The following is a 57,671-nucleotide window of genomic DNA, read 5'->3' as shown; positions in this document are numbered from 1 at the left end:
GTATTAATCTGGATCAACGACGGTTTGATGGCAATATTTTTTTTGCTGGTTGGTTTGGAAATCAAACGTGAAATCGTTGAAGGAGAATTATCGTCTCCGAAAAAAGCTTCGCTACCTATTTTGTGCGCAATTGGTGGGGCTGTCGTTCCCGCTCTTATTTATGTGAGTCTCAATGGGGGAACGGAGACAGCGAGTGGTTGGGGCATCCCTATGGCGACTGATATCGCTTTCGCCCTCGCCGTTATAGGTATGTTAGGAAAACGTATACCTACAAGCTTAAAAATCTTCTTAGCAGCTCTCGCTATTGTTGACGATTTGATAGCTATCTTGGTAATAGCCTTTTTTTATTCCTCGGGGATCGAAACCAGCTACCTCCTTTACGCAGCGATTGGATTAGCAGTGCTTGTGGTCATGAACAGGTTAAACATACAAAACCCCTACTTGTATCTCATTCCAGGAGTATTTATCTGGTATTTTGTTCACCATTCTGGTATTCATGCAACTATTGCAGGAGTATTAGTAGCCATGACAATTCCCACCAATGACACCGATATTGAATCACCGCTTGAACGCCTAGAACATGCATTGGTTAGACCTGTCAACTTTCTTATAATCCCGCTTTTTGCATTTGCCAATACCAATATCACATTGGAATCTCAAATGATTGACGGACTCGCTGCGCCATTAGGACTAGGCATCGGGTTAGGCCTTCTATTAGGTAAACCTATTGGTATTTTCCTTACGGCATACATTTGCTCAAAACTAAAGCTTGCGGCTTTACCAGAGGGAAGTAACTTCAAACATATTATTGGTGTTGGATTACTGGCTGGAATTGGGTTTACGATGTCGATCTTTATTTCAATACTTTCCTTCGATGACCCTTTGCATGTTAACGAAGCGAAGCTATCCATATTGATCACATCCGTGCTCGCGGGTATTGCTGGTTACTTTTTCTTATATCGTTCTCGTATGACGAAAAATAAAACCATATCATAATCAGAAAAAGCCAATAAAAACAATGGATCTAGAACGCTTATTGATACCCGATATAAAGCGTATCAGTCACCTGCAGCCAGAGGGTTGGGAAGATATAGCTAACAAATTCAGAGAATATTGTTCGCGATCCTTCTGTCACCCGGTAAAACTCGTGGCGGAAAACCAAATCGTCGGTATCGGCGTGCTGATACTACATAAAGATTCGGCATGGTTAGCACACATCATCGTTGACAAGTCATACCGTGGTCAAGGTATTGGCAATAGAATCGTAACGCATCTAGTCCAGTATGCCGCTAAAAATGGTTTTTTATCGATAAACCTTATTGCTACTGAGCTCGGCGCACCTGTATACAAAAAAGTGGGGTTCTATCCCGTATGTAATTACGTTTCGCTAAAAAAAACTAAATTTTGGCCCGCCAGCCGAAACACTGGTAAAACAATAACAGCGAGTAAAGAGCAATATCAACAGATCCTTCGGTTAGATAGAGAGATCACAGGTGAAAACCGTCACGAGCTGATATCTCCCTATTTAACGGATTGTATCGTATATACAGACGGAGGATCTGTTGAAGGATTTTATGTCCCAGGGCTTGGACAAGGGCCAATTTATGCTGTTACAGATCGTGCTGGGATTGCATTAATGGAGTTAAAATATAGCTCATCTGATATCGCGGTTTTACCAGAAGCGAATAACACAGGGATCGAATTTTTAATTCAACGAGGGTTCGAAATTCAAAATACTACTGCCGTTAGAATGGCTTGGGGACAAGAACTTCCATGGCAGCCACAAAACGTATTTAGCCGAATTGGCGGAAACTATGGATAAGTACGAAGATCCCTATTTTAACCGTCTTACAAATAAAATAAAATGAATATTCTGATATCCGATACGCGCAAAATTGACAAAAACGAGGTTATTGAACTATATAGCGCCAATGGATGGAGCTCGGCCAATAAACCTGATGAACTTTTTCTGGGGTTACTGAATTCACATTCGCTAATCACCGCCAGACGTGATGGTAGACTCGTGGGACTCGGGAATGCTATATCCGATGGCCACCTCTTGGTTTATTATCCACACCTGTTAGTCCATCCCGATTTTCACGGCCAGAGTATCGGAAGTTTGATAATGAAAAAGATGCAAGAAATATACGGAAACTTCCATATGCAGATGCTCACCGCCGACGGGAAAGCATTAGATTTCTACAAAAAGGTGGGCTTTTCGCGAGCGGGTCAAACAGAACCAATGTGGATATACGAAGGAAATGATCATTAAAAATAGGTTAGACGATCAGTATAAAATAATTATAAAGCAAAAACTAGACAGGCGTAAGCTAGACGACACCACAAACAATGATTGAGGAACTTAGAAAAATTGAATCTATCCTTTTAGGACCGCTCGATTTAAATATCTTAAATTTATTCGCAGAGAAAGAATGTACCGAATACAGTGGTTACAATTTTGAAGTTAATAACTTCAAAATAAAATTCAGAAAAGCAAAGATTACCCCTAAAAAAGTTGGACAATTCGTCACCCTATGGAAAAGAAATTCACAAAACCAAACTGAGCCCTTTAATGTGAAGGACGATTTTGATTTCTATGTAATAGCCACGGCAGGAATTGATAGATTTGGATTTTTCATTTTCCCGAAAGATATATTGAGTCATAAACATATCTTGACTAACAATGAAAAAGGTGGAAAAAGAGGTTTTCGAGTCTACCCGTCGTGGGATATCCCTGCAAACAAAATGGCGGAAAAAGCTAAAAGCTGGCAATCAACGTATTTCATCGATTTAACGATCAACGGCAAAAATGATTTAAAAAAATTTAAATCTATTTTGGGCATCTAAAGCCCAAATCGTTAACGGACTTTTCCTGAGACTTCAAATATATCTTCTTCATGGAAAGCATAATAGATTGCGCCAGAAATATTCTTTTTCGTATCTAACCCCGTAAAACCAGAAAACGCTGGTAAAATCAACAGATTTTCATTGACCATAAATGCAGGAAATCTATATATTCTGTTTGTCGGCAGGCGAAGTGAAACTCCTGGATGAAAGTGTCCGGAAATTTGCGGCTCCAATGACATTGTTACCGGTTCATGAACGAATTGTATACCCTGTAGACAAAGATTGGCACATATTTCATCAATACCCATTGCATGCAGTTTACTTTCAGCCAATCGGTCATGATTTCCCTTGACCAAGATAAATTCTACCTCCGGATACTTTTCAAGAAAAGCAGTTAATTCCAGCACTTCACTATTTTCTCCTGCATGCAAAAGATCGCCCACCAAAATAATACTGCTAGGTTTATAGTACCCGATGAGCGCGTCCAAACGTCCTAAATCTTGCTGATGAATCAAATTAGTCATCGGAATTCCGTTTTTTCTAAAGTAAGCGGCTTTCCCTAGGTGCAAATCAGACAGGATTAAAGCGTTCTCTTTTCTCCAAAAAAGCGCCCTTCGGTTGGTTAACGTAAAGGTTTGCCCCCACCATACAATATCTTTTTCAATGATGTTCATTGTCCCGTTTTTTTAATTTTGAGTTCCGCTCCTGCATCCGCTTAATTCTTACTGAGAGATCCTCACTTGATAACGATTGCCTCAAACTATCCACCTTAATTGGAAAACTCAGCGGTGTGAAATTAGTCGCAAATTTATAAATGATCTTCGATGAATTAATCCGCTCAAACGCATCTCGAAGTCTCGGTTCTTCCATTTGATGGTTAAACACTTCTGTATAGGCTTGGCGGAGCAAAAGGTTGTTGGGCTCATGTTCTTCTAATACCTGAAAGATTATACCAGATGAGGCTTGTAATGATCGGTTATTTTTCTGCTTGCCATACACATTTTGAATAACGTAACCCCCAATAACTGCGATATCACGGAATTTACGTTTAGCCATTTCCGTTGCATTAATGCTTGCTAGAACATCCTCCACAAGGTTCTCTTTTCGCAGGATATGGACGAGTTGTTCTTGAGTAAGTGTTATCTCCGAATCAGAAAACAGTTCAAACCCGTAGTCATTCATCGCCATGGAGAAACTAATTGGGTACAAAAGACTGATACGGTAGGCCATCAAACTGGCCATTACCTCATGCACCAACCGCCCTTCAAAGGGATACATAAAAAGATGATATCCTTCCCGTGTTTTAATGTTTTCTACCAAAAACTCTTCGACCGACGGTATGTGTGAATTTTCCGATTGTCGGTCAACAAGTGGAAATAAAAAATTCAGATCCCGATCATTCTTTCGGGGATTCTTGGATTCGCCAAGTTTCTCTCGCAACAGTCTGCCTAAGTTTGCACTAAGTGGCAGTCTTCCTCCTAGCCAACTCGGAGTAATGCCTTTACCCTCAGAAGACTTTACGTATGCAGTCATTTCCTTTAACCGTATAAATTGAAGAACACGCCCCGCTAAATGGAATTTATCACCCTCCTTAAGTTTAGAAATAAAATATTCTTCTACCATACCTACATAACCTCCAGAAAGAAACTTCACCTTGACCATGGCGTCGCTGACTATAACGCCGATATTCATTCGATGCAACATGGCTATACGTCTCTTTTCTACAACAAAAAGGCCGTCGGTCTGCTTGACAACTTTATGAAACTCCTCATAGTTTTTACCAATCTTCCCCCCCATAGTGACAAATGCTATACACCATTCCCAATCATCCTTTGACATCCACTGAAAGGAATAAGTAGATTTTACCAGTGTGTATGCTTTCTGTTCAACGAACCCGCCGCCCAACGCGAGCGTAACCAGAAACTGTACCAACACATCATAGCACAAAACCAACGGCTCTCGAGCCTCAATAATCTCACGTTTGATGGCTTCCTTAAATGCTGCTGCCTCTATAAGCTCCAGTGAGTGCGTAGGAACAAAATACACACGTGATATTTCAAATGGCGAATGCCCGCTTCGTCCTGCACGTTGCATAAAACGAGCAACTCCTTTACACGACCCTATCTGAATCACCGTGTCTACAGGTTTAAAATCAACGCCTAGATCCAGTGAAGATGTTGAAATAACGGCTTTCAGCTTTCCTGCACTCAAAGCATCCTCGATCCACTTTCTAATAGGTGTGTCAATAGAACTATGGTGAAGCGCCATCTGACCCGCGAAATCGGGATGTGCCTCTAAAAGCATTTGATACCAAAATTCGCATTGACTGCGCGTATTGGTAAAAACAATCGTTGAGTTACTTTGTAATATTATAGGCACAACCTGTTCAACAAGGCTCTTTCCCAAATGGCCAGCCCACGGAAGTACTTCAACCTGTTCGGGAAACACAGAGACAATTTCGAAAAGTTTTTTTTCTTTCGCTATAATTTTAACCTTTTTAGAGTCTTGCGGCAATAAAACGTCCATCGCTTCCCCAAGGTTGCCTATAGTCGCGGTAATTCCCCAAACACTTGGCCGTTTACAGAAATGATAGAAGTATGCGAGCGCCAGTTCTACCATCACACCCCGTTTAGTACTTAATAACTCATGCCACTCGTCTACTACTACTACCCTCAAAGAACGAAAAAATCGATCACGTCCCTTTTGTGCGATTAGCAGGTGTAGGCTTTCCGGGGTAACTAGCAAGATATCGGGCATCTGTTTGCTCTGCCGTTGTTTAATTTTCACATCTGTATCCCCGTTGCGCGCTTCAACGGACCAATCCAGTCCAATTTGTTCAATCGCATCCTGCATGGCACGTGCTAAATCCGTCGAAAGAGAACGAAGCGGTGCAACCCATATCATCTTAAGTCCCTTTCCGTAACGCTCAGGAGCATTCATAAAATTTACAAGGAGGCCAAGAAAAACGGAAAAAGTCTTGCCAAATCCCGTTGGAGCGACTACCATTCCGCTATACCCGCGATTCAGCTTTTCCCAGACCTTTTTTTGGAAGCTAAAAGGCTGTTTACCTTGGGAAAGCATCCACGATTCTATAATCCGGTATCCCGGGCTTTCTTCTAATTTACTCACATCAATATAAATAACACATTATTATCTCCAACCATACAGATCACGTAATCAACATTTTCACCGTTTCCAAATCGTCAATATCCGCAACGGTTTTGTCTCTCCGCCACCTAAGAATTCTGGGAAAACGCAGAGCAACCCCTGCTTTGTGACGAGAGCTCCACCCGATTCCCTCAAAAGCAATCTCAAAAACGAGCTCGGGTTTTACGGTGCGTACGGGACCGAATTTTTCAATAGCATTTTTATTCACGAACCTACTGACTTCCTGAATTTCTTTATTTGTGAGTCCCGAGTATGCCTTAGCAATCGTAACCAGTTGATCGCCATCTCGCACTGCGAACGTATAGTCAGTATACTGGCTACTCCTTCGACCGCTCCCTTTTTGCGCATATATTAAAACTGCATCAATCGTTAAAGGATCTGTTTTCCATTTCCACCAATCACCCTTGTGGCGACCAGTATGATAAATAGAATCTTTTCGCTTCAACATCAGCCCTTCGGCTTGTATCTCTCTAGCCTGATCCCGAAGCTGAGCAACATCCTGTAACGTCTCTCCCTCTAATACCGGCGATAGCTTAACCGCCTCGCTGTGATGTCGATCAAAGAGGTCTTCGAGTATTAGACGGCGGATTTCCAGCGGTTCTTGACGCATATCTTTTCCTTTGTATTCAAGAATATCATATAAAAAAATTGAAACAGGTACCTCTGTTAAGGTTTTTTTGGTGAGAACTTTTCTGTTAAGCCTCCTTTGCAATGAAGTAAAGCTTAATAATTTCCCATTCGAAAATCCTAAAATTTCTCCATCCAAGACGAAGTCCTCCTCCCAATAACTAAACGCCTCTACAATTTCTGGGAATTGCTCAGTTACCAGCTCTTCACCCCTTGACCAAATAAAAATTTCCCCTTCGCGCTTTATCACCTGTCCTCGTACTCCGTCCCATTTATGTTCAATCTGCCAGTTCGCTAATTGGATAATCGTTTCCTCGACATTCTGAATTGCATATGCCAGACAGAATGGATACGGTTTGGAAAGCATAGTATTCGCGTACTCTCCCCGAACCAGATGCTCGAAATTCGTATCCTTGACTTTCCACTCTCCCATTATACTATGTGCCACCGAGTTTGGGTCGAGCCCATAATAGGTTGCAATCGCATTGATTAAGCCCTTTGAAGATACTCCTACCCTAAAACTTCCACCTAAAAGTTTATTGAATATAAAGCGCTCCTGATGAGGCAAATTCCGCCACGCGTGAAGAACAAATAACGCTTTCTCTTGATCACTACGCCCTTCCAAATCTATGATGCGCTCCATCCACTCTCCCAATGTATAATCAATATAGCCCTCTGCCGGTGGCAGAATAAGAGAAATCGTCTCGCCTAAATCGCCTACCGCAGCATAGGATTCCTGAAATAACCATTCTGGAATTCCTGTTATCTCTAACGCCCAAACTTTCAACAGTGTCGTACTTACCGTTCGCTTGGGTCGTTTTCCCGTGAATAGCGCTAAGAACCATAACTTATCATTGTCATCCGCGCTGGTTAAGAAATGTCGAATGGATTCCAATTTTTGATTGGTTTTATTGGTGCTATCCAATGCCTGGATAAGGGCTGCGAACGTTTTCATTGCTCGTCAGTGTTTGCTAGGTCACCTTCTTCACTGCGCTCCCCATATTCCGTCGGAACTTCTTGCGCAAAAACTCCTATTTCGTTTAGATACTTGGTAAACACTGTAGTTTGACCATGTGTTACATATATCTTTTCCGCTTGAGTTTGCCTAACAACCTGAAGAATGTCGTTCCAGTCTGCATGATCACTTACTGCAAAGCCCGCATCAGCGCTGCGCCATCTACGTGCACCTCTCACGGTCATCCAGCCTGAACATATACCAAACGCCATGTTCGGTATTTTCTTAAGAATATTACTGTCTATCAACGACGGAGGGACAATGACGATACTGTTATTAACATGCTTTATATCGCCTCTAAAATCAATAGTCTGATATTCTGGCAATTTAATTCCTACTTTCTCATAGGCGCGATTAAGTTTATCGATCGCGTAATGAACGTAAATTGGCGCGATACCTTCAATAGCTTTCATGATCCGTTGCGCTTTACCTAGCGAATAACCGACGAATACCGAGGTTCTATTGTACGACTGATTGAGCAAAACCCATTCTGCAAGTTCTCGATTTTGCTGGTCTACGGAATTCCACTGATAAATAGGTAATCCAAAAGTACTCTCGCTCACAAATTCATGGCATCGGACAACCTCAAACGGAGTGGAAAGACCGTCCTCTTGTAGTTTGTAGTCACCGGAAACTACAACAATTTTACCTTTGTATTCCATACGGACTTGAGCAGATCCAATAATATGCCCTGCAGGATGAAACGAGACCTTAACACTATTAATCAAAACACTTTCGCCATAACCAATACCTTGTATCCTAATATCCGCACCGATTCGGCTTTGCAAGATAGGCACAGTATAATGATGGCATAAATACTTTTTCATTCCTGCTCGCGCATGGTCGGCATGACCGTGAGTGATTAATGCAAGGTCCACCGGCCGCCATGGATCAACGTAAAAACCACCAACGGGGCAATATATGCCTTCCGGCCGAAATTCAATAAGCTGCATATCCTATCTAACGATCAGCTCGTTCATTTTGTTTTTCGAAAGCCCAATTTTGGGCTGCTTAATGAATCCAAGTATAGATCGTCAGTTATTTTAGGTAGATCAGACATTTAAGAAATTATTCATTCTAATCGTTTATACCGTCTATGCAAAAAAAACGATCATTTGATGCTATCGCGTGATCGTTCTTTCCTTCTATCGAAGGTGTAGATAATTTATAGCTATCCTTGCTTCGGATACCTTAACAAGAAACTAACCGTTAGTATCCTTTGTTTTGCTCCAAGACGCCGTATGATAAGTCTATTTGAGCTTGTGGAACCGGCATTAAATATAATTTGTCATCCCATATACGCTCTTGCGCGAGCGCATTTTTGACGCTATAAATATTCGTCATTACTGTTGGTGCAATTTTCCAACGACGAATATCCAAGTAACGGACACCTTCCAAAGCGAGCTCCACTTTACGCTCCTGACGGATCGCTTCACGCAAGGCTTCTTTAGACGCATATTTAGTCCTATTTAAAACGGGCATTCCTGCGCGCGTACGTATCTGATCGACTGCGTCATATACAGAAACATCTGGTCCTGAAGCCTCATTTTGTGCCTCTGCGTATGTTAACAAAACTTCAGCATAACGGAATAAAATGATATTACTATGATTGTCCAACTGTTCACGGTTAGCGGCTGGATCTACCATCTTTCTGAAGTTATAGCCAGTCTTCGACATATTGCTTGCCCCATCAATCCATTTATAAGTATAATTTCCTTCAGGAGTTAGTGCATTCCAAGGAGCCGTCTCAAATAAAATAGACGCATAAAACCTAGGGTCTCTATTTTTAAATTCCTCCACGAAGGCTGTCTTATCTTTATTATAACGTTCTGCACGTATTGCGGCGCTAGGAACAGCTACATTCTCGCCTGTTTTAAAACTCTGGTAACTATTCACCAAGCTTTGTGTTGGCGTTATAGAGCTCCATCCGCCAATACTTCCCTCCATTAAGTAGGTGTTAATATAATTCGATTGAGTCTGCACGACGTATTGTCTATCTAAAATAACTTCGCTGTTCCCTTCATTAATTTGATGGAAAATGCCTTCATAGCTCCGTAGAGCCAGTCGAAATTTTTGTTCTTCAGCTGCATTTGCGAATGTCGCGAATTTGGAGTAGTTATCCTTTTTATCTGACGCTGTTTCGCTACTCACTTTAAAAAGCGAATATCCGAGCGCCATAACCTCTTTTGCTGTCGCAGCCGCTTCCGCATATTTTGCTTCGCTTAATAAAACACGTGCTTTCAATGTTAGAGCGGCACCTTTAGTTATCCGACCAACTTCTTCAGTCTTTGCACCCGAATAGCTTTCTGGCAATACGGAGGCTACCGCGTCCAACTCACTGATAATAAAATCAATCACCTCCGATTTCGGAGTTCTTGGAATATTAAGCTGCTCCTCAGTAAATTCAAGTACCGAGGTAACTAAAGGAATATCGCCGAACAATGTCGTCATTCTGAAGTAGGAATATGCGCGAAGAAAACGAACTTCCGCTTTATAACGTTCTTTCAATTCTTGATCCATTTCTGCCTTATCCACGTTTTCAAGAAAGTAATTTGCTTTACGTTGATCTTCATATTTCCATCCAGCATCCAACGAAGAGTTAACGACTCCTGAAGAGATTACTGTTGCTGAACTTTCCCACGGGTACTGACCATGGGCGATATCTGCTGCTGCATCGTCGTACATCAGCGCCTCACCTGGAAGGGTTGCATAAATTGCGTTTACGGCTAAATTAACGTCATTATCTGTTTTCCAAAAGTTTTCCTCAGAAACCGAGTTCAACGGAACTCTTTCTAGAAAATCATCACTGCACGCACCTAGTGATATGCTAGCGAGCAGTCCAAAATATATTATTTTTTTCATTACAATCACATTAAAACTATTAAAAACTAGCGTTCACACCAATCGAGAATGTTTTGATTCCCGGATAGCTTGCTCTTCCAGACCCTGTTTCCGGATCATAATCGGCAAGACGTTTATCCGCCATGATTGTGAAAGGGTTATTAGATGAAGCGTACACGCGGAGGTTTGAGATTTTTGCCTTTTTGATTAGATCTTTACCGAAGGTATAACCAAGCGTAATACCACGGATACGGAAATAATTCCCGCTAAACAACCAGAAATCCGAAGTGATGTAGTTTTGGGCAGCATCAGAGGTTGTCGTTATGCGCGGGAAGGGTGCATCTGCGACATTATTTTCCTCTGTCCAACCGTCTAGCCAGGTTGATTTAATATTACCGCCGTTAAAGAACGGTTGTACCGCTTCTTGTTGAAAATATGTTTTAACTCCCCCTACACCGTAAGTTAACACATTTATATCAAACCCTTTATAGGACGCACTTAAATTAAAGCCATAGTTAAGCCACGGTACGTCATTTCCCAAAATGGTTCTGTCTTCAGCGCTCAACACACCATCTCCATTAACATCTACATATTTTATGTCACCTACTTTAGAGTTTCCTGCAATCGCATTCTGAGACGGGTGATTGTCTACCTCTTCTTGAGTAGTAAATAAACCATCTGACTTGTAGCCGAAATAATCTCCCACCGATCCTCCAACTCTGTTAATATAAAGACCATCCACCATTTCGGTACGCCCCGTTCCTAGACTGTTGATCGTATTATTAATTTTAGAAATATTAGCAGAAACCGAATACTTAAATTCTTCACCAACAGTACCGTTATAAGTTGCTGTCACCTCAACACCTCTATTTGTAGTCTCTCCTTGGTTAAAATATGCCATCTTTTCCAGTTCCCACCCAGAGGTGGCTAGAAAGTTGGGACGCAATAAAATTCCTCTTGTGTTTTTCACGTAATAGTCTGCGGTCAAACCGACTTTTCCGTGAAATAAGGTTGCATCAACTCCCACATTTGACTGGTACACCTTCTCCCAGAGAGCAGCTTTGTTTACAGCTGAGGTTTGTTGGGCCCCATCTACAGGAACGCCTGCAAAACTATACAGTGAACTAATACTGATTAAGTCATAATAGTTCCCGATCACAACGGCATCTTGGTTTCCTAAGACGCCCCAAGATCCTCTTAATTTTAATGCATCTATCCAGCTGACACCATCCATAAATGATTCTTTATCGATCGCCCATCCAGCAGATAATGAAGGGAATACAGCACGACGGTGCTCCGGAGAAAACCGTGACGAATAATCTATACGGTAATTAGCTTCGAATAAATATTTCTCTAAGTAATTGTAGTTGAATCGTCCAAAGAATGAACGAATCGACCACTCATCCTGAATAGTTCTATTTGCTAAACCATCATCATCACTACTCATATCAGACTGTGCGGACGATCCATTAACGATCGTCTCAAGATCGTTGTTTACAAAATTCTTACGGCCTAGAAATGCCTCGCGATATACATTGGATTCCTGAGAGACACCTGCAGTCAACTTCCCGTAGTGTCCGCCGAAGGTTCTTTCGTAATTCGCTACCCCTTGCAAAAGAAGTTCCTGACGTTTTCCCCAGTATTCTTTCATCTCATTCACCGGAACAGCTGTTGAAGAAAGCGGATCGCCTGTTAGAAAATCCAAAATTGCATCTTGTCTCTTGACGAAATCCCAACTGTTTGTATTCGTGTATTTCAAAGAAACTAAACCATCCAAAGAGAATCCTTCAAAGGGTGTAAGGGAAGCGTTTCCTGCCAGCTGTAAGTAGTTGTCTCTATTCCATCCCTCCCCTCCTTCTGTAACAGCGCGCATCTGATTGGTATTTGCTATCGTTGCGTTGCTTATACCATTAGAGATAGTTCCCCATTGTCCGTTCGACTGACGCAAAACCGTCATCGGAAGTGCTCTACCCATTTCGACCCAGCTTATACCTAATCCTGCACGATCATAATCTTGTTTTAAAAACGAAACATTCGTCCCGACTTTCAACAATCCTTCAATCACGTCGGTGTTTGTATTAAATTTCATGCTAATACGGTCTTGTTTCCGGCCTGGTACAAACGAATTTTGATCGAAGTAGTTTAATCCCAAGTAATAATTTGTGATTTTGCCCGGCGCGTTAATACTCAAACTTGCTTCGCGCTGAGGAGCCCCCTGATCTAATATCTCTTTGTACCAGTCTGTATTTGGATATAGGTCTGGGTAGGCGTTTGTACGATACTTCTCTATAATATCATCAGTGAAGGTCGTTTGTTTCCCTGCATTCGCCATTGCCCGATTATATAGCTCGATATATTCCAGTGAATTTGCGAATTTTGGTAAAAAGGTAGAACGCTGCCAGCCATAATTAGCGGAGAAACCCACTACCGCACGATCTCCACCGCCTCGTTTGGTAGTCACTAAAATGACACCATTAGCGGCGCGCGAACCATAAAGGGATGCTGATGCAGCGTCTTTTAATACTGACATACTACTGATGTCATTCGGACTAATAGCAGTAAACTCCGCCGCTGACGCCGGTATGCCATCGATAATGTACATAGGGCCTGGGGATCCAAGGTTCGAACGACCACGAATAGTGATCGTTGCATCGTTCCCCTTGGCAACTTCTTTAGGTCTACTTAATACAGTAATACCTGGAGAAATCCCTTGTAGTGCGTTCTGAAGTGATGAAACAGGTCTTTCTGCCAATTCTTTAGGTGAGATCGAGGCTACCGATCCTGTCAAATTCACCTTTTTCTGCGTACCAAAGGCAACGACAACAACTTCTTCTAAGCTCTCCTGGTCAGCTTGAAGTGTTATATCGATTGCACTTCCGTCTATTTTAAATTCCGACTTCGCATAGCCAATAGCATTCACCACAAGTGTTTGTCCCTGCTCCGCTTGTAGAACGAATTTACCATTCGCGTCAGTCGATGTGGCAACAGAAGGGTTCTCTTTAACCGAAACAGTTGCTCCGATTACTGGTCCATCACTTGAGATTACGGTACCGGTAATAGATTCTTGGTTCATCGTAAATAAAACGTTTGTTCCATTTTTCGCGATAGCAAAACCCAAGGAAGGCATAGTAATTCCTAACAGAATTGCAGAAGCAAAAGGATACGTTCTATTTACTAAATAATTTTTAGTAAATCTTTTTTTCATGAATATAGTTACTTGTAAATAAAAAATATTACACCAGAGGAAAGATATACATTAAACAAATATTCCCGTAACAAAAGGGTAACACAAACGATTGCTTAATCAACACAATCGATTGTGTTAAGTAGTAAAATTGTTACAATAAACCGCATTCATAAAGTCCGAAAGGGAACATATGATAGCCTTTTTATCATTTTCGAGGGATGCAATGTTTTGATCCATCGTATTTAAAAATAAAACAAAAGGTTCAGCATAGTGGGAAAATTTACGTTTTTCAGTTGGAAAAAACCGCTTATATGTATAACATAACAGGCAATGAAAACATAACGGAAATGATCGACATCACGATATATAAGTCTAAAATCAAAGATTAAAATAAAAATATTGATTAACAAAACCGAACAATTTCTGTCGGTTAAGAGCAAATAATCGAGATAGCCTAAAACATCAAAAGGGCTGAATACTGAATTCAGCCCTTTTAATGTTTTACATCTTGCCTATGCGACGCGTATTTGGTTTATATGTTCAAAGCTTCTTTGTTCGCTAGCGCAGTCGTTTTTGGTTGTCTATTTAACTTTTTAGCTTTCTTTTGTCTGCCTCGCCAAATCATAAATCCAGTTACGGGAAGACTGGCACAAATTGCACTAATGATAAACGCTAATATCTTACCCCACATACCACCGATTGCTCCCACGTGAATATCGTAATTCGCGTCCAGAACCTTTTCGGCTAAACTCTTGTCGTCGTAGTTCACGATATTGATAATTTCAGCGGTATTGGGGTCAAACATTACCCGATGACTGACGTGATAAGAATAATCGAGTTGCTTAACATAAGCTTCATAGGGATGCTCCGGGTGTTCGTACTCCAGATGTTCATAGGGGAAAACGATTGAGTATTGCGCAGCCGTAGGATACCTTTCTGCTACCTGTGCACTCATTTTATCGAGCATGGAGAATTCATAATTTTCCAAATCCAATTCCCTATTATACTCGGTATAAAACGGATAGCTTTCTCCTGGTTGCGCAAACGCGCTGAACAGTAACCCCTGAATAAATAAAAAGGAATAAAATGCGCCCGTTATCGCTAGAACTAACGCGAACGGAATTGTGTAAAAACCTAGGATGTTATGTAAATCATAGTTCTTGCGCTTCCATCCTTTGACCTTCTTCCAGCGAAACCAGAACCGCTGTCTAACAGACTTACGGGTTTTAGGCCACCAAAGATAAAGCCCTGAAACCAACATAAAGATAAATATTAGAGTGGGCACGCCGGTAATCCATTTCCCCCAAGTGGACTTCAAGAGCAAGCTAAAATGTATATATTTAACGATATGGAAAAAACTATACTCTTCGTCAATAAATCGTAACACCTCTCCGGAATAAGGATTTATATACACTGATTTATAACTTACAAACTCATCAAAATAGTTCCATGCATGCTCATCCATCTCCAAATAGATGAACTTGTAAGACTTTTGTTTATCGAGAGGAATATCCACCCAAAACACTTCGTACGGTTCTTGGGTAAAGGCCTTAACACGCGCTTCAAGTTCCGCTAGCGGCAGTACCTTCTTTTTGTCAACAGCAGCCTCTTTGTGATAAATAACGTCCCGCCTTAGGAAATCTGTTATATCCTGTTGAAACGCAAATAAACAACCCGTTAGTGCAACGATAAATACGATTGCACCAACAGTCAACCCCAAAATTAAATGAAGTTTTCCTACGGTCTTCGTTAGCAGGTTTTTTTTCTTCATACTTTAAAATTTGTAGGTAACACTTGCTGAAAAGGAGCGCAATTTCTGAGGAACTGCGTTGCCCCATCCAATCCAATATTTTTGATCCGTAATGTTATCTGCCTTTACGCCAAAACGGTATTTTGCTTTATAATCGAAAAATACATTCGCATTTAAAAGAAAGTACGCAGGTAACTCGATTCTACCCATGCTTACCGAATTCACAACGTCGTAAGAACTTGCGTAATTACCACCAATTCCCACACCTAAGCCTTTCACTTTTCCATTCAACAAACTGTAACTAGCATAAAAGTTTGCCAGATATGGTGATGTTGCCGTTGCTGGACGTCGACCCTCAACATCCGCATCGGCCTTCGTATATTTCGAATTATTATAAGCAAAACCAGCTAAAACATTCAAACCATTAATAGGTGTCCCTTGCAGCTCGAACTCGAAGCCCTCGCTCAACCGCGTGCCATCTTGAACCTGCTCACCGATTACACTTGTCGGAATGGCTCGCAATACATTATCAACAACTACATGGTAGTAAGAAATTGTACCGTTCAGACGTTTACCCAATAATTCGACTTTCGATCCGACTTCCCATTGATTTGCGAATTCAGGTTCAGCAGACTTGGTCACCTCTCCCTCGGCCAGGTACATACCCTTGTTCGTAAAACTGTTTTGGTAGCTTCCAAAAACTGACCAGATTGATTTGATAGGTTGATAAACTATTCCAAATTTTGGAGAGACTGTGACTTGATCATATTTCTCCGACTCAATAGCACCGACAAGCCCGCCGATATTATCAAAGTAGTCAAATCGAATCCCGGCCATAACATTTACATTATCGGTAAGATCCAATACGTCAGCAACGTAAGCGCTATAGGTCTCTGTCGTTCCGTCTAACGGATAGGTAAAATCGACCTCACCTGCTGCGTATTTCGCTCTCATATTTCTTCCGTTGAAAGCTGTTATATCGACCGCTACGTCCGTCATATTAATCATGTCGTAAGTAGTTCCGTAGAAATATTGTTTGTCGCGGACACGCAGATAATCTAACCCGAGTACCAAACGGTTACGCATTGAACCAATTTTAAAGTCTGCATTAAAATTTTGCTGGATTTGAAAATAGTTTTTTTTGCTGTCCTGCGTAGACTGATCCGCACGTGTTATGTAATCCGTTCCCGTAGCGTCTTCATCACCTGTTGCGATCGAGTTGGGCACAAAATAATAGTAAGCACCAAATCCATCAGAGTAGTTCTGAGAAAACGAGACATTAGTGCTTGACCTTAAAAAAGGTGATATCTCATAGTCTAACACACCGAATAAATTGAGGTTCCTGTAATCCTGATCAAGTCCTTCTCCTTGTAATGATAAATTATAATCAATCGGAAAATCTTTGATCGAATTCACCCCGTATTGTTTATCAGAAAAACTAAAACCTAACATTTGTCCCATGTTGCTGCTTTTCCCCTGCGTGTATTCCGCCTCAACAGTCACATGTGTTCGTTGATTCGGACTATATGTAAATGTTGGACTTATAAAGAAATACGAGGTTTTAAGATCATTGTTTTGAAAAGAAGCTTCGGAATTATAGGCTGCATTAACGCGAAACAATGCAGTTTTCCCTTCATTTAACACTCTATTTATATCTAATTGTGCACGGTGCATATTATTCGATCCTCCGGAAAGACTAGCGGAGCCGAAATTATGATCCTCTGCCTTTTTGGTAATACGATTGATCATCCCCCCATAACCAGCAAGCACGTTACCAAATAACGTCCCAGAAGGGCCTTTCAATACTTCTAAACGTTCTAGATTCGCTGCATCAACCGTTCCCGAAATCCCTCCAGCTAGACCGTTACGTAACGTATTTGATGAGACGAATCCCCGTAGACTCACATACGCTCCTCCATCGCCCGACCGGCTCGTTGCATTCCATATGTTTTGTAGTCCCGTTATATTACGCGAACCCTCATCCACATTAAAAATTAGTTGTTGATCCAATAGGCTCCGATCGATGACAGAATAAACCTGCGCATTCTCAAGATTCTTTAAAGGGATTTTTGCGACATTGTAGGTCGGTTTTTCCAGCACCATAGGCGATTTGTATCCTGTCACATGAACTTCGTCCATTTGTACGGCGTCTGATTTAACCGTAATCAAGCCCAGGTATTGATTTTGATTCTGTACACGAACGTTTTTCTTGAAGACTTCATTTCCTAAATATTGAATACGTAGTGTATAATTTCCTTTCTGCGGCACGTTAAGCTGAAACTCCCCATCTTCACCGGCTTTTACCTGTTCAGTGGAAGGTTCAATGGTAATCGTCGCATTCGATAGTGGTTCCAAAAATTCCGTTTGAATTTTACCGCTGACCTGAAGCTGAGCATGAACCAAACAGATCGTAGTCATAAGTATTGCAGTAAGCAGATATTTTTTCATTTTTTTAGATGCTTGCGGGAAGCAAATGTATAATTAATTTAGATTAATTAAAAATAATTATAACAACTTTTTTACAGTGCTCGCAAAACCAAATTCCAATGGAACAACAATTGTGTCAACATGTTACAAAACTTATTTCAAGTTAAACGCTGGCGTTGAAAACGCACAACGACAAGGTAATCCCCATGCCACTTATTGCGATACTCAAAATCAGAACAGCCGTTACGAACAATTAACTATTCCCCTGAAAATATAAAGATCATAGTTCTAATATGAGAAAAGTTAGTTTTAAACGTACGCCGGAAGGTATAGTAATGAGATGTAATGAAGCCCATATAGGACCTCATTACAGTTAACTTTTGGCTATCGCATGAAGGGCGAAGGTTAATTAGAGAGAAACAGGATAATAGATTGTTCCTAGAGCGCCAAGCTTACTTAAATCAACTTTTTGATCAAAAATTCCGTAAACCGATGATCCGGATCCCGACATAGAGGCATACAACGCACCGTTCTCATAAAGTGCGAGCTTGATGTCACGAATTATGGGATAAAGTTCAAATAACCGATCTTCAAAATCGTTTTTAATATAAAACTTCCAATCTTGTATGGGGAGTGTGATTAACTCATCTAATTCTTGTTCTGGAACAACGGGACTGATTCCGGCATAAGCCTGCTGTGTGGAAATATGAATATCCGGTTTAATAAGCACAATAAATTTGTCACTCAAATCCAGATCTATGTGATGCAAAGTGGTCCCCGTTCCCGTCGCATACGTAGCACTATTACGAATAAAAAAAGGACAGTCCGCACCCAACATCGCAGCAAAATCTACTAGTTGGTTGCCGGCCAAATTCAACTGAAATTTATCATTCAACATCTTTAGAACGACCGCAGCATCTGACGACCCCCCTCCTAATCCCGCGCCAAAAGGTATCTGTTTATGAAGATGAATAGCAACCTCTGGTAGTGCGTAACTCGTTGCGAGCAATCTATAGGCTTTCAGGCATAAATTTGATTCATCAACTTGTAGATCGATGCCCGTAATGGTAAGAGTTGTCCGCGTTTCAATCGTATTAATCTCAATGATATCGTACAAGCCAAATGGATAGAAAACGGTCTGCAATTCGTGATATCCATCTGGCCGCTTGGCGGTGATGTTTAATCCGAGATTGATTTTAGCATTCGCAAAAGAGATCATAATGCAATATTAAAGAAACTCTCCCTATTTTATCTACCAGTCGATATTTTTATTTCGCTATTTCATGTTTTGGCGAACGTGGATGTGTTTAATAATTCGCGCTTCAACTCTATCCCATAGCGGTCTCGAATATTTATCTTCCTTCAAGCCTGCTCACTCCCATATCCTCTAAACCCATTACCGACTTGGAAACGAGCTGCATTCCCGTATACTTAGAAGAATCAATCATCAACACTAAAAATCCAGTGATTTTTGCTATTTTTACCCTACTTTCAGAAAAACTGACTTTTTCGAAATAATAGTATTTTGTAGTAAATGAGTGAAGAAACAAATTTTCCAGAAGAAAATCAGGACCTTAATGACCAAGGTCAGGACAACGAATCGAATTCAACTACTATCCCCCTATCGGGGTTGTACGAGAACTGGTTCCTCGACTACGCATCTTATGTTATTCTAGACAGGGCCGTACCACATATTAATGACGGGTTCAAACCCGTACAACGCCGTATCCTCCATTCTTTAAAAGAAATGGACGATGGACGCTTTAATAAAGCGGCCAACGTGATTGGTAATACAATGAAATACCATCCGCACGGCGACGCTTCGATTGGTGATGCTATGGTACAGCTGGGACAAAAAGACCTGTTAATCGATTGTCAGGGCAACTGGGGAGACCCGATAACTGGCGACTCTGCCGCCGCTCCACGTTACATCGAAGGTCGCCTATCAAAATTCGCTCTTGAAGTTGTATTCAATCCCGATACAACAGAATGGCAGCAAAGTTATGATGGCCGTAACAAAGAGCCTGTCACTCTACCTGTTAAATTCCCCTTACTATTAACCCAAGGGGCTGAGGGTATTGCCGTGGGGCTTGCTACCAAGATTATGCCACATAACTTCGTGGAACTCATCGATGGATCGATACAAGTATTGAACGACGAACGCCCGAACCTGCTCCCTGACTTCCCGACCGGAGGGTTGGCGGATATGTCAAACTATAATGAAGGTCGTCGAGGAGGAAAAATACGCGTACGTGCGAAAATCGAAGAACGAGATAAAAAAACGCTTGCGATTACCGAGATTCCTTTTGGCACCACCACCGGCGGGCTAATCGATAGCGTGGTAACGGCGAATGATAAAGGAAAGATCAAGATCAAAAAGATCGAAGACAACACGGCTAAGGACGTGGAAATCATCGTTCACCTAGCGCCAGGGATTTCTCCTGATGTAACAATCGATGCGCTCTATGCATTTACTGCATGCGAAACCTCGATATCTCCAAACACCTGTGTCATTATTGACAATAAGCCCCATTTCATGAGTGTAAACGATATGCTTATCGCGAACACCAAACAAACAAAGGCGCTGCTTAAAAGGGAACTTGAAATTAAACTACATGAACTACAGGAGAAAATATTCTTCAGTACACTCCTTAAGATATTTATACAAGAAGGGATGTATAAGCATCCAAGCTATGAGAATTCTGGAGACTTCGATACAGTAGTAAAGGTTTTAAACGAGTTATTCGCACCTTTCTTTTCACAATTCTATCGAGAAATAGTTCCTGAAGACTACAAGCGTCTTATTGATAAACCTATGAGCAGTATCACGCGTTTTGACGTTTCCAAAGCGGATGAGCAGATGAGAGCACTCGAAGATGAGATCAAAAAGGTTCGCAAAAATTTACGAAATCTTACCGAATATACGATCGCGTGGTTTGAGCATCTGCGCCAAAAATACAGTAAAGATCGGGGACGAAAAACAGAAATACGCGTATTTGACAAGGTGGAAGCCTCCCAAGTAGCGCTTGCGAACGCTAAACTTTATGTTAATCGTGAAGACGGGTTTATAGGAACGGGCATGCGCAAGGACGAATTCGTTTCGGAATGTTCGGATATCGATGATATCATCGTCTTCCGGGCGGATGGGAAATACTCTGTGACCAAAGTTCAGGAAAAAGGATTCGTCGGAAAAGACATCATCCACGTCGCTGTATTCAAGAAAGGGGACGAACGTACAATATACAATGCGATATATAAAGATGGGGCAACCGGAACCAGTTATATCAAACGCTTTGCAGTAACCTCGGTTACCCGAGACAAGGAATACGACATCGGCAAAGGTAGCAAGGGGTCGAAAATACTTTACTTCACGGCAAACCCTAACGGCGAGGCCGAAGTGGTGAACATCCAGCTAAAGCCACATACAAAATTGCGTAAACTAAACTTTGATCAAGATTTTGCAGAAATAGCGATTAAAGGGAGAGCGTCGCAAGGTAATATCGTTTCAAAATATCCAATAAAGAAAATCACGTTTAAAAATGCGGGTATCTCTACCCTTGCTGGGCGTAAAATCTGGTTCGATGACATATTGCGTCGATTGAATGCAGACGAACGTGGTCGTTACCTAGGAGAGTTCGATGGGGATGATAAAATATTACTTGCCTATCCGGATGGCACTTACGAGTTTTCATCATTCGATTTAAACAACCATTTTGACGCCAATATTCTCAAAATGGAGAAGTACAACACCAAACACGTTTATACTGCGGTTCATCAAGACGGTAAATCTGGAACATTCTACGTGAAGCGCTTCAAGTTTGATGATCAGCCCATCGGCAAACGGGTACCTTTCATTAACGAAGCACCCGGGTCTAAGCTTCTCATTTTAACAAATGGCCAGCAGCCGATAGCACGAATCGAACTCCTGAAGGGTAAGACACAAACTCCAGAGACGCTTGAGCAGCCTTTGGTTGAGCTTATTGACGTTAAGGGTATGAAAGCACAAGGTAACAGGCTATCCTTCCACACCGTCAAAAAGGTAAAATTACTTTCTGCCGAACTGGATCTTGCGACAGAAGAAAAAGAGGCATCCGTTGATGGTGTAATAAATGAAGACCAACTTGTTGACCATTCTACAAGCCAGACTGGATCAGAATTATTAGAAACGGATTTGACCGAAGATAATGTATCAAATAAAACAGACGACCTTATTGACACTGATGGCGAAACAGAAGTGGAGGGGGGAAACGAGGATAAATCCAACGATGTCAGTTTTGAGATAACAAATCCTGATGATATTAATCTAGACGATAACGGTCAAACCTCTCTTTTCTAAAGTCTAAAGAAAAGCTAGAAATGTCGTCAGCAAAAGTCTTTTTACTGACGACATTTTTATTCGAGCTAGGCCTACGACTGATATTCCTTCAGAAACTTCTGAACCTTTGGTGCAATGACTGCTGCGCAATACGGATTTCCTGGATTTTGATTAAAGTAATCGTGATGGTAGTTTTCCGCCTCCCAAAAAGTGACAGCGGGCTCCACAGCAGTTACAATTTGATCTTCAAAGATCGCATCGTCTTGCAAGCTTGAAATGAATCTATCGGTCTCTCCCCGCTGCTCCTCGCTATGGTAAAAGACAACGGAGCGATACTGGGTTCCCACATCGTTTCCTTGCCTATTTAGCGTGGTAGGATTATGTGTTCTAAAAAATACTTTTAATAACTCTATAAATCCGACTTTATTTTCATCAAAATCAATCTGAACGACTTCAACATGATCCGTATTACCTTCACACACCTGTTCGTATGTCGGGTTATCAACCTTCCCCCCCATATATCCAGGAAGGACGGTGCTTACTCCTTCTATGTTCTGAAATATCACTTCTGTGCACCAGAAACATCCACCACCAAATGTTGCTTTCATAATAATTATATTTTAAAAATCTAATTAAGAGATACTTTACCTATTTATAATAATGTTCTCCTTTAATAACTTGTTCCTGATTTCCAGCTTCACAGACAGCAAATGTAAAGCCTTCTTGCAAAGCAAAAGAACCGTATTCCCCATTTTTGTTTAGCGCTAAAAATCCAACCTGAATATCTTTCGCTATATCAGGCTTCTTTTTCACAATGCGCTCCACTGCTTCCCGACAAGCGTCTCTCGGAGAGTACCCCTGACGCATAAGCTCTACAACAAGAAAACTTCCGACCGTACGCATTACCTCCTCACCAACACCTGTGGAGGTAGCAGCCCCGATCTCGTTATCTACATATAAACCGGCGCCAATAATAGGACTATCTCCAACTCTTCCATGCATCTTAAATGCCATCCCGCTTGTTGTACATGCACCGGAAAGATTTCCCGATGCATCTAAAGCCAACATCCCTATGGTATCGTGATTATACTTATTCCCCGGCAAACGCTCTTTATTGAACGATTGGTTTTCAATGTTCATCACCGGCGCGTATTTCTTTCCTTTAAGCCATTCTTTCCATGCTTTTTCTGCAGGCGGAGTGAGTAAATTATCGCGCTTAAATCCGTTTTCCAAAGCAAACTGTAAAGCTCCTTCACCAACCAACATAACATGTGGGGTCTTTTCCATCACTAAACGAGCGACTTGTATCGGATGTGCAATATGTTCCATTGCCGCGACCGAGCCACAGTTCCCTTCGCTATCCATAATGCAAGCGTCTAAAGTAACATGTCCGTCTCGATCCGGATATCCTCCTTTTCCGACAGTCGTATTAGAAAGGTCTGCTTCGGCGACCATCACCCCCCGCTCTACTGCATCCAATGCTTTGCCACCACTTTTAAGAATTCCCCAAGCATCTTGGTTGGCAGCCACACCAAAATCCCATGTCGATATCACAATAGGTTTTGTCATTTTTGTGCTTTTCGCACCTGCTGATAATTCACCAATGGCTCCAATACTCGCTGCACCAATTATCGACTGCTTAATAAATCTTCTTCTTGTATTCATTTTATCCTGGTTTGACCATGCAATAATACAAAATTTGCCGTACACCCTCACTTAATTAACTACTGATAGAAATGGATATTCAATTGAATTTTACATTTATCCTAATTTTTCGCCACATGGTATTAACACAGCTAAAAAACAGCGCATTATTGCTGATTACTACAACAGTAAGTTTAAAACAAATAAAAAAACGCAGCGTCTATAGGCTTTTCTTTCAATTTGACTTATATTCGCATATAACTAATTTGAAAATGGCAGCAATTTATTGGAAATCGGCATGCGTAGCATTACTTTTAAGTGGCGCGTTACAAACAAATGCACAGGTCGATTCAACTCTCTACCATAAAGTAGTATCTCTCGTTGAATCCACCCGTGAGCAAATGGCTCCCGACAAACGTTTGGCAGTTATTGAATTCACAACATCGGACATAACTAAGAATAACTATATCCTTCAAACCAGCGACAAGTCGATTAAAGATACGCTGATAAACAGGTTCGCGAGTATCAGTGCGAATATTCAAATTGACGTCTTTCCGACAAATGAGGTATCCGATCGTCCATACGGCATTGTCAACCTATCGGTTGCCAACCTGCGTACAAAACCGGCCCACTCCGCAGAAATGGCGACGCAAGTCCTCTTAGGCGCCCAAGTTGATATTTTGGATAAAGATGGAGGCGATTTCCGGGTGCGCACACCTGAAGGATATATAGCATGGGTACCAACATCTTCGGTTGTCCCAATGACGGAATCAGAGTTAGTAAGCTGGAAAAAAGGAACGAACATTATTTATACCGCCGACTTCGGCAAATCATACAGTGAACCAAACGAGAAAAGTCAACGTGTTTCGGATTTAGTATATGGAGACGTGCTTTCGTTAATTACAGAACAAGGCAGTTATTATAAAGTTTCCTACCCAGACAAACGCGTTGCTTTTATTCGGAAAGACGAAGCGGTTCTTTTCCATGATTGGTTAAACTCTAGGGAACCGACCAGTGAAAATGTCATCTCTAGCGCAAAATCCATGCTCGGTTTACCTTATCTATGGGGCGGAACCTCAGTGAAGGGTGTAGATTGTAGCGGTCTTACAAAGACTTCATTTTTCATGAATGGTTACATCATCCCCCGTGACGCTTCCCAGCAGGTATTACACGGTGAAAAAATTGACATCCTCGATGAACAAGGAAATTTTGATCCTACAAAAGCTCTAAAAAACTTAAAACCCGCAGATCTATTATTTTTCGCTGGCGGCAAACATAAATCACAAAATGCTCGGGTCACCCATGTTGCCCTATACATAGGAAACGGCGTATTTATTCATTCGGCTGGCACAGTTCGGATCAACAGCATGCTCAAAGACGCAGAAAACTACGATGACTTCCAGACAAGAACTGTCGTAGCCGCTCGTCGCTACTTGGGCTCAGAGGACCCCGCGATTCAGAAAATTTCGGAAAATAACTATTATACACACAATTAACAAACCGATGCAAAAAGCAGACTGGCAAACAATTACAATGGGAAAATTCACCCTATGTATAAAGCCTTATACCTTAGAGATGCGTCACGTTTTCACCGTGGCTTCATTTAGCCGTACAACCACACCGGTTATCCTCACCGAGCTAACCTATGAAGGTGTAACGGGCTATGGAGAGGCAAGCATGCCTCCGTATCTCGGTGAATCGCAAGAAAGCGTCATTAGTTTTCTTAACAAAGTGGATCTTTCCATCTTCGCATCTCCTTTTCAAACCGAAGAGATATTAAGTTACGTTGACAGTATCCAGGAGAAGAATACCGCCGCGAAAGCAGCACTGGATATTGCTCTGCACGATTTACTCGGAAAATTAATGGGTCAACCATTTTATAAAATTTGGGGACTCAATCCTGCCGAAATACCTGCTACCTCTTTTACAATAGGGATTGACAGCGAAGAGATGATACGTAAAAAAGTCGCCGAGGCAGAGCAGTTTAAGATCTTAAAAGTGAAGCTTGGACTAGATACCGACAAAATGATCATCGACACCATCCGTTCAGTTACTGGGGTACCTTTATGCGCGGACATTAATCAAGGTTGGAAAAGTAAAGAACAAGCGCTCGAAATGGCCCACTGGCTAGCAGAACGTGGTGTAGTATTTTTGGAGCAGCCTATGCCTAAGGAGCAAATCGAAGATAACGCTTGGTTAACCGAACGCTCTCCTATTCCCACGATAGCCGATGAAGGGTGCCAACGCTATACGGATGTTACTGCTCTACAAGGAGTCTATTCAGGCATCAACATTAAATTAATGAAATGCACGGGCATGCGTGAAGCAAAAAAAATGGCCGAACTAGCACGCGCTTTAAAAATGAAAGTTATGCTAGGCTGCATGACAGAAACCTCCTGCGCTATTACAGCGGCCGCACAGTTAGCTCCCCTGGTAGACTGGGCAGATCTGGATGGCGCATTATTGATCGGCAACGACATATTCCAGGGAATGGAAGTGAAACACGGATTTTGCTATCTGCCCGATCGCGCTGGAATTGGTTTAATAAAAGAAACCGTATAACATGACTACAGCAACCCAACGGTTGCTTTTTTTTTACATCATTCGGTATACACACTTTTCTACCGAATAAAATTCAATTAAATTAAATATTTATTTAACAAAACTTTAACAAAAAGAAAATAACAAGTATATTTAGAATACTAAAATCTAGACGATGAATAAACCTCTACTAACCACCATGTGTCTGATCGCCTGTTCTGCATTTCAGGTAGTCAACGCACAGCAAACATCCATCGCCGGTAAAATTACCGACGCGAGCGGAATACCCCTTTCTGGCGTTACCATCAGCATCAAGGGAACCAATCTAGGCACATCCACAAACGAAAGCGGCCTTTTTACGATCAACGCGAACCCTAATGCGACACTCGTTATTACTGCCGTTGGCTTCCAAGAACAAGAATTTGCCCTCGCCGGTCGTAAAACAGTTAACCTCAGCTTAACTAATAATGAGACCTCCCTTGACGAAGTCATGGTGGTTGCTTACGGTACCGCGAAAAAAAGCACTTACACTGGATCGGCGGCGACTGTCAGTGCTGATCAAATCGACAAACAGCCGGTAACTTCGTTTGAAAAAGCGTTAGCTGGGCAGGTAGCAGGCCTACAAGTTACCACAACCTCCGGACAAGCGGGTGCTACCCCGTCCATCAGGATTCGCGGAATCGGATCCATGAGCGCTTCAAATGAACCGCTATATGTAGTTGACGGTGTGCCTATTGTATCTGGAGAAACCTCCCAAATGGGTGATCATATTTATACCAGTAATAACGTAATGAGCACCATTAATCCGAACGATATTGAAAGCATGACGGTTTTGAAAGATGCGGCCGCTTCATCGCTTTACGGATCACGAGCAGCAAACGGTGTGGTTATCATTACCACAAAAAAAGGTAAATCTGGTGCCCCAAAGATCAATTTTAAATCTAGTCTCGGTCTTAGTCCGTCCTGGGCAACTGACAACTATGAAGCCGCTGGGCCTCAGGACCAGATCAACACCCTGTACAGTTTGCTCTACGATTCAAGGATCGCAGGCGGTTTAACCGAAGAAGCGGCAAACGCATGGGTATTGAACCGATTTAATACGAACTTTGGAAAACACGGCTACGAATTTTCAACAAACGGCACGACCATGTGGGAAAACGTAAACATCGCTGGCAGAACAGACGGAATAGAAAACCGAGAAGGAAAATATTTTGATTGGGATAATGCGTTGTTTAGAACGGGAATTTTCAATTCCAACGATATTGCCGTTAGTGGCGCTAATGAGAAGACCAATTATTATACGTCGTTAAATTACACCAGCGATAAAAGTAGAGCTATCGAAAACAATTATAACCGCGTCTCTGGTCGTGTCAATTTAACGCAAAAGATTGGCAAAATGCTCGAATTTGGGACTAATATCAATATCGGTAGAACAAAATTGGTCGGTTTAAACGATACACGTAATACAAGCACCAACTACCTCTACCAAACGCGTAACTTACTATGGCCGTTTTATTGGCCGACTGACTATAAAACGGGCGAGGCTTGGACTGATCGTTACGGTAGTTTAGCACAGAACCAGTTATACTACAACAACGAGTGGGAAAACTGGTCGAATACCACACGTATTTCGGCGACAGAGTCACTTAACTTAAAACTAACAAAAGAACTGAATATCAAAACAGTATTTTCTTACGACGATACAGAAACGAAAGATCATATTTACTATAGCGCAAAACATTATACCGGCGCTACCGATAATGGTTCGGTCTCGGAGATGTCAACTAACTACCGTAAACTGGTGTCCTCCACAACAGCGAATTATAACAAGAGTTTCGGACTACACAATCTAGGCTTGCTGGCGGGTTTTGAAGCAGAAAAAAACGACATCGAGTATATCCGCGCATCGGGTAAAGACCTACCAAATTCCAAACTCCATACCGTAGCAACTGCTGGATCTCTTGATGCAACTGCCTACGGCTGGGGAAACTCCATGATGTCAGTCCTATCGCGGGCGGAATATAATTATGCAGAAAAGTATTTTGCTTCGGCGTCCTATCGTCGTGACGGTTCTTCCAAGCTCAGTCCTGACGAGCGCTGGGGAGATTTCTGGTCAGTTGCCGGAGCTTGGACACTCTCAAACGAGAATTTCATTAAAGAGATACCTGAAATCAATAATTTACGTCTGCGTGCCTCCTATGGGGTGAATGGCACGCTACCAATCGACGACTACGCCTGGAGATCGCTCGTAAAATACGATTCCAAATACATGGCAACTCCGGGCGGAGGCATTAGCAGTTCAGCAAATCCATTTCTATCATGGGAGCGCAACTTCACCACCAACATTGCGCTGGAATTCGGTCTATTTGGCAACAAAGTTTTTGGTGCCGTCGAGTATTTCAATCGCGATTCCAAAGATCTATTGCAAGATGTCCCTCAATCGATGATCACCGGTTTTCCCAGTAGCATGAAAAACGTGGGACAGATTAACAATAAAGGTGTGGAAATAGAGATTGGCTCTGATATTATTAAAAATGAAGATTGGAAATGGACCTTGTCAGTAAATGCGAGCCACATTAATTCCAAAGTCGTCTCACTAAGCAGCGGAGAAGACATCATATGGAACGATCCCACAGGGGGCGATGCCCGAGCTCGCTACATATACCGTGAGGGACAGTCGACGTTAGCATTTTACGGTCTAGAATGGGCCGGAACTGACCAAACAAATGGTAAAAACATGTGGTTTTTGAATGATCCGGAGGCTGGTGAGGGCGATTTTCAGGTTGACGGTCGGGCGGCAAGTTATGACTATACGCTGGCGAAACGAACCATCATCGGAGACGGAACACCTAAACTTTATGGAGGGATCAATTCAACCGTAGATTACAAGAACTTTAGTCTGGGTTTAAACTTCATTTATCGTTTAGGAGGAGATATATATGACTCTGCAAATAAAGATGTTGCCGACGATGGATACTATTGGGAGCGTATACATTCACAATATTTTGTGGACGAAACCTGGAGCCCGCAAAATCCTTCAGGAAGCCTGCCAATGGTATCAGGACGAGATTTAGAAGATGTTAACCAAATTAGTTCACGCCACCTATACAGCGGCACATATCTACGTTTGAAAAACATCTCTTTGACATACAACATCCCGTCACATTTAACAGAGCGTATTAAAATGAACAATGCGCGTGTATTCTTCAATGGAAGCAATTTATTGACCTTCTCAAAGTTCAAAAATTCAGATCCAGAAGTCAATCAATTCAGCACACGCGGCTGGGAAACACCTATTGCTAAGACTTATACCTTTGGTGTAGAATTCTCTTTTTAACTATTTGAAAAACAGACATGAAAAAATCATTCTTAATAACTTGTTTGGCGGCGGCATTAATTTCTACATCTTGTAGTGATTTCCTAAATGTGGAACCAACAGAATCTGCAAATGCTGAAACGGCGATCACAACTGCAAAAGAAGCACAGGTAGTCATCAACGGACTGATGCGTAAGTTAACCGACGCCGATTACTACGGCAGAACGTTTCCTTTATATGGAGACGCAAAAGGAGGCGATTTAACCATTGGATCCCAGGGACGCGGGTACGACGCATTATACGTGTTTAACCACGCGGAGTCCTCCAACTCCTACTCAGGATTATGGGCGCAGGGCTACCACTGTTTACGACAGGTCAACAACCTGCTCGCAGCAATCGAAACCTTGAAATCGGAAGGAAGTACCGAAGATTTCGACGATAAAATCGGTCAGGCGCTCACTCTGCGCGCGTTAATCTACTTCGACCTTGTCCGTCTGTACGGAGAACCATACAACGAAGATAAAACGGCTCTTGGTGTTCCCAGCATCACGGAGGTACTTCCGAATGAGGCAAAGAAATTACGAAACACCGTAGAAGAAAATTACACGCAGATTGTAACCGATCTGCTCGCTGCGGAAAGCCTTCTTAATGATGGAAAAACTAACGGTTTTGTTAACTACTACGGCAACATCGCTTTACAGTCGCGGGTCTACCTTTACATGGAGGACTACGACAAGGCTTTAGCGGCAGCGGAAAAAGTGATTGAGTCTCGCGAATATACACTTTATTCAAATACCGAGTGGGCAACATCTTGGACAAAAGAGTTTGGTACCGAGTCAATTCTGGAATTTGGCGTATACCCCAATGAAGGCGACCTAGGGAATACGTCCTTAGGGGCAATGTACCGGAAAAAAGGGCACGGAAGTTCCAGTATCTTAGGTTACTTCATCGCGAGTACCGACTTTCTATCAAAGCTATCAGAGGATACAACCGACGTTCGATGGGCGGTGATGGAAGAGGATGAATTTAGTGAAACCTCTGATTATCCAGCAGAACGCCTAGGCTCTTCCTATAAATATAGCGGTAGCACGAGTCTTGCCGGCGATAAAAATGCATCCAATAGTACTGCAGTGAATATCAAGGTCATTCGCTTATCAGAAGTCTATCTAAATGCCGCAGAAGCCGCATTACTAAAACCAGCACCAGATAAAGAGAAAGCGGCAACATACCTCAACGCTATTCGTAAACGCTCACCCGCCCTTTTGCCCGCTACATCAGCAAGCCTGACATTCGATATGATAAAAACAGAGCGAAGCAAAGAGCTGTTCACTGAAGGACATCGATTCTTTGATAAGATACGTTGGAATGACATTATTACCTTTGATGACGCATTGGGTTCCATACCAACAATTCACAGGGAGAAAACGATTGATAGAACATTCTATAAAACAATTCTTCCTATTTCAATTGATGAAATAAACGCAAATCCAGAAATTGAAGCGCAGCAAAATCCCGGCTATTGATAATCTGTGAGGACTGCTCATTAGCACAATTTGTTCAGCTTCAAAAAGCACCAAGTGAGCTTAATCTAACGGTTTATAATGCCTATCCAATCTAGCGGTTGGATAGGCTTTTTTCGTAAAAGTGCTATCGGATTTTAATTTAAATGCATTTCTACACTAAATCGCGTACAATTTTGAACAATAGCTGAAAAAAAACAGGTATTTCCCTTATGGAAATACCCGTATGCAAAAGTAGCTTTAGCGATTCTTCTTTCGTTTTTTGATTTCATCTCCAAGTTTTGAAAACGATTTCGCTCGTTTACGTTTTTCATGTTCAGAAGTAGAGAAATACCACGCTTCCCGCCGAAGTTTGAGATAGCTGTCATACACTTTCTGCTCTAATCTTCCCTTTTGTACCGCTTCGATCACGGCACAATCGGGTTCATTTTCGTGCGTACAATCATCAAAACGGCATGATTGGGAATAATCCGCGACGGTTAGCATCTCTGACAATGAATTAGGATTATCGGTTACTAATCCAAACTCTCTGACCCCCGGAGTATCAATTAAAACACCCGAACCATCCAACAATACCATTTCCCTGCGGGTCGAAGTATGCCTCCCCTTTCCTGTAGCTAGGCTAATATCTGAGGTCAGAAGTACTGCCTTTTCGCAAAGAGCATTAATCAACGAGCTTTTACCAACCCCCGATGAACCCACAAATACAACCGTTTCACCTTCCTCTATATATTCCCTTAATTGGTTAATCGTGTCTGGAAGATGTATACTTGTATAGAAAATAGGGGTCCGATAAGCAATATGTTCGATCGACGCGTCGATCGCTCGCCGATCAAAATCTAAATCAGCCTTATTAAGAACCAATACCGGAACTATCTCTTCTTCCAATATCTGATACAGAAAACGTTCAACCCTGCGAACATTAAAATTCTCGTCAAGACTTTGCACGATAAATGCTTTATTCACGTGTGAAGCAATAGTTTGTCTACCGGAAATAGTTCCAATTTTCTTGCGACGCAGTGTTCGTTCGCAGGGAAGCATGTCGACGATGATTCCTTTGTTTTGGTCAACTGGTTGAAAAATAACCCAGTCTCCCGTACAAGGTAACTCAAGGTCAGATCTTGCGAACAACATGTTCCCCGTCAGTTCACATTGAAACGTACCTTTCTCCGAAATGACTTCGTAACATGTCCGATGCACAATTGATACACGACCATGTGGAAGGCTTTTGTATTGTGTAGATTGCTTGAGATAATTCAATTTCTCGTTCCAACCGTAAATATTTAAATCATTCATTATTTTATCTTTTTTGCGATATAGAAAGTGTATCCGTAATATGCCTTGTATTTAGTATATAATGCCCTTTCCCGTCGTTGATTGAACACCAATTCCTCGGCGATTCTATTGCCTGCATACTTCCTTAAATATATTTCCTGAGCGCTAATTTGTGGCTCATAAAAATGCTTTGTCCAACAATCTTCAGGTAAATTAAAAGTTGCAATGGGTAAATATCCAGCATTCTTCACTTGTGCTATCTTGTTAGGAATCGTATCAATTTCAGGATAGGCATCCAACCAAAATTCATGAATTTCATTGGGTCGCTGTTCGGTAAACCAAGAAAGGTCGGTAACAGCTATATAGCCTCCCAGCTTTAGGAATTTTCGCCATTCACGCAACCCCCTCTCAAAACCGATATGATAAATGGCTCCTTCCGACCAAATTAAATCCAGCTCTTTATTTCTAAAAGGCAGATCGTCCATTGAGCCCACAATTCCATTTACCCTATTGTTAAGTTTGAGTTTAGTGGCATCGGCATTGAACCGATCTACAAATGGCGGAAACAGGTCAATTCCGGTGATTCGTCCTAGCGTATTTTGAGCTAGCACCATTGTTTGGCCACCTGTTCCGCATCCGATGTCGACAATTTTAGATTTATGGGAAAGGTTTTTCACAAAACTTAACGCCTTAACGGTTGCTTCAGGGCTACCGGGTCCTTGGCGATCCACACTAGAGAAATATTCGCATATTAAATTAAAATCGAAGTCGTGAATTGTTTTATTATCGTGACTCATTTTTCTGAATATAGGACGCACATGCGAATGCACAGCAATGCTGTCATCAATGTACGCAGATTAAAAAATAAAATTTATATAATAGAAATCACCCTCGAAACGAATTGTTCGAGTAAAAATGAAAGGACTATCTATACTTTCTGTATAGATTGTTTACAATACCATATCCGATTTATGCAGAGTCTTACACATTCTACAAAGATAAGTAGTATTTTGTTAACTTAAAGTAGGTCGCTAAAAAGCTTAAAAATTATTAAAACAAAAAGCACGCATAACTCATAGCAACATCTTGGCAAAGGTTCCGAGTTTTTTTAATTTTAACGCTAAATCATTGCTCCAAGGCAACCCGATGCAAAGACGCATACAATTTTGAAATTGATTTTGTAGCGTAAACATTCTCCCCGGTGCAATACTTATATGCTGTTTAAGCGCATAGTTATATAGTTCAACGGTGTCTATGCCTGCTGGAAATTCAACCCACAAAGCAAGACCACCCTGTGGTCGGCTTATTTTTGTGCCCAAAGGAAAATGTTCTGCAATAGCAAAAACATAACGCTGATAATTGTCTTGCAATGTTTTTCGAAAACGGCGAAGATGATTTTCATATCGGCCTGTCATTAAAAAATTTCCAACTGCTTCTTGAACCACAGAAGTGGAAGATAGCGCATGTACGAGTTTTAATTTTAGTATCTGGGCCCTATATTTACCGGGAGCAACCCAACCGACACGATATCCCGGAGCGAGCGTCTTAGAAACAGAGCTGCACCATAACACATTTCCTGTCGTATCAAAAGATTTACAGCATTTGGGACGTTCGGACCCAAAAAAAATATCCCCATAGGCGTCATCTTCGATAAGCGGGATGCCATGCGCTGCCAGTATCGAGACTATTTCCTTTTTATTTTCATCAGGCATACAATAACCTAATGGTGTATTGAAGTTAGGAACTAATAAACAAACGTTTATCGTCGGCAATAGTGCGCTCAGGGCATCGATATCGATTCCGGTTACGGGATGTGTAGCCACTTCCAGCACCTTTAACCCTAAGCTATTTGCAAGTTGTAGAATACCTGGATAACAAGGACTTTCTAGCGCCACAGTATCACCCGGTTTGGTAAGTGCCATAAGGCATAGAGCCAAAGCATTCATACAACCGTTCGTGGTTATCAAATCGTCTGGCTTCAAATCTCCCTCCCACGCGAGCGAGCGAGAAGCAATCATCCTCCGAAGCTTTAAGTTACCCTGTAAAGGTTCATACTCGGTACCACCTTCTTTTAATGTTCTTGTGGCTAGAACGATTTCCTTTTTCATCTTTGCCAATGGTAAAAGACCACCTGAGGGTACACCGATCGAAAAAAGCGTTAAATCGGCACGTCCCATCGTAGAATAAACACCGGTTATCAATTCGTTAGGCTCTATATTATTGGCCACGGGCAGCGGTTGACTTACTTCTGGCAAAGGAAGCTTCAAATAATTTATCGAACTTACGAAATGCCCTGATTGAGGTTTCGATCGCACGAGAGATCGAGTTTCCAATTCAATAAAAATTCTCTTGGCTGTATTTACGCTGATTCCGTGGCTTTTGCTCAACATTCTTACAGAGGGTAAACGTTCACCCTCCTTTATAACTCCTGCCTCTATCTTATTTGCGATATTCGACGCTATCGATCTATACAAAAAGTCCTTTTTCATATTACTAATTTAACTGTACCCATTATAATAACAAAAACTGTGACTGTGTTTATTCATATTGATTACTGAGTTTTGCATAAAATATAAAGTTTATGTCAAATGGTAAGTTAAAAGGAAACGTCTCACAAGGTTGGTTAAACGGTATTATTGGCGTGGTATTGTTTAGTGGTTCCTTACCCGCTACTCGAATAGCGGTTTTAGAAGTTGATCCGATATTTTTAACAGTAGCAAGAGCATGTATCGCCGGAATACTTGCACTTATAAGCCTATTACTATTTAAAGAGAAGCGACCAGCAAAAAAGCAAATTATCCCTTTGCTTGTGGTTGTCCTCGGAGTCGTTGTCGGCTTTCCGTTATTGAGTGCCCTAGCATTAAAACACATCACTTCTGCGCATTCCATTGTTTTTATCGGGATATTACCTCTAGCGACAGCTGTATTCGGCATCATACGTGGGAATGAACGTCCCAAATTCATATTTTGGGTATTTTCTTTACTAGGCACATTTTTGGTAATTGGTTATTCGGTCGCCCAAGGTCTTAAAGTCTCGCCTATTGGTGACAACCTGATGCTCGGTGCTGTGATTCTTTGTGGTTTAGGTTATGCGGAGGGTGCGAAATTAACAAAAACACTAGGTGGTTGGCAGGTGATATCATGGGCGCTAGTATTTTCATTACCTGTGATGTTACCGCTCACGTTTGTGTATCGGCCAACTACATTCGAAGGCATTAGCTTTGCGACCTGGGCTAGTCTAGCATACGTGTCATTATTCAGTATGTTCGTCGCTTTCATTTTTTGGTATAAAGCTCTTGCACAGGGAGGAACTGCGACTATTGGACAACTTCAATTGTTGCAACCATTTCTCGGGTTAGCGTTAGCCGCCTGTCTACTATACGAAAAAGTAAGTATTGGCATGTTAGCCGTCACATTGGGGGTAGTGCTGTGCGTGGCAGGCACAAAGAAATTCGCTCGATAACGCGCCAAAGGTACGTCCGGATATTTCTTGGTATCTCTAGAATATTATCATTTATCAGACATCGGCTATATAAAAGCTTGCTACTATCAGCTAACTCACGCAGGAAACAACTTTATGTTATTTTTTACCATTTGGTAATTGCAAACCAAGTATTGTTCAAGATTTTTGTATGAATAAACAACAAAAACTACCGACATGCAGGAAGTATTATTAACTGGAATCACTGGATTTTTAGGATCCCATACGGCAATTCAGCTATTGAATCTGGGTTATAAGGTAACTGGCACATTAAGAAATATGGAAAGAGCCGATTCCATAAAAAATGTTATTGCAGAGTATACCGATCATATTGCTAATCTAAATCTCGCCCAAGCCGACCTAATGGATGAAAAAGCTTGGAGTAGCTTATCTAAAGGTAAAAATTTCATAATCCATGTAGCATCGCCTTTTCCTAGAGAATTACCAACGAATGAAGCCGAATTAATCGATCCCGCCAAAGATGGAACGCTTCATGTTCTAAAAGCGGCGAAACTAAATCACGTGAAGCGAATTGTCATCGTCTCTTCGTTAGCCGCTATAGTATATGGTAAAACCAAAGAACGGATCAATGATATTTTTACAGAAAATAATTGGACCGATGAAGATAATATAGCGGATACCGCGCCCTACATTCGTAGTAAAACTATAGCTGAAAAAGCTGCTTGGGAGTACGTGTCCAAGGAAGGTTCTGGTTTAGAGCTCGTAACGGTATTACCTGGTGCAATTTTAGGTCCTGTCTTGGAAGAGGATTATGGTACATCAGCAAATATCATTATTAAAATGCTTGCTGGAAACATGCCGGCTTTACCAAAAATTGGTTTCGATATAATCGACGTACGTTCGGTAGCGGATTTGCTGACAAAAGCCTTGGTCGATCCCAGTGCGGCAGGGAATCGATATATCGCATCATCCGGATACGCGAGTATGCGAGACATCGCTATCATTCTTAAAGAAAAATACCAAGATAGAAAAATCAGCACCTCGCAATTACCCAATTTATTAGCAAGATTATTTTCTAATTTTGAACCAACATTAAAACCTATTCTCCTAGATTTAGGTATCAAAAGAAAAGTCGATATTCGTAAAGCATATGATAATCTAAATTGGAAACCTTACTCCACAAAGGAGGCTATTTTATCCTGTGCAAAAAGCGTCCTGGATTTAAAAATTGTCAAATAAATGGAAAAATTGAAATCGATGTTGAAATTTGGAGCAATCCTATCAGATTCTGATGTAGATTATATCGCATCTAAATTTAAAAATAAACCAATTAAGGCTATAGAATATTTTAGCGAGATTGGAGCAATTTCAAATCACATGGGATTCGTGGAACAGGGCATCATTCGTGTTTATAAACCGGACTCGGCGGGAAATGAAATAACAAAATATTTTTTTAGGGAAAATCAATTCTTTGCTGACCTAGAAAGTTATTATTCCGCTACCCCTTCATCAGAAGCTTTTCAAGCCGTAGTTGATTCAGAAGTGTATGCCATCCACAAGCTTGTCGTTGAAAAACTATGTGAAGAAGTACCAAACTTTTTTATCTTTTTAAAATCGGTCGCCGAAGCAGCTCTGCTTAACAAAATTAAAGACACCGACTTCCTTAATTTCGGAGATGCAAAAACAAAATATCTGGAATTTATCAGAAGGTACGCTACGCTAGCTCAACAGGTTCCGCAGCAATACATCGCATCCTATCTAAAAATCACGCCGCAATCTCTGAGTCGTATAAGAAGAGAGCTTGGAAGTAGAAGATAACATTTCCAAACAACGTGATCATTAAAAAGGATTTCCTGAATACAGTTGGACACTATTTTCTTTTAGCTGATTTTAAACTATCGTAAAAAATTGTAACGAACTCATAATCCCCCTTTTTTCTAGCGTTTAGCAGATCCCCTGCGAACTTCATTAACAAAACTAAAAATCATGCAAGTGTTAAAAAACAAAGGATCATTCCCGCGATCTTTAGGTTAGCGAGGATGATCCTTTGTAATCAGAACTAGCCTAGTTAAACTGCTAGTTGACTAAATTATATTACTCAATATCCTGGGTTTTGAGTAAGCCCAGTGCCTAAATCAATTTGTGCTGAAGGTATTGGATAAACAAGAAAATTCTCATCCGTTAGGTTCTCGTATTTTTCAAGAGCAAGCTTAGTCCTACTGAAATCGAACCAAGTCTCTCCTTCAAACATGAGCTCTCTCTCCTTTTCTTCTTGCACAGCCCTGATGAATGTCGACAAGTTATTATATTCACCTATTGGTTTTGTGATCCCTGCGCGATCCTGGACAATTTTTAAAGAATTATAAGCCGCTTGGCTAACACTATTATCTACGCGAGCTTTTGCTTCCGCATGAATTAAATAAATTTCCGCCAATCGGATAGTTGTTAGGTTCTGGCTAGCGGGTGAAAAATTCGGAAATTTTCCCATAAAGAAATTATCATTACTCCCTTTTTTTATCGTGAAATCTTTCCTTTTATCCGATTCTTCATAAAGATCAAGGATCGTTGAATCTTTAGCAAAAAAAAGAACACTAGCATTGTCATTAGAAACAGTTGCTAATGGGTTCGTCGCTTGATCGTCGAATTGTATTTCAAAAATAGCTTCGCTTGTATTTTGAGTCGTCCAAATCGTGCTAAAATCTGAGACGAGATTGAATCCTCCTGAATTGATTACCTCAGCAGCCAAATCAGCTGCTTTTTTATAATCATTGGTAATGGATGCTTGATATAAATAAACTTTTGCTAACAAAGCTTTTGCTGCCCAATGAGACGCACGGCCTCTGGCCGCGTCTCCAGTATTCGGATTCTCTACTGGAAGAGCATCAATCGCCTCCGTTAAATCCTTCACTATCTGTGTATAGATAGCCGTTTTATCTGCTTCCGGAATATCGATAACGTCTCCCTCCTTAGTATAGCTGAGTTTTAAAGGAGCTTTATTAAATGCACGGACAAGGAAAAAGTAATTCAGTGCTCTAACAAATTTTGCTTCACCAATAAACATGCTCCTTTTATCCTCGGAGATCATCGTTTCAGTCATATTTGGAACTTCTTCGATCACTTGGTTAGCTGCATTGATTGTTGTATAAATTGCCTGCCACATATTTGAGATCCATGGGTTTATTGCCTGTATCTTATGTTCAGCGAAGTTTTCATATTCAGGAAAAACTGCAGAATGTCTTACATGTCTTGCTGAAAACTCGGGTACGATAATTACAGACTGTCCAAAAGAATAAGAATTCATCATACTCCTATACACGCCCATAACAGCGGCGTTGGCGTTGGTTTCTGAATTAAAGAATTCATCTTGCGCGATCTGCCCAAGGGGATCTTTGTCTAAAAATTTGTCACATGATGTAGCTATAAAAGCCAACATCGTAACTATACATATGGATAATATCTTATTTTTCATGTCTATTGCTTGAGTAAATTAGAAAGTCATGTTAATTCCAGTAGTGAATATGCGTGGCTGTGGATAGCTACCGTAATCATACCCATAAATTAACCCTGTGTTGGCCCCACCATGGCTTGAACTAACTTCGGGGTCATATCCTCTATAATTGGTGAACACGTAAGCATTCTGTACTGTAACATACCAACGGAGTTTTTTCATTTTGATCCTCTCACTAATAGTTGACGGCAATGTATAGCCAAGTGTGATATTTCTTAATCTGAAAAAGGAACCGTCCTCTATAAACCGAGAGGATACTGCACCATTACTAAGGTCTCCTGGAGCAGGTCTTGGGACGTCAGTAATATCGCCGGGTTCTCTCCACCTATCTACAAAGTCAACAAAAGGGTTTCCACTCGGATTAAATCCTTCTAATCCCGAAGCTAAATTATAGTTGAAAATATCATTTCCATAACTGAATTGACCATCAATATTTAAATCGAAATTTTTATATTGAAATGTATTTGAGATCCCCCCGAAAAATTCCGGGTTAGGATCGCCTATCTGTCTATGATCTTGATAGTCTGTAGGAGATACCGCAGAACCATCACTCCCTAAGTAATCGATCATTCCCGTTTCAGCGTTAACACCGATGGCTTGCCATCCATAAAACACGCCTAATGGCTGTCCTTCAATAGCTCGGTTCAAATCACCCACGCCTCCGCGCATATCCTCTATTCCTTCAGGTAGAGCCAAGACTTTATTTCTGTTGAACGTCATATTTAACGAAGTGGTCCACTTAAATTCGCCGACCAGATTCCTTGTTACTAACTCAAACTCGAACCCCTTGTTTTCAATATCACCAGAGTTGGTGAATCTATTCATATAACCTGAACTCGTAAGAATCGGTAAACCGATTAATAAGTCTGTCGTTTTCTTATGATAGTAGTCAGCTAATAGCGATATTCTATCATCTAAGAATCCTGCGTCCACCCCCACATTCCATTGATTTGTGGTCTCCCACTTTAAACCGCGATCTCCTAAAACGTTAGGGATAAATCCCGCGATCCCCATGTAGTTATTTCCGCCCGAGTATAGTGAACGGCTGGCATAGTTGCCAATATTTTGGTTACCTGTAATACCCCAACTTGCCCGAAGCTTTAAATCGCTAACTGTTTTAGAATCTTTAAGAAAATCTTCCTCTGACAGCCTCCATGCTCCTGCAAATGATGGAAATACCGCCCAACGATTATCTGCTCCAAATCGCGACGATCCATCGGAACGTATATTCGCGTTTAATATATATTTATCCTTGTAAACGTAGTTCACACGAGCAAAACCAGAGGCGATCGCCCATTCTTCAGGATATGAGTTCGCTCCCGTAATTACCCCACCAGCTGTGATGTAAGGAATATCATTATTTGGGAAGTTTGTGCGTTGAGCATGAACAAATTCCAATTGAGATTCTTGAATGGAAAATCCCCCAAGGGCGTTGATACTGTGGTCACCGAATGTTTTATCGAAGGTTAAAGTCGTCTCGTTTATCCAAAGCTGATCTCTTGTATTACGACGAGCTCCGATCCCCCCTTGACCAGTATAAGAACGAAGTCCGCTTGGTGGCATAAAGAACGTTTCATCAATAAAACTAATATCTGTACCGAAGCTCGTTTTTAATAATAACTCGGGAATGATGTTATACTCTACACTTGCGTTTGCAAGTATACGAAAGGTCTCCGCTTCGTTCGTAGGAAGCTCGAGCATTGCAACTGGGTTTTCTCGCGTTAACCTCACCTGATCGTATACGAAGTTTCCGTCAGCATCATATACTGTCAGATTCGGCGGTGAAAAAATACCGCTCTTGGTGGCACCTTCCTTTGAGTTTTCTTCCTGAACACGTTGGTTGATCGCACGTGTAAGGTTGATCGATGTCGAGAATCTTAATTTTTCATTGTGCTGATGATCTAAATTTAATCGACCGCTCATTCTACTGTAGTCAGATCCTAAAAGCACGCCGCCTTGCTTCATGTATCCAACTGACGTATAATATTGTGTTTTTTCGCCCCCACCACTTGCCGAAAGTTCGTAATTTCTCGTTCCAGCAGTCCTAAAAATGGCGTCTTGCCAATCGGTATTAATATTTGGATTTGCGAATATCTGATCGGGGATAACAGCACTGGGATCTTGTTCTTGCAGGATTTTGTAATAATCCTTCATGTAATCTTGATATTGCGCCGTATTCATAAAATCGTAATACCTTTCACGAGGCACCTGGGAAAAGCCTTCATACATGTTGAAGTTAAATTGACTTTCTCCAGCCACTCCTTTCTTCGTTGTGATTAAAACAACCCCATTCGCCGCACGAGAACCATAAATCGAAGAAGACGCAGCATCTTTCAATATCTCAACAGACTGAACATCAGATGGATTGATAGATGACAATACATTAATCCCCTGCGTACCACCGCCAAAATCAAACGTAGAACCGCCAGTAAAATTCGTTGTACTATTTACTGGAATCCCATCAACAACATATAAGGGGTCTGAACTTGCGTTTATCGATGTAGTTCCCCTCACCCGAATACTGATACCGCCTCCAGGTGAACCAGACTTTTGAGTTACTTGAACTCCACCGGCTTTACCCTGTATAGCTTGCGTGATGCTTGGTAATACTTCGTCTTGTATTTGGTTAGCCCCTATACTAGATACAGCCGTAGGTAATGTTGCGCGTTCCATCGTGCCGTACCCTACAGCGACTACCTGTACAGATTCTAAGGTATTGTTCTCTGCGGCCAATACAACCTGGACATTTGCTCTATCTCCAACTTTTTGGCTTACGGTCTTGTAACCAACCGACGAAAAAGTTAGGGTACTATTCGCATCGGCCGCAAGTTGAAATTTGCCCGATTGATCTGTACTCGTCGATACGTTAGTTCCTTCTACGGTCACCGTCACCTCTGATAACGGACCTGCCGGCCCACTTACAATTCCTGTAACCATGTCTTGCCCGGCTTGCGTAGGTGCTGCGGCAGTGTCCTGAGCGGCCGAAGTTATGGCGGCAGTCGTATCTCCTCCTCCACTAATTACTGGGGCTGCTGGCGGGCTCACAGTCGCGCTGGAATCAGCAGCTGTAGTCGCGACCGAATCCGAAGGTTCTTTGCCTACTGATAGGGAGGTTTCAATCAAATTTTGATTGTTCACATGGATCTCCTTACTAGAAAAACCTGATTTCAAAAAGATTAGAATCCCATTTGGATCTGCTGAAATACTAAACGTTCCATCCGGCTCAGACAGCGCGTTATTTGTCGTACCTTTTTCTGTGATAACCACACCTTGAATTGCAGTTCCTGTAGAATCAGTTATCTTACCTTTAATTTCGATAGAATCAAGTAGATGATAAGTTGGGGGGGTTGATCGATTAAACGTTGTAAAATTGTCTTTGCCTATAATATTGTTCGCTCGCGCTGGTTGATAAAAAACAATAAGAGCGGATGCCAATGAGAGCGAGTATTGGAGGTAATGCATCATACGATAAATAAGTTAAATAAGAGTCTTAATAATAAAAACTTGCTCCTTGCATAAACGGAAATACCATAGAATGAAGAAGTAGTATAGGTTGTCGTCATAGTGTTAATGTTTATATCATTTTTGTTACATGATACCATTTAATAGAACGTCATTAACGTTAATTTTGTTGTGGACTTTTATTTTTTTTTTGAATAAATCAAAAAGTTTACAGCGTATAAAACGAAACGCAAGGTGGTTAGCATAACAATAAAACCCTGATAAAGAGAAATATTCACAGTAGTAAATGAATAATATTTTTAAGTAAAAAAAAGGGAGATGTAAAGAAAGACATGACGTTTAAAGCCGTAGTTTCGACGTATCAGTTTATCACAAAGGCGCTTGATTTTCAGAAAAAACGTTTAATTAAGATAAAACATGTCCAGTATCAAGAGCAAGTTGAATTAAAAAGAATTTAGGCCATTTCACAACATTATAGAAGAGCCTGAGTATGTAAAAAAAACAGATTCCTCGACAACTTTCAAAAAGCATCTTGGCCGACATGAACTTCAAATATCGTCGAAATTAATACAGTGATTCAGGAAAAACAATTAAAGTTCAACTATCAATTTCTGCTCCGTAGCTTTTTAACCGTAAATTACTAAATGTTCAGGAGTGTATAACACGCTAGCGTCGCTTGAGTCTAAAAAAGAACCTGTTGTCCCAGTTTTAAATTCTAGATGCGACTGTAAACATAAACAGCTTTTTAATTGACTACTGAAGACCTAGAATCTCATATTGAATGGGTTTAAAAGCAAAGTTATTAGATTGTTCTGCCGAACAGGCAGTAAGCCCGACGATCAAATCCATTTTCGCAAGGAACGTTACATAATCGGCTGCTTTACTTGTCGGTGGATCTACTGACAGTTCACCATCTAAACCAAACTGAACGTTCATAAAGATATTAAACGCAGTAGGAATATCGTCAGGCTCGACGCCAAACTCAGAAAGATTCGTGTAAAGGTTCTCAAAACAGCTGGGATGATATTCAGGGTCGTTATAGAGAATTTGAAAAGTTTCGGGACTGCAGGGAGCCAAAAGAAAGTCATTACGCCCGTTAGTATCTTCCAGAATCTCCACCATCTGACGACTTCTGTTACTCCATAAATGATGCCCTTTTGTAATCAAAATCGTGTTTTCAAAATCCAATGTTTTTCCCGACGAAATTTTTTCCCGAATATCGCCCGCATTAAAAAGGACCATATCACTCACCTGTTGACCCAAAGGGTCCGTCACTTTTAGTATTTCTCCTTTGTTTAATCGAAACGCTTTGCCAGTTTGTTTTTCTATCGTGTGGACCATTTATTTATTTTTTTACAATATTCAATAATACTACCTCCGAAATGGACACTTCCAATCTTTGCCCACCATTCGTCCACTGTACTGAGGCGCTTCTAATCCTTTTCCATGATCCCTCAACATCGGATTGATACCACCGTCATAGGAAATCTCTCGGTCACGTATCGAATTTTTCATTTTTTCGTATAGGCCCTTTTCACGAAGTTGCTCAAACTGACGATGTAAATTGAAGGCCATTGCACAATAATCAAATCGCCTGGCCTTTCTACTGGCCTGGGGATGAACACCCACCACAAAAAATGCGCTTCCATTAAAACTGAAACTAAAATCATCTGCTTCAGGATCACTACTTACTTCTGGGTCCCAAGGCTGGAAGATACGTTCTAGATTATGAAGGGCTTGTAGCTGCGTCCAAAGCTTTTTCTCAAATTCTATCTCCGAATAGGCGGCATCTGTAAAAATAGCAATCATTGTCATATACTGACTATCCTCGACAACTGTTTCTTCTATATACTTTTTCAAGTCCTTGGCTAACGCCTCCGTACTTTCACGACTTCCCATTTCTCCATAAATTCCCAGTCTGTACTGATCAGTGTGTACAGCTGATTTCGCGCCCAAACAGGGATAATCAGAAGCATTTATTTTCCTTATAAAATCTCGATGAATGTGTTGGATCTGCTTGCTTGATTCCGTCTCCAGTTCTTGCGGCGTATAATAAGTCTTCGGTCTTCGTGCTTTCATCCTTATGATTACCTTTAAATAAATAAGTCGAATAGGAGTTATCTATATGTTACTTTAGAAACAATTTCCCGTCGAATTAGTTTCATTTTTTATAAACAACTATTTTTGCCTTAGCTATATAATTAGTGCAAAACATATAATTGTATAGGAAACTAATAGCGTATGACGGTCAGCAACCGATTGGAGAAAAAAAATGTAAATCAGGGTTTAATATCTTAAAAACATGAAGAATACTGATAATATTTTACTATATAACTAAATAACTAGAAGGTTTGAATAGACCAATTTCGTTTCCAATGCGTCATACCACGCAGCTCCACAATTCCCTCTTTTTGCTCAATATGCCCCCGATGAGACACTGAATCATTTACTCCCGACCAAGGTTCTAGACAGATAAATGGCGCTCCGGGTGGTGCCCATAAACCGAAGTATTCAAAACTATTAAAATTAAGAGCGATTCGGTAATTTCCATTTTGATTTTGCAACATGACTTGAGAAGAATTCAAACCTTTTAGCACCCAAGCATCTTGGTTGAACATGTCGTCATCTAAAACTAACTTATTTTCATCCAAAGGCACTATGTTATAATGTCGGGTTAAGAGATTATTTTCTAGAAAATATCTCTTTAGGGAGTGATCGTCAGGAAAAGATAAAAAATAGTCGGAATAGCACTGATCGTTTGTTATTTCTAGCGCAAATGCCGGATGGGCACCTACGGAAAAATACATAGGCTCGGCACCTTTATTTACCACTTCATATTGACAAAGCAGGCTTCGACCTTGCAATGTATAACTAATTGTAAACTCAAAATGAAAAGGATACATCGCAAACGTCTCTTCCCCAGATTCCAGCATAAGATACACGCTTGAAGCATCATGCTTACAGACCTGAAATAATCGATCTCTTGCAAACCCATGCTTTGGAACGTAATAGGTTCTTCCGTTGTAATGAAACTTTCCCCCGTTAAGTTCTCCAACAAAAGGAAAAAGTACTGGGGAAGATTTAGCCCAATATTTGGCGTTCCGTTGCCATAGGTATTCTCTGCATTTTTTCTTACACCATATACTTCTTAATTCCGCGCCAATCTCGTTAATCTGCACTTTTAAATAGTCATTTTCTATTAGATGCATACTAAAGTCAGTCGTACTTATAAAAATTAATCAATTAACTTAGATTGATGTCTCTCTAAAGTATTGTATACTTTTTTCACTTCTTGTGATCTTTCCTTCTGCAAAAACAAAAGCGCATCGTCAGTGCACACGACCAGCGTGTTTTTTAGTCCCACAAAAGTGGTGTAAAGATCGGAACCAATCACCATGTTACCATTTTCATCTACGGGGTAATCTGTAGATATTAGGTAGTCATAAAGAGACTCAAAAGAACCCAAATCAGACCACTCGAACTGGGTGGCCACTACTCTAATTTTTTTTGAACGTTCCATTACCGCGTAATCGATACTGATTGAAGGAATTTTCTTTGACAGCGTCTCCTCGAGTTTTCCATCTGTTTGTTGCTTCCAGGTAGCGAGGGCTGTTGCGTACACTTTGGGTTCAAACTCTTCTAACTCTTGTAATAGCACTCCGGCCTTGAAACAGAACATGCCAGAGTTCCACAGAAAGTTGCCCCGTTCAATAAAATCCTCTGCTGTATCTAGATTTGGTTTTTCACGAAATGAAAGCACCTGATCGTTTTCATATTCAATATAACCGTAGCCCGTCTCTGGTCTTGTCGGATGAATACCAAATGTAACAATGTAACCTTCGGCCGCCTTTTCGACTGCGGTCCCTATCGCCTTTGCATAAGCCTGTTCCCCTACAATAACATGGTCGGACGGGGTAACAATCAATATATCATCGGGCTCCGAAGAGAAAGCTGCGAATGCGATAGCTGCTGCTGTGTTGCGGGGAGTCGCCTCAACGATGTCTATATAAGAAATGCCTTGCGCATCCATCACCTCTCTGCTTAATCTATAGTTTTCGCAGTTTCCTACGACGATCACTTTGTCGCATAATGCGCGGTTACGGCGAACAGTCATAGCAAAAAGAGACCCTTCATTAAACAAATTCAAGTATTGTTTAGGATTGCTTCTACGCGATAAAGGCCAGAGTCTACTGCCTACACCGCCCGATAAAATAACGTGCGTAATAATGTTCATATTTTTATACGGTTATTAGTTAACCTGATTGAGTATTGCATTGTTTTTCATAATTACAACAAACTATGTGCTATCGCTTTACGGCCTTTATAGATTCCTTATTTGCAACAACCATACGTAATCCGTGGCTCGAGAAACGATGGGTCCGTTTGTTATAATAAATATCTATCCCCTCCGCAATGCAATATTTTTTTCCGGTAAAGTCTTTATCTCGATATTCTTCACCTATAAACCGGATATGTATAGTCATCGCCTGGATCATATCAGCCAAATCTTGCTCCGTCTCATAGGGGATAATTTCATCAGCATAACGACACCCTTCGAGCTGAATATAACGTTCAACTACAGATTGAGTGGGTTTATTTTTTGTAGGATCAACTTCAGAAGGATCGGTATTCAGTCCAACTATCAAATAGTCGCAGTTAGCTTTTGCTTCGGCAAGCATCATAATATGACCAGCGTGTAAGAGGTCAAACACACCAAATGTAATTCCTATTTTCATGATTTTATAATCTAATATTATACCATTTACGCCTTCGCTCTTAGTTTTTCTACCGGCACTTTAATCAGCTTCTCGCGTTCCGCTTCTTTCTCGGCCACCGTACGACGTAACCCAGAACTTGAAAAGCGGTGATCGCGACTATTAAAATATAGCTCCACTCCTTTTTCTTCACAGTATTTGCGTCCTGTAAAATCTTTGTCAGCATATTCATTCCCTATTATACGCACATCAATTTTAAAAGATCTTAAAATATCCTCAAGATCTTGCTCCGTTGCATAAGGCACTATTTTATCGACATGGCTACATCCTTTAAGTTGAATATACCGCTCGACAACTGTTTGTGTGGGTTTATTCTTTTCAGGGCGGTCAAGTGTGGGGTCCGTCTGTAAACCACAAATAAGATAATCGCATTTCTTTTTAGCATCTTCAAGCATTTTAATGTGACCCGCGTGTAAGAGATCGAAGGCCGAAAAAGTGATTCCAATTTTCATAATTGTTACGTTTAAAAAGTTAATATAAAATGTGTTCTAGTTTGCTGTCTCTATTCCCCGATTGCATAATAGGAAAATCCCAGTTCCTCAAGTTGCCGCCGGTCGAGTATTTTACGGCCATCAAACACAAATGACGGACGTTTCATTTCTTCTTTTATAGATTTCCAATCGTAAGATTTAAATTCATCCCATTCGGTCAGTACCGCAATGGCATGCGCATGCTTGATCGCTTGGTAAGGATCGTTAACCACCTTCACCAACCGTCGGTTATCTTCAGGTGAGCGTGTCCCCAAGTAATCCAAATCATCATAAATCTGCTTCTCGCTCACCTTGGGGTCATAAATGACCAGAACGGCTTCTTCCTCTAGCAGTTGATCAGCGATATAAATTGCTGCAGACTCCCGCGTGTCATTCGTATCTTTTTTAAAGGCCCACCCCAAAAACGTTATGTGTTTACCATTAACGGTGTTATACATCGTCTGAATCATCTTCTGTGCGAAACGCATCTTTTGATGGTCGTTCAAAATAATAACCTGCTCCCAATAATCCGCTACCGCATACAAGTTATAGGAACGCGCGATATAGACAAGGTTGAGTATATCCTTTTGAAAACAAGATCCTCCAAAACCGACGGAGGCCTTTAGAAATTTAGACCCTATACGGCTATCCTGACCAATTGCTCTGGCGACCTCGTCCACGTTTGCACCGGAAGCTTCACAAAACTCAGAAATTGCATTAATACTGGAGACACGCTGCGCTAGAAACGCATTTGCTACAAGTTTGGAAAGTTCGGAAGACCAAATATTAGTCGTTATAATTCTTTCGCGAGGTACCCAGGCACTATATATGTCTACAAGTGCTTGCATGGCTTCTGCGTTTTCACCACCAATAAGCACGCGGTCAGGACTGTGTAGATCGGCAACAGCGGTGCCTTCTGCGAGAAACTCGGGATTGGAAAGAATATGGAAATTAACACCGCTACCTGTATTTTGTAAGATGCTCTTCAATGCCTCAGCAGTACGTACCGGTAGTGTCGATTTTTCAACCACAATTTTATCGCTCGTAGCCACCGCAGCAATCTGCCGTGCACAGAGTTCAATAAACTTTAAATCTGCGGCTTGGCCTTTACCTTTCCCGTACGTTTTTGTGGGTGTATTGACAGAAATAAAAATCATGTCTGCCTCAATAATAGCTTTATCAACATTCGTTGAAAAAAATAAATTACGTCCCCGGGCCTCGAAAACCACTGCATCCAGCCCAGGTTCGTAGACAGGAAGGTTGGTTAGGTCCTCATCATTCCATGCAGCGATTCGTGCCGCATTTAAATCGACAACGGTGACTTGAAGATTAGGATTCTTTTGCGCAATAACGGACATTGTCGGACCACCAACATAGCCCGCGCCAATACAAGTGATTTTATTAATTTTGACCATATATGTTACTTTTTTAAACTTTCTAAAAATGTTTGGAAATTTTAACGAGCCCGCCGACATTTTTCTCCAGAATACCTCCTTGATCTAATGCTAGAACACCGGAGATATGAATACCCTGAAAAACCTCTTTACTACCTTGGAGAAATAAAGAAAACTGATTCACAGGATCGAACCTACCCATATTAAAATGCTGCGGGCGTAATTTCCCATTAAACCACTGCTCGTATGGACCACTCGTTCTATAATCGCCGTGATGTCTAGCGAAAGTTGCCTTAACGAGAATCTGCCATTCCCGAACATCAACCTGCGCTCCGATATGTCCGGCAACGACTCGGTTAGATATAAAATAATTTAGCGGATGGTTGATATTTCCTGAGCTCGCATCTTTTGCAGGAATGATAAGCGGTGTGCCCAAGCCAAAACCATTGTAAGAAAACCCTTCGCTATAGACGGCATGATTATAGTAATATTCGGGGCCCGATGGGGTTTTTTTAGTGCCATAATCTCCGGCTTGATGTTTCGAATAGAAAAATTCTGCGAGAATTTTATTCCACCTGAAGGAAGGGTTCGAATCTTTAGTCGTATTGGTAAATACAAGGCCTGTCAATCCGTCTTTTACATTTGCAAGATAAGCTATGGCTCCCTTATCGTAGAAAAACTGTCTGTAAACGTTCACGCGAAATTGCTTAAATTCATATTCGGCGCCAAAATCAATTGCCCCCAGATGGTTACCAACTTTTGATATTTCAAATTTACCTTGATAGCCCGTAGGAGGAGCGTACGCCTTTCCCGAAATCACATGCCAAAGCTCCTGAGACCAGCTGAGATCATATTGATCACCGAAAATAGCTTTGTCGGAACCCCATACGACATCGTGATGCACCGCAGCATAAAGCTTCCATTTTGCTTCAGGTTTGCCAAGCCTTCCATAGAAAGAAAGATGGTGGTACTTGGTCGCCGCTTGCATATCGGGCACGTCGCCATACTGTATGGGAACATCGCCCATCCAGCCGTAACTAGCATTCCCCTTGAAAGCAAATAGACCACTTACAACAGGAATGACATAATATTCAGGAATCCCTATTTGAACTTTAGGAATTCCCGGTGCATTTCCCGAAAGCGTGAACGATCCAGTAGAAAGTACAGGATCATTAAGGCCTTCGTGGTCACGACTACGGCCAGCTTTAAGTTCAAATACGCTTAAACGCCCTTTGAGATAAGCTTCTACAGGAATAAATTCAAATTTACTTCCTACGTTCATACGAACATTAATATTTCCTCCCCAGTCTATGAGCTTCTTTGCGCTACTATACTCCTTCCCAAGTTCACCGTAAAGGGAGACTGAAGCACCTGCAAGAGGAACACTACCATACCGATTACTTCGCATCCAGAACGGAACAGATTGTTTTCCCGTACCGTTAACCGAAAAACCCACACTTTTATGGTACAGCCTGGTGGATGTCTTTTGCAGACTATCTCCGTGTAAATCCTGACCAGATGCCCGCGTTGTAGAGAGCAAAAAAGCTATCAGAAGCAGTATAAAAATGATATTCGTCAGGCATCGGTTTTCGGGGGTTCTAGTCAATCGCATAATTCTTGTTTTAAGCTTTTTTGTAGTCAATTAGTCTCTCCATGTTCTGTCCTTGAATGAGCGCTTGAAGCGCACCTTCTAGTGTTAGAAGAATTTGCTTTTTATCGAGGTATTGCTCGGCATAGCCTCGGGCGTTTTTCTCGATAGAACTACTATCTTCTTTTAACCCTCGAGCGATACCCTCGCGTAAAGCTTTTTCATCATCGGGAGACACCAGGATGCCCATATTATGCTCTTTGATCACCTCATATAGTGTGGTTCCTGGAAGCGCAGTCACAAGGGCGCACCCTCCCGCCGCCAGGATTCCCGTAAGTTTACTCGGCATAACCAGATCTGCGGCCGAACCTTTCTGGAGAACGAGATGCAGATCAGCGATAGCAAGCAGCTTGGAAAGCTTTTCGTAAGGCTGTAGGGGGAAGAAGAACACATTCTGAAGCTCGGCAGATGCCGCTTGCCGCATTAGCTTTTCTTTTGCTCCTCCAGATCCGCAGATAACGAATTTGACATCAGGTTGTGTGACGAACGTTTCCGCGATTCGAATAATGGCATCTAGCCCTTGCTTCTCCCCGAGGTTGCCACTATAAAGAACGATTTTATCAGTCAGGCTGAAACCCATCTCTTGACGGAGTGACTCTTCCTTTGGTAATGGAAAGATGGTCTTGCTGTCTACCCAATTGGGAAATAAAAGTATATCCTCTTTGGAAATACCTTTATTTAATATTTTCTTATGCATGCCCTCGCTGATGGTTGATACGCGGGTACCTTTTTTTAAAAAGAACTGCTCTAGAGCGAACATGACACCAAGGAATCTCTTATTTTTAATCATGCCAAGATCTTTTGCCGCATCGACTTGCAAATCTTGAATATGGTTAATCCATACCCCCGGTTTAAGAAAGTTGTATACCCAGGGTGCTATCGATAAGTGAAAGGGAGGCGCTATACAGAATACCGCATCAAATTTTTTCTTAAAAAGGAAGCTCAGCCAGAAGGGGGTGCTAGATAGAAGAAATGAGAATTCATGCACAATACGTTTTATAGCACTTACTTCCCTTGGCACATAGAGCGGGACTCGGTGCACCTTGACCCCTTCCTTGTATTCGGTATGCCAGATTTTTCGTTTATATTTTAAATGTACTTCCCACTCAGGATAGTACGGCATTGCCGTCAACACGTGAACATCATGCCCGCGCGCTGCTAGCCATACCGCCACTTCTCCTGTGTACTTGCCAATCCCTGTCAGTTCGGGAGCATAATTTATTCCGTATAACAATATGCGCATAGTCAATTTTTTAATTCATTATCATTTTTCCACCGCACGCCGACAAGCGTAGCGGGATTACCTCTATAAATCCCATTGCCAGCCACGGAACCCGTGATGATCGATCCCGCAGTGATGACGGTGTCAGTACCAATTTCAACACCGGGGCCTACAAAAGCCCCTGCCCCAACCCAACATCCTTCGTGCAAGATTATCGGCCCATTGCGGTAAGGCATATCAGGCTTACGAAAGTCGTGGTTGCCTCCACAGAGGAAGGCTCGCTGACTGACACACACGTTGCTGGCGATGGTGCACCTCTCAAAATTCAGTATAAACACTTCTTCTCCAATCCACACATGGTCTCCAAGGACGAGCTTCCAAGGGAAGTGTATGTTTATGCGAGGCTTGAGCACCACGCCATGACCAACCCGCGCGCCAAACAACCGCAATATCAACACTTTGAACCTACTCGGAATGGGAAAGGCAGTCAAAAAAAGAAGCATCTTTATTATGTACCACAGCATTTCTTTCACCTTACTCGCTCTGCGGTCAAGACCTAATGATGCATCAAACTTAGCGAGGGTGACTTTAGATTGATTCATGCTCATCTTCACTTAATTGAATGGGTTTATTTCTGACATTTTCAAGCAAGGGACCATAGAGCATCTTGCTATGTACCATTTCCTGCTCTTCGTTTTGAAAACGTTTTCGTATAAGTCTAGCGGGTACCCCCGCTACGATACAATAGGGTTCAATATTTTTAGTTACTATCGATCCAGCAGCTACGATACAACCGTCACCAAGTTCCACTCCTGCCATGATAATACTGTTGGTACCAACCCATACGTCACGACCAATTTTAGTCCGCCTCAGCGGAGGCCGCCCCGAGAACGTGGCTGGTTTGCCTACTTGCTGGTAGTTATGATCACTACCAATAATCTGTACATTCGGCGCAATCATGGTATACCTCCCAATGGATACTCCGGGATAAATAAGTACGTTCTTCCCAACATAGGAATACTCTCCGGCTATTAGGTCTGGACTTATTGTGCAGGGACCTCCTATGTTGAACGTTGAATGAACAGATTTCAATTTATAGATATAACGGATTTTCAACCACTTGAAAAAGCGAAATACCATCGCGAGGGTATCATTTTGCTTTAGTTTACTGACTATGCCCATACTAAACCTTTTTTAGAACAGTATTTAATATTGCCGACTGATAATATGGATTGAAGTGCGTATCCACAACCTGATAACATTGTTGAATCATTTTTTCGTCTTTGGCTGGATGGCGTGAAAACCAGTTGTTAATTACCTCAACCAAGCTGTCTATGGAATTATAGGAATAGAGCTCCCCGGTGAATCCCGGCTTTATCGCCTCTACCTCGGGCATCTGCGTGTTCAAATTATCATGAGAAATTACGGGGGTGCCGTAAGACAACGAATGTATTGCGGTTAGGCCAACTTCACCTGGCGTGACACACAGGTCTGCACTTGATAACAAATAGCCGTTTTCCACTTCGTCATAAACCGCTCCAAGAAATACCACCGCATCCTCGAGGCCATGATTGCGTGTTTGCTTTTCTAAAATAACCCGCTGCTCTCCATCGCCAATGACAAGCAGATTAAAAAAGTCTTTACCCAACCTATTCTTCAAGATTGATTGCGCTTCGATCAACATATCAATTCGCTTAACTTGGTTGAGACGACCGATGAAAATAACGACTGGAATGTCTGTATTCTTAAAGAATTTTGCCCGAAAAGAAGTAATTGCTTCCATCTCAAAAGGTCTTCTTATTTTTAAATTCTTTTCGTAGTCTAACGAGTTATAAATTACGTGTATGTCTTCTGCTGGTTTCACATTATACTTTCTCAATATAGCTGCCGCCCGATTTCCATATAAAAAGAATCCATGCGCTAACTTATAAAAGACGAAAAGCTTCACTTTATCCACAGCAGTAATATTGTCTTTATACACCCCATGCATCCAGTAATAAATCTTCTTACCGCGAAGGCGCGCAATAATCACTGCCAACCAGGTAGAAATAAAATAGGGTGAACCTAAAAATATATACGCGTCGAAATTCTCACGAGTGACAGCTTTCATCAAACCTCCTTGCCATAGAAACTTACGTTTTAGAAGCCATTTGTTTTTCAAGAAGCTCCATCTTAACCCCCCTCTTTCCAGCGGCACGGACGACAGGTTGATGTCAATTTTCTTTATATTGATTTCACTGCTAGTTCCAGCAAACAAGGTGTATTCAATATCTGGGTTCGTTCTCATCAGCTCCTGAAAAATGGGGAGTCGATATAGAGCAATGTAATGATAAATGATAGCTACTTTTTTCATGACACTTAAAAATAAAATTCGTACGGTATAACCCCGCCTCTGTTGGTTTGTAAACTATAGATAAAATACAGGAGCGCATACGTCAAAACTCCGACACAAACGATCACTCTTTTTCGCCCCTCATATTGATACACTAACCGCGTAAGCAGAATAATCTCAATGGGATAGGTATAGATTACGAACCGCGAAATCAACGAGATCGTAATAAACAAATTTCCGAGCACCATACCGGATAACAATAGATTTTTATACAACTTATTTCGTCCCTGTTTTAGATATAAGAAGATGAGGCCACAGGCAATATTCTTAGGTAGTAAAGAGAGGTAGAAATTCAATCTGCTAAACTTCACATCGGATTTATAGTCAGCATAATTTTGGTATTTTTCGTAGGGTAGCATTTCTATCAACGATCGCACCGGGCCATCGAAGCCAATAAGCCCAAGAACAAATGTCGCTAATAGCGCGATCACCGCTGTTTTGGGCTTTAAATCTATTTTATTGGCGATAAAAACAAACGGTGCCATCAAAATCGCGGAATAGTGAATCGAACAAGCTAAGACAAAGAACAGAAGTGCTCTCAAATTATCAGTCTTTTTGAAATAATAAATAGCAAGCATAAATAGGGAGATAGCCACGCCTTGTTTAACCAAACTAAAAGGGAGGATAAAATAGTAAAACAACAGGTAAAGAATAACCGCTAATAATGGGTCAGGCGTCTCTTTTTTTAACACGAAGATGAACGGAAGGACCGTCAGGCATGCAATGATAAACAGCATAAATCGCCAATCGTTCCAAGTATGTATAGCAAACTCGTTAAGCACGATCCAACCTACCTCCCACTTAAATGTAAGCGCAGAAAATGGCAAAGTTGGAATATCTTTTAAAAATCCAGTCATATAGGCTACGTGGTCGATCCCTACGTCTGGACCACGCAGTGCACTTAATCCTACGAATATGATTACGGCGAGCCAAAGAAAAGAACTATTGGTCTTGCGAAAGCAATACAATATTATAAAAAGGGAAGCTATGAAAATATATATACCCATTAGGCGGTTTATAGTATTTTATTTAATCGTGACTTAAATACCTGTTTCTGCTTGTAGTTTACATCTTTGATCCTTTGCCGAAGGTCTTGCTGGGAGACATAAAAATCCTCCAATTGACTGACTTTTAACTCGTTGAACAAAAGATCATGCAGACCTACGGTATGAAAAATATCATGAATCTTTTGTGTCTTAGCATGTCCAAGGATGAATGCTAGGGGAATTCCTAGATACATCTGTCCAAGCAAAAGCACATGCAACCTGTTACTTAATAGAAAAAGTTTATCGGCATAGAAGTCTCTCTCTTCCCACCTCAATACACCTTCCTTAAAGAATACATTCGGCCCAGACACAGAACTGTACAAGGAGAGATTAAAGTCCCTGTCACGTTCCACCTGATAAAAGAAATCCACGGCATAGCCTTTAGATCGAAAATATTGCACATAACTACCGACTGCCTTGAAGATACATTGGTTGTCGGTATCACCCATATCGCGAAAAGAAACACCCACGCGCGTTTTAGCAGCTTCGATTTGTGTGTTCAGCATGAAACAAAAATCTGGTGAATAAGCAACATTCTTCACTCCTAAATTGCTAACCTGACTAACGTTAGTCTGGCTTCTCAGGTATAAACCGTTTAACACCTTGCTATATCTCTTGATAATTTTATTATCGAAGGGGGTTTGCAAAATAAAGTCGTTACCCATTAGGTAGCTCTTCGTACCTTTGCCTTTGTAAAAGAGAAAAATCAAGTAGAATAGCCAAGCTCGGACCTTTTGGTCTACCGTGTGAGAGCCCCCAAAAGGTCCAGGACTTTTAAATAAACAATCGAATTTTTGATTTTTTGCGAATGGAATACGAAATAACCCAAAACCTTTTAAGCTAACTGAACTGATCGAGGACAGCTCGCGAACGTTTTCCTTTTCTAGTAATACAGCCTTAAATGCCGCAGGTACTTTTTTTGTATCCAGATACACCTCCCCATATAAAGCTAGTTCATCGACAAAACACTTGTTGATGAGCAGATCTCCCATATTATCGTACTGTGTCGCAACTATATAAAGTATTTTTTTCATTTAGGAAATTAGTTTTACAACGGATTCACTGAACTGTTCATAATTTCTTTCTGCATTGTAATTGTCCAAATAATACTGCTTAATTTGTGACTTCTCTACTATCTTATCTATTAGAACAGCGCCTAAGGCGCTGGCAACCGCCGTGGTAGTAGGATGCTCTTCGAGTAGCATGCCCGTTTGCGCAACTACGATTTCAGCATTGCCTCCCACATTCGTGGCAATAGCTGGGATACCAAAAGAAATAGCTTCCATAATTGATACTGGTATTCCTTCGGAGCTGCTTAGATTGATAAATACGTCAACAGGCTCGTCTGTATAGTGTGCATATACCGCCGTGTTGGCAACATTACCTTTAAATACCGTAGACATGTTACTCGGCTTGGATAATGCAGACAGTCTTATCTCGCGGAGTTCAGGACCATCACCAAAATGTGTCCAGCGAACTTCCTTCTCTGGATACAACGTCGCGAACTCTGCAACAGATCGATAGATCAAGTCGACACGCTTAACCAGATGTACGCGTGATACGGACACTATATTTAGAACATCCTGATCAGAGCTTTTAGCAGTATACCCCCTATCGGTTACACCTAATTTTGAGACTTGAATGTTCGATAGCGCACTTGGGTACTTACGCTCTAAATAATCTTTACCATCACTCGAAATGACAAATATTGCATCGATCTGTTCAATCGTCTTTAGCCTATAAGGCCAAAAAAGCTGCGTAGAATCCAGGTCTTCGTAAATATCATATCTGTGGGCTCGGGCAATAATCTTCGCATTGATCTTTCGTTGCTTTCTCACT

Annotated in this window: 43 protein-coding genes (1 of these 43 running past the window's edge); 12 read left to right on the top strand and 31 right to left on the bottom strand. The window is 41.4% G+C overall.

What is annotated here, in order from left to right:
* From nhaA to HP439_RS01040, 4 genes are all read left to right on the top strand, one after another.
* A protein-coding gene (nhaA, locus tag HP439_RS01055) for a Na+/H+ antiporter NhaA (RefSeq protein ID WP_172388490.1) crosses the window boundary here: on the top strand, positions 1 to 996 show its 3' portion. The gene continues 189 nt to the left of window position 1, outside the view; 996 of the gene's 1,185 nt are visible here — the last part of the coding sequence; its start codon lies beyond the left edge, outside the window; its stop codon occupies positions 994 to 996.
* Positions 997 to 1,018: 22 nt separating this feature from the next.
* Positions 1,019 to 1,822 carry a GNAT family N-acetyltransferase gene (locus HP439_RS01050; protein WP_172388489.1) on the top strand — a complete coding sequence of 268 codons (804 nt, stop codon included), beginning with the start codon at positions 1,019 to 1,021 and terminating at the stop codon, positions 1,820 to 1,822.
* 42 nt (positions 1,823 to 1,864) lie between these two features.
* Positions 1,865 to 2,272 carry a GNAT family N-acetyltransferase gene (locus tag HP439_RS01045; protein WP_172388488.1) on the top strand — a complete coding sequence of 136 codons (408 nt, stop codon included), beginning with the start codon at positions 1,865 to 1,867 and terminating at the stop codon, positions 2,270 to 2,272.
* 77 nt (positions 2,273 to 2,349) lie between these two features.
* A complete protein-coding gene (locus HP439_RS01040; protein ID WP_172388487.1) occupies positions 2,350 to 2,847 on the top strand; it encodes a MepB family protein in 498 nt (165 codons plus the stop codon).
* Positions 2,848 to 2,858: 11 nt separating this feature from the next.
* On the opposite strand, the gene pdeM is transcribed toward HP439_RS01040, so the two are convergent.
* From pdeM to ispE, 9 genes are all read right to left on the bottom strand, one after another.
* Positions 2,859 to 3,521: a ligase-associated DNA damage response endonuclease PdeM gene (pdeM, locus tag HP439_RS01035; protein ID WP_172388486.1), complete on the bottom strand. Its 663-nt coding sequence runs from the start codon at positions 3,519 to 3,521 to the stop codon at positions 2,859 to 2,861.
* Positions 3,508 to 5,976, bottom strand: coding sequence for a ligase-associated DNA damage response DEXH box helicase (locus tag HP439_RS01030; RefSeq protein ID WP_343043494.1), 2,469 nt, complete (start codon positions 5,974 to 5,976; stop codon positions 3,508 to 3,510). Before HP439_RS01030 ends, pdeM begins: the two co-directional genes overlap by 14 nt.
* A gap of 40 nt (positions 5,977 to 6,016) precedes the next feature.
* Positions 6,017 to 7,597, bottom strand: a complete 1,581-nt coding sequence (locus tag HP439_RS01025; protein ID WP_172388485.1) for an ATP-dependent DNA ligase — start codon at positions 7,595 to 7,597, stop codon at positions 6,017 to 6,019.
* Complete coding sequence (locus HP439_RS01020; RefSeq protein WP_172388484.1) at positions 7,594 to 8,610, bottom strand: ligase-associated DNA damage response exonuclease; 1,017 nt, start codon at positions 8,608 to 8,610, stop codon at positions 7,594 to 7,596. The genes HP439_RS01025 and HP439_RS01020 overlap by 4 nt, the downstream gene beginning before the upstream one ends.
* 256 nt (positions 8,611 to 8,866) lie before the next feature.
* Positions 8,867 to 10,519, bottom strand: coding sequence for a RagB/SusD family nutrient uptake outer membrane protein (locus HP439_RS01015; RefSeq protein ID WP_172388483.1), 1,653 nt, complete (start codon positions 10,517 to 10,519; stop codon positions 8,867 to 8,869).
* Positions 10,520 to 10,538: 19 nt separating this feature from the next.
* Positions 10,539 to 13,703: a SusC/RagA family TonB-linked outer membrane protein gene (locus tag HP439_RS01010; protein ID WP_172388482.1), complete on the bottom strand. Its 3,165-nt coding sequence runs from the start codon at positions 13,701 to 13,703 to the stop codon at positions 10,539 to 10,541.
* 514 nt (positions 13,704 to 14,217) lie between these two features.
* A complete protein-coding gene (locus tag HP439_RS01005; protein ID WP_172388481.1) occupies positions 14,218 to 15,456 on the bottom strand; it encodes a PepSY-associated TM helix domain-containing protein in 1,239 nt (412 codons plus the stop codon).
* 3 nt (positions 15,457 to 15,459) lie between these two features.
* On the bottom strand, positions 15,460 to 17,883 hold the full coding sequence (locus HP439_RS01000; protein WP_172388480.1) for a TonB-dependent receptor: 2,424 nt from the start codon (positions 17,881 to 17,883) through the stop codon (positions 15,460 to 15,462).
* A 388-nt stretch (positions 17,884 to 18,271) separates the two neighbouring features.
* Positions 18,272 to 19,081, bottom strand: a complete 810-nt coding sequence (ispE, locus tag HP439_RS00995; RefSeq protein WP_172388479.1) for a 4-(cytidine 5'-diphospho)-2-C-methyl-D-erythritol kinase — start codon at positions 19,079 to 19,081, stop codon at positions 18,272 to 18,274.
* 315 nt (positions 19,082 to 19,396) lie between these two features.
* Between ispE and HP439_RS00990 the strand changes: the two genes are divergently transcribed.
* A complete protein-coding gene (locus HP439_RS00990; RefSeq protein ID WP_172388478.1) occupies positions 19,397 to 22,198 on the top strand; it encodes a DNA gyrase/topoisomerase IV subunit A in 2,802 nt (933 codons plus the stop codon).
* A 71-nt stretch (positions 22,199 to 22,269) separates the two neighbouring features.
* Here HP439_RS00990 and msrA read toward each other — a convergent pair whose 3' ends face one another.
* Entirely contained in the window at positions 22,270 to 22,785 is a 516-nt protein-coding gene (gene msrA, locus HP439_RS00985) for a peptide-methionine (S)-S-oxide reductase MsrA (RefSeq protein ID WP_172388477.1), read from the bottom strand.
* A gap of 40 nt (positions 22,786 to 22,825) precedes the next feature.
* Entirely contained in the window at positions 22,826 to 23,842 is a 1,017-nt protein-coding gene (locus HP439_RS00980; RefSeq protein ID WP_172388476.1) for a glycosylasparaginase, read from the bottom strand.
* A 251-nt stretch (positions 23,843 to 24,093) separates the two neighbouring features.
* Between HP439_RS00980 and HP439_RS00975 the strand changes: the two genes are divergently transcribed.
* From HP439_RS00975 to HP439_RS00960, 4 genes are all read left to right on the top strand, one after another.
* The gene (locus HP439_RS00975; protein ID WP_172388475.1) at positions 24,094 to 25,317 is read left to right on the top strand and encodes a C40 family peptidase; all 1,224 of its coding nucleotides are present in this window, start codon (positions 24,094 to 24,096) and stop codon (positions 25,315 to 25,317) included.
* Positions 25,318 to 25,324: 7 nt separating this feature from the next.
* Positions 25,325 to 26,383 (top strand): dipeptide epimerase, encoded by a 1,059-nt coding sequence (locus HP439_RS00970; protein WP_172388474.1) that lies wholly within the window; start codon positions 25,325 to 25,327, stop codon positions 26,381 to 26,383.
* A 154-nt stretch (positions 26,384 to 26,537) separates the two neighbouring features.
* Complete coding sequence (locus tag HP439_RS00965; RefSeq protein ID WP_172388473.1) at positions 26,538 to 29,699, top strand: SusC/RagA family TonB-linked outer membrane protein; 3,162 nt, start codon at positions 26,538 to 26,540, stop codon at positions 29,697 to 29,699.
* A 17-nt stretch (positions 29,700 to 29,716) separates the two neighbouring features.
* The gene (locus HP439_RS00960; RefSeq protein WP_172388472.1) at positions 29,717 to 31,201 is read left to right on the top strand and encodes a RagB/SusD family nutrient uptake outer membrane protein; all 1,485 of its coding nucleotides are present in this window, start codon (positions 29,717 to 29,719) and stop codon (positions 31,199 to 31,201) included.
* A gap of 237 nt (positions 31,202 to 31,438) precedes the next feature.
* On the opposite strand, the gene rsgA is transcribed toward HP439_RS00960, so the two are convergent.
* The 3 genes from rsgA to HP439_RS00945 all read right to left on the bottom strand — a co-directional run bounded on the left by rsgA (position 31,439) and on the right by HP439_RS00945 (position 34,962).
* Positions 31,439 to 32,494, bottom strand: coding sequence for a ribosome small subunit-dependent GTPase A (rsgA, locus tag HP439_RS00955; protein WP_172388471.1), 1,056 nt, complete (start codon positions 32,492 to 32,494; stop codon positions 31,439 to 31,441).
* Positions 32,494 to 33,270, bottom strand: coding sequence for a class I SAM-dependent methyltransferase (locus HP439_RS00950; RefSeq protein WP_172388470.1), 777 nt, complete (start codon positions 33,268 to 33,270; stop codon positions 32,494 to 32,496). The genes rsgA and HP439_RS00950 overlap by 1 nt, the downstream gene beginning before the upstream one ends.
* A gap of 276 nt (positions 33,271 to 33,546) precedes the next feature.
* Positions 33,547 to 34,962: an aminotransferase-like domain-containing protein gene (locus HP439_RS00945; RefSeq protein WP_172388469.1), complete on the bottom strand. Its 1,416-nt coding sequence runs from the start codon at positions 34,960 to 34,962 to the stop codon at positions 33,547 to 33,549.
* Positions 34,963 to 35,054: 92 nt separating this feature from the next.
* On the opposite strand from HP439_RS00945, the gene HP439_RS00940 reads away from it, so the two are divergent.
* From HP439_RS00940 to HP439_RS00930, 3 genes are all read left to right on the top strand, one after another.
* Entirely contained in the window at positions 35,055 to 35,936 is an 882-nt protein-coding gene (locus HP439_RS00940) for a DMT family transporter (RefSeq protein WP_172388468.1), read from the top strand.
* Positions 35,937 to 36,131: 195 nt separating this feature from the next.
* The gene (locus HP439_RS00935) at positions 36,132 to 37,154 is read left to right on the top strand and encodes an NAD-dependent epimerase/dehydratase family protein (RefSeq protein WP_172388467.1); all 1,023 of its coding nucleotides are present in this window, start codon (positions 36,132 to 36,134) and stop codon (positions 37,152 to 37,154) included.
* The gene (locus HP439_RS00930) at positions 37,155 to 37,733 is read left to right on the top strand and encodes a Crp/Fnr family transcriptional regulator (protein WP_172388466.1); all 579 of its coding nucleotides are present in this window, start codon (positions 37,155 to 37,157) and stop codon (positions 37,731 to 37,733) included.
* Positions 37,734 to 38,013: 280 nt separating this feature from the next.
* Here HP439_RS00930 and HP439_RS00925 read toward each other — a convergent pair whose 3' ends face one another.
* The 17 genes from HP439_RS00925 to HP439_RS00845 all read right to left on the bottom strand — a co-directional run.
* Entirely contained in the window at positions 38,014 to 39,384 is a 1,371-nt protein-coding gene (locus tag HP439_RS00925) for a RagB/SusD family nutrient uptake outer membrane protein (RefSeq protein ID WP_246229135.1), read from the bottom strand.
* An 18-nt stretch (positions 39,385 to 39,402) separates the two neighbouring features.
* On the bottom strand, positions 39,403 to 42,888 hold the full coding sequence (locus tag HP439_RS00920) for a SusC/RagA family TonB-linked outer membrane protein (RefSeq protein ID WP_172388465.1): 3,486 nt from the start codon (positions 42,886 to 42,888) through the stop codon (positions 39,403 to 39,405).
* Positions 42,889 to 43,638: 750 nt separating this feature from the next.
* On the bottom strand, positions 43,639 to 44,226 hold the full coding sequence (locus tag HP439_RS00915) for a DUF1989 domain-containing protein (RefSeq protein WP_172388464.1): 588 nt from the start codon (positions 44,224 to 44,226) through the stop codon (positions 43,639 to 43,641).
* 30 nt (positions 44,227 to 44,256) lie between these two features.
* The gene (gene gntA, locus HP439_RS00910) at positions 44,257 to 44,964 is read right to left on the bottom strand and encodes a guanitoxin biosynthesis heme-dependent pre-guanitoxin N-hydroxylase GntA (RefSeq protein WP_172388463.1); all 708 of its coding nucleotides are present in this window, start codon (positions 44,962 to 44,964) and stop codon (positions 44,257 to 44,259) included.
* 263 nt (positions 44,965 to 45,227) lie between these two features.
* A complete protein-coding gene (locus HP439_RS00905) occupies positions 45,228 to 46,094 on the bottom strand; it encodes an aldose 1-epimerase family protein (RefSeq protein ID WP_172388462.1) in 867 nt (288 codons plus the stop codon).
* Between the two features lie 26 nt (positions 46,095 to 46,120).
* On the bottom strand, positions 46,121 to 47,119 hold the full coding sequence (locus tag HP439_RS00900) for a mannose-1-phosphate guanylyltransferase (RefSeq protein ID WP_172388461.1): 999 nt from the start codon (positions 47,117 to 47,119) through the stop codon (positions 46,121 to 46,123).
* Positions 47,120 to 47,189: 70 nt separating this feature from the next.
* The gene (locus HP439_RS00895; RefSeq protein WP_172388460.1) at positions 47,190 to 47,621 is read right to left on the bottom strand and encodes an adenylyltransferase/cytidyltransferase family protein; all 432 of its coding nucleotides are present in this window, start codon (positions 47,619 to 47,621) and stop codon (positions 47,190 to 47,192) included.
* Positions 47,622 to 47,647: 26 nt separating this feature from the next.
* Positions 47,648 to 48,112 (bottom strand): adenylyltransferase/cytidyltransferase family protein, encoded by a 465-nt coding sequence (locus HP439_RS00890; RefSeq protein ID WP_172388459.1) that lies wholly within the window; start codon positions 48,110 to 48,112, stop codon positions 47,648 to 47,650.
* 50 nt (positions 48,113 to 48,162) lie between these two features.
* Positions 48,163 to 49,545, bottom strand: a complete 1,383-nt coding sequence (locus tag HP439_RS00885; protein WP_172388458.1) for a nucleotide sugar dehydrogenase — start codon at positions 49,543 to 49,545, stop codon at positions 48,163 to 48,165.
* A 22-nt stretch (positions 49,546 to 49,567) separates the two neighbouring features.
* Entirely contained in the window at positions 49,568 to 51,136 is a 1,569-nt protein-coding gene (locus HP439_RS00880; RefSeq protein ID WP_172388456.1) for a capsule assembly Wzi family protein, read from the bottom strand.
* A 10-nt stretch (positions 51,137 to 51,146) separates the two neighbouring features.
* On the bottom strand, positions 51,147 to 52,415 hold the full coding sequence (locus HP439_RS00875) for a WcaI family glycosyltransferase (protein ID WP_172388454.1): 1,269 nt from the start codon (positions 52,413 to 52,415) through the stop codon (positions 51,147 to 51,149).
* A 2-nt stretch (positions 52,416 to 52,417) separates the two neighbouring features.
* Positions 52,418 to 52,996, bottom strand: a complete 579-nt coding sequence (locus tag HP439_RS00870) for a WcaF family extracellular polysaccharide biosynthesis acetyltransferase (RefSeq protein WP_172388453.1) — start codon at positions 52,994 to 52,996, stop codon at positions 52,418 to 52,420.
* A complete protein-coding gene (locus HP439_RS00865) occupies positions 52,983 to 53,576 on the bottom strand; it encodes a CatB-related O-acetyltransferase (protein WP_216657722.1) in 594 nt (197 codons plus the stop codon). The genes HP439_RS00870 and HP439_RS00865 overlap by 14 nt, the downstream gene beginning before the upstream one ends.
* Before the next feature lies 1 nt (position 53,577).
* Positions 53,578 to 54,747 (bottom strand): glycosyltransferase, encoded by a 1,170-nt coding sequence (locus HP439_RS00860; protein WP_172388452.1) that lies wholly within the window; start codon positions 54,745 to 54,747, stop codon positions 53,578 to 53,580.
* A gap of 5 nt (positions 54,748 to 54,752) precedes the next feature.
* On the bottom strand, positions 54,753 to 55,793 hold the full coding sequence (locus HP439_RS00855) for an EpsG family protein (protein WP_172388450.1): 1,041 nt from the start codon (positions 55,791 to 55,793) through the stop codon (positions 54,753 to 54,755).
* Positions 55,794 to 55,801: 8 nt separating this feature from the next.
* Complete coding sequence (locus HP439_RS00850) at positions 55,802 to 56,866, bottom strand: hypothetical protein (RefSeq protein ID WP_172388449.1); 1,065 nt, start codon at positions 56,864 to 56,866, stop codon at positions 55,802 to 55,804.
* Positions 56,867 to 57,671 (bottom strand): glycosyltransferase (locus HP439_RS00845; RefSeq protein ID WP_172388447.1); only part of this gene is annotated, 805 nt, incomplete at its 5' end.

Source organism: Sphingobacterium shayense (assembly GCF_013179575.1).
Classification (GTDB): Bacteria; Bacteroidota; Bacteroidia; order Sphingobacteriales; family Sphingobacteriaceae; genus Sphingobacterium; species Sphingobacterium shayense.
Note: the sequence above shows the minus strand (reverse complement) of the source record. Positions and strands in the feature narration are given on the sequence as shown.

Bases quoted from the DNA above. Each gene is read 5' to 3' on its own strand.
- HP439_RS00950 (WP_172388470.1), bottom strand. From the start codon at position 33,270: ATGAGTCACGATAATAAAACAATTCACGACTTCGATTTTAATTTAATA.
- pdeM (WP_172388486.1), bottom strand. From the start codon at position 3,521: ATGAACATCATTGAAAAAGATATTGTATGGTGGGGGCAAACCTTTACG.
- HP439_RS00965 (WP_172388473.1), top strand. From the start codon at position 26,538: ATGAATAAACCTCTACTAACCACCATGTGTCTGATCGCCTGTTCTGCA.
- HP439_RS00975 (WP_172388475.1), top strand. From the start codon at position 24,094: ATGGCAGCAATTTATTGGAAATCGGCATGCGTAGCATTACTTTTAAGT.
- HP439_RS01045 (WP_172388488.1), top strand. From the start codon at position 1,865: ATGAATATTCTGATATCCGATACGCGCAAAATTGACAAAAACGAGGTT.
- HP439_RS00860 (WP_172388452.1), bottom strand. From the start codon at position 54,747: ATGAAAAAAGTAGCTATCATTTATCATTACATTGCTCTATATCGACTC.
- HP439_RS00855 (WP_172388450.1), bottom strand. From the start codon at position 55,793: ATGGGTATATATATTTTCATAGCTTCCCTTTTTATAATATTGTATTGC.
- HP439_RS01000 (WP_172388480.1), bottom strand. From the start codon at position 17,883: ATGAAAAAATATCTGCTTACTGCAATACTTATGACTACGATCTGTTTG.
- HP439_RS01025 (WP_172388485.1), bottom strand. From the start codon at position 7,597: ATGAAAACGTTCGCAGCCCTTATCCAGGCATTGGATAGCACCAATAAA.
- gntA (WP_172388463.1), bottom strand. From the start codon at position 44,964: ATGAAAGCACGAAGACCGAAGACTTATTATACGCCGCAAGAACTGGAG.
- HP439_RS00870 (WP_172388453.1), bottom strand. From the start codon at position 52,996: ATGAATCAATCTAAAGTCACCCTCGCTAAGTTTGATGCATCATTAGGT.
- HP439_RS00940 (WP_172388468.1), top strand. From the start codon at position 35,055: ATGTCAAATGGTAAGTTAAAAGGAAACGTCTCACAAGGTTGGTTAAAC.
- HP439_RS00865 (WP_216657722.1), bottom strand. From the start codon at position 53,576: ATGGGCATAGTCAGTAAACTAAAGCAAAATGATACCCTCGCGATGGTA.
- HP439_RS01040 (WP_172388487.1), top strand. From the start codon at position 2,350: ATGATTGAGGAACTTAGAAAAATTGAATCTATCCTTTTAGGACCGCTC.
- HP439_RS01050 (WP_172388489.1), top strand. From the start codon at position 1,019: ATGGATCTAGAACGCTTATTGATACCCGATATAAAGCGTATCAGTCAC.
- HP439_RS01005 (WP_172388481.1), bottom strand. From the start codon at position 15,456: ATGAAGAAAAAAAACCTGCTAACGAAGACCGTAGGAAAACTTCATTTA.
- HP439_RS00990 (WP_172388478.1), top strand. From the start codon at position 19,397: ATGAGTGAAGAAACAAATTTTCCAGAAGAAAATCAGGACCTTAATGAC.
- HP439_RS00960 (WP_172388472.1), top strand. From the start codon at position 29,717: ATGAAAAAATCATTCTTAATAACTTGTTTGGCGGCGGCATTAATTTCT.
- HP439_RS01015 (WP_172388483.1), bottom strand. From the start codon at position 10,519: ATGAAAAAAATAATATATTTTGGACTGCTCGCTAGCATATCACTAGGT.
- HP439_RS01020 (WP_172388484.1), bottom strand. From the start codon at position 8,610: ATGCAGCTTATTGAATTTCGGCCGGAAGGCATATATTGCCCCGTTGGT.
- HP439_RS00925 (WP_246229135.1), bottom strand. From the start codon at position 39,384: ATGAAAAATAAGATATTATCCATATGTATAGTTACGATGTTGGCTTTT.
- HP439_RS00890 (WP_172388459.1), bottom strand. From the start codon at position 48,112: ATGAAAATTGGAATCACTTTTTCGGCCTTCGATCTCTTACACGCGGGT.
- HP439_RS01010 (WP_172388482.1), bottom strand. From the start codon at position 13,703: ATGAAAAAAAGATTTACTAAAAATTATTTAGTAAATAGAACGTATCCT.
- HP439_RS00970 (WP_172388474.1), top strand. From the start codon at position 25,325: ATGCAAAAAGCAGACTGGCAAACAATTACAATGGGAAAATTCACCCTA.
- HP439_RS00920 (WP_172388465.1), bottom strand. From the start codon at position 42,888: ATGATGCATTACCTCCAATACTCGCTCTCATTGGCATCCGCTCTTATT.
- HP439_RS00905 (WP_172388462.1), bottom strand. From the start codon at position 46,094: ATGCATCTAATAGAAAATGACTATTTAAAAGTGCAGATTAACGAGATT.
- HP439_RS00935 (WP_172388467.1), top strand. From the start codon at position 36,132: ATGCAGGAAGTATTATTAACTGGAATCACTGGATTTTTAGGATCCCAT.
- HP439_RS00875 (WP_172388454.1), bottom strand. From the start codon at position 52,415: ATGCGCATATTGTTATACGGAATAAATTATGCTCCCGAACTGACAGGG.
- HP439_RS00930 (WP_172388466.1), top strand. From the start codon at position 37,155: ATGGAAAAATTGAAATCGATGTTGAAATTTGGAGCAATCCTATCAGAT.
- msrA (WP_172388477.1), bottom strand. From the start codon at position 22,785: ATGAAAGCAACATTTGGTGGTGGATGTTTCTGGTGCACAGAAGTGATA.
- HP439_RS00900 (WP_172388461.1), bottom strand. From the start codon at position 47,119: ATGAACATTATTACGCACGTTATTTTATCGGGCGGTGTAGGCAGTAGA.
- HP439_RS00885 (WP_172388458.1), bottom strand. From the start codon at position 49,545: ATGGTCAAAATTAATAAAATCACTTGTATTGGCGCGGGCTATGTTGGT.
- HP439_RS00880 (WP_172388456.1), bottom strand. From the start codon at position 51,136: ATGCGATTGACTAGAACCCCCGAAAACCGATGCCTGACGAATATCATT.
- HP439_RS00980 (WP_172388476.1), bottom strand. From the start codon at position 23,842: ATGAATACAAGAAGAAGATTTATTAAGCAGTCGATAATTGGTGCAGCG.
- ispE (WP_172388479.1), bottom strand. From the start codon at position 19,081: ATGATCTCTTTTGCGAATGCTAAAATCAATCTCGGATTAAACATCACC.
- HP439_RS00945 (WP_172388469.1), bottom strand. From the start codon at position 34,962: ATGAAAAAGGACTTTTTGTATAGATCGATAGCGTCGAATATCGCAAAT.
- HP439_RS00915 (WP_172388464.1), bottom strand. From the start codon at position 44,226: ATGGTCCACACGATAGAAAAACAAACTGGCAAAGCGTTTCGATTAAAC.
- HP439_RS00895 (WP_172388460.1), bottom strand. From the start codon at position 47,621: ATGAAAATAGGAATTACATTTGGTGTGTTTGACCTCTTACACGCTGGT.
- HP439_RS00850 (WP_172388449.1), bottom strand. From the start codon at position 56,866: ATGAAAAAAATACTTTATATAGTTGCGACACAGTACGATAATATGGGA.
- rsgA (WP_172388471.1), bottom strand. From the start codon at position 32,494: ATGAATGATTTAAATATTTACGGTTGGAACGAGAAATTGAATTATCTC.